Source organism: Agromyces flavus (assembly GCF_900104685.1).
Classification (GTDB): domain Bacteria; phylum Actinomycetota; class Actinomycetes; order Actinomycetales; family Microbacteriaceae; genus Agromyces; species Agromyces flavus.
This window is the reverse complement of the sequence record NZ_LT629755.1, coordinates 1,990,922-2,047,579: the sequence shown is the minus strand read 5'-3', so window position 1 is coordinate 2,047,579 and position 56,658 is coordinate 1,990,922. Positions and strand designations below refer to the sequence as shown.

54 protein-coding genes and 2 tRNA genes (2 of these 56 only partly in view) are annotated in these 56,658 nt (G+C 71.1%); 36 read left to right on the top strand and 20 right to left on the bottom strand.

What is annotated here, in order from left to right:
• The 11 genes from BLT99_RS09625 to BLT99_RS09575 form a co-directional block, all read left to right on the top strand.
• Positions 1-106: the final stretch of an ABC-F family ATP-binding cassette domain-containing protein gene (locus BLT99_RS09625; RefSeq protein WP_092671551.1), read on the top strand. Its footprint begins 1,676 nt before the window's first position; only the last 106 of its 1,782 coding nucleotides appear in the window; the start codon falls outside the window, past its left edge; it ends in the stop codon at positions 104-106.
• Positions 107-266: 160 nt separating this feature from the next.
• Positions 267-1,385: an Rv2578c family radical SAM protein gene (locus BLT99_RS09620; RefSeq protein ID WP_092671548.1), complete on the top strand. Its 1,119-nt coding sequence runs from the start codon at positions 267-269 to the stop codon at positions 1,383-1,385.
• 105 nt (positions 1,386-1,490) lie between these two features.
• The gene (locus BLT99_RS09615; protein ID WP_092671545.1) at positions 1,491-2,780 is read left to right on the top strand and encodes a sensor histidine kinase; all 1,290 of its coding nucleotides are present in this window, start codon (positions 1,491-1,493) and stop codon (positions 2,778-2,780) included.
• A complete protein-coding gene (locus BLT99_RS09610; protein WP_133988482.1) occupies positions 2,777-3,916 on the top strand; it encodes a hypothetical protein in 1,140 nt (379 codons plus the stop codon). The genes BLT99_RS09615 and BLT99_RS09610 overlap by 4 nt, the downstream gene beginning before the upstream one ends.
• On the top strand, positions 3,906-4,577 hold the full coding sequence (locus BLT99_RS09605; RefSeq protein ID WP_092671539.1) for a response regulator transcription factor: 672 nt from the start codon (positions 3,906-3,908) through the stop codon (positions 4,575-4,577). The genes BLT99_RS09610 and BLT99_RS09605 overlap by 11 nt, the downstream gene beginning before the upstream one ends.
• Complete coding sequence (locus tag BLT99_RS09600; protein ID WP_092671536.1) at positions 4,578-5,192, top strand: thymidine kinase; 615 nt, start codon at positions 4,578-4,580, stop codon at positions 5,190-5,192. It begins immediately after the preceding gene.
• A 159-nt stretch (positions 5,193-5,351) separates the two neighbouring features.
• Positions 5,352-6,827: a sugar transferase gene (locus tag BLT99_RS09595; protein ID WP_092671533.1), complete on the top strand. Its 1,476-nt coding sequence runs from the start codon at positions 5,352-5,354 to the stop codon at positions 6,825-6,827.
• 58 nt (positions 6,828-6,885) lie between these two features.
• Positions 6,886-7,761 carry a glucose-1-phosphate thymidylyltransferase RfbA gene (gene rfbA, locus BLT99_RS09590; protein ID WP_092671530.1) on the top strand — a complete coding sequence of 292 codons (876 nt, stop codon included), beginning with the start codon at positions 6,886-6,888 and terminating at the stop codon, positions 7,759-7,761.
• Positions 7,758-8,768, top strand: a complete 1,011-nt coding sequence (gene rfbB / locus BLT99_RS09585; RefSeq protein ID WP_092671527.1) for a dTDP-glucose 4,6-dehydratase — start codon at positions 7,758-7,760, stop codon at positions 8,766-8,768. The genes rfbA and rfbB overlap by 4 nt, the downstream gene beginning before the upstream one ends.
• Entirely contained in the window at positions 8,765-10,189 is a 1,425-nt protein-coding gene (locus BLT99_RS09580; RefSeq protein ID WP_092671525.1) for a sugar nucleotide-binding protein, read from the top strand. Before rfbB ends, BLT99_RS09580 begins: the two co-directional genes overlap by 4 nt.
• A gap of 32 nt (positions 10,190-10,221) precedes the next feature.
• Positions 10,222-12,033 (top strand): DUF4012 domain-containing protein, encoded by a 1,812-nt coding sequence (locus BLT99_RS09575; RefSeq protein WP_092671522.1) that lies wholly within the window; start codon positions 10,222-10,224, stop codon positions 12,031-12,033.
• Between the two features lie 94 nt (positions 12,034-12,127).
• Here BLT99_RS09575 and BLT99_RS17590 read toward each other — a convergent pair whose 3' ends face one another.
• On the bottom strand, positions 12,128-12,604 hold the full coding sequence (locus BLT99_RS17590) for a GtrA family protein (protein WP_157674970.1): 477 nt from the start codon (positions 12,602-12,604) through the stop codon (positions 12,128-12,130).
• A gap of 87 nt (positions 12,605-12,691) precedes the next feature.
• Here BLT99_RS17590 and BLT99_RS09565 point away from each other — a divergent pair, with 87 nt between their 5' ends.
• From BLT99_RS09565 to BLT99_RS09555, 3 genes are all read left to right on the top strand, one after another.
• The gene (locus BLT99_RS09565; protein ID WP_092676005.1) at positions 12,692-13,429 is read left to right on the top strand and encodes a glycosyltransferase family 2 protein; all 738 of its coding nucleotides are present in this window, start codon (positions 12,692-12,694) and stop codon (positions 13,427-13,429) included.
• Positions 13,426-14,985, top strand: coding sequence for a glycosyltransferase 87 family protein (locus tag BLT99_RS09560; RefSeq protein ID WP_092671516.1), 1,560 nt, complete (start codon positions 13,426-13,428; stop codon positions 14,983-14,985). The genes BLT99_RS09565 and BLT99_RS09560 overlap by 4 nt, the downstream gene beginning before the upstream one ends.
• A 72-nt stretch (positions 14,986-15,057) precedes the next feature.
• A complete protein-coding gene (locus tag BLT99_RS09555) occupies positions 15,058-16,188 on the top strand; it encodes a heparan-alpha-glucosaminide N-acetyltransferase domain-containing protein (protein ID WP_166670885.1) in 1,131 nt (376 codons plus the stop codon).
• A gap of 2 nt (positions 16,189-16,190) precedes the next feature.
• On the opposite strand, the gene BLT99_RS09550 is transcribed toward BLT99_RS09555, so the two are convergent.
• The gene (locus tag BLT99_RS09550; protein ID WP_092671510.1) at positions 16,191-16,730 is read right to left on the bottom strand and encodes a VanZ family protein; all 540 of its coding nucleotides are present in this window, start codon (positions 16,728-16,730) and stop codon (positions 16,191-16,193) included.
• A 590-nt stretch (positions 16,731-17,320) separates the two neighbouring features.
• Here BLT99_RS09550 and BLT99_RS18250 point away from each other — a divergent pair.
• The gene (locus tag BLT99_RS18250; RefSeq protein WP_331712604.1) at positions 17,321-17,740 is read left to right on the top strand and encodes a hypothetical protein; all 420 of its coding nucleotides are present in this window, start codon (positions 17,321-17,323) and stop codon (positions 17,738-17,740) included.
• Positions 17,741-17,761: 21 nt separating this feature from the next.
• On the opposite strand, the gene BLT99_RS09540 is transcribed toward BLT99_RS18250, so the two are convergent.
• The 3 genes from BLT99_RS09540 to BLT99_RS09530 all read right to left on the bottom strand — a co-directional run bounded on the left by BLT99_RS09540 (position 17,762) and on the right by BLT99_RS09530 (position 21,475).
• Positions 17,762-17,838, bottom strand: a tRNA-Pro gene (locus BLT99_RS09540).
• Positions 17,839-17,873: 35 nt separating this feature from the next.
• Complete coding sequence (locus tag BLT99_RS09535) at positions 17,874-18,890, bottom strand: metallophosphoesterase (RefSeq protein WP_092671507.1); 1,017 nt, start codon at positions 18,888-18,890, stop codon at positions 17,874-17,876.
• Positions 18,890-21,475 (bottom strand): transglycosylase domain-containing protein, encoded by a 2,586-nt coding sequence (locus BLT99_RS09530; protein ID WP_229724727.1) that lies wholly within the window; start codon positions 21,473-21,475, stop codon positions 18,890-18,892. Before BLT99_RS09530 ends, BLT99_RS09535 begins: the two co-directional genes overlap by 1 nt.
• Positions 21,476-21,600: 125 nt before the next feature.
• Between BLT99_RS09530 and BLT99_RS09525 the strand changes: the two genes are divergently transcribed.
• Entirely contained in the window at positions 21,601-21,828 is a 228-nt protein-coding gene (locus BLT99_RS09525) for a hypothetical protein (RefSeq protein WP_092676002.1), read from the top strand.
• Complete coding sequence (locus tag BLT99_RS09520; protein WP_092671502.1) at positions 21,828-22,310, top strand: RidA family protein; 483 nt, start codon at positions 21,828-21,830, stop codon at positions 22,308-22,310. Before BLT99_RS09525 ends, BLT99_RS09520 begins: the two co-directional genes overlap by 1 nt.
• 124 nt (positions 22,311-22,434) lie before the next feature.
• Here the strand turns inward: BLT99_RS09520 and acs are convergent, their stop codons facing one another.
• Positions 22,435-24,390: an acetate--CoA ligase gene (gene acs, locus BLT99_RS09515; protein ID WP_092671499.1), complete on the bottom strand. Its 1,956-nt coding sequence runs from the start codon at positions 24,388-24,390 to the stop codon at positions 22,435-22,437.
• A 556-nt stretch (positions 24,391-24,946) separates the two neighbouring features.
• Between acs and BLT99_RS09510 the strand changes: the two genes are divergently transcribed.
• Genes BLT99_RS09510 through BLT99_RS09490 form a run of 5 tightly spaced genes read left to right on the top strand, consistent with a single transcriptional unit; the run spans position 24,947 to position 28,153 of the window.
• Positions 24,947-26,125: a TadA family conjugal transfer-associated ATPase gene (locus BLT99_RS09510; protein WP_229724728.1), complete on the top strand. Its 1,179-nt coding sequence runs from the start codon at positions 24,947-24,949 to the stop codon at positions 26,123-26,125.
• Positions 26,119-27,147, top strand: coding sequence for a type II secretion system F family protein (locus BLT99_RS09505; RefSeq protein WP_092671496.1), 1,029 nt, complete (start codon positions 26,119-26,121; stop codon positions 27,145-27,147). Before BLT99_RS09510 ends, BLT99_RS09505 begins: the two co-directional genes overlap by 7 nt.
• Before the next feature lie 55 nt (positions 27,148-27,202).
• Positions 27,203-27,466: a DUF4244 domain-containing protein gene (locus BLT99_RS09500; RefSeq protein ID WP_092671493.1), complete on the top strand. Its 264-nt coding sequence runs from the start codon at positions 27,203-27,205 to the stop codon at positions 27,464-27,466.
• 16 nt (positions 27,467-27,482) lie between these two features.
• The gene (locus tag BLT99_RS09495; protein ID WP_133988579.1) at positions 27,483-27,791 is read left to right on the top strand and encodes a TadE family type IV pilus minor pilin; all 309 of its coding nucleotides are present in this window, start codon (positions 27,483-27,485) and stop codon (positions 27,789-27,791) included.
• Positions 27,788-28,153, top strand: a complete 366-nt coding sequence (locus BLT99_RS09490) for an Rv3654c family TadE-like protein (protein ID WP_229724729.1) — start codon at positions 27,788-27,790, stop codon at positions 28,151-28,153. The genes BLT99_RS09495 and BLT99_RS09490 overlap by 4 nt, the downstream gene beginning before the upstream one ends.
• A 164-nt stretch (positions 28,154-28,317) precedes the next feature.
• Here BLT99_RS09490 and BLT99_RS09485 read toward each other — a convergent pair whose 3' ends face one another.
• Positions 28,318-30,288: an AMP-binding protein gene (locus BLT99_RS09485; RefSeq protein WP_197675482.1), complete on the bottom strand. Its 1,971-nt coding sequence runs from the start codon at positions 30,286-30,288 to the stop codon at positions 28,318-28,320.
• Positions 30,289-30,491: 203 nt separating this feature from the next.
• Here BLT99_RS09485 and BLT99_RS09480 point away from each other — a divergent pair, with 203 nt between their 5' ends.
• From BLT99_RS09480 to BLT99_RS09465, 4 genes are read left to right on the top strand one after another with little or no spacing between them, the layout of a single operon-like run.
• Positions 30,492-31,133 (top strand): GntR family transcriptional regulator, encoded by a 642-nt coding sequence (locus BLT99_RS09480; RefSeq protein WP_092671487.1) that lies wholly within the window; start codon positions 30,492-30,494, stop codon positions 31,131-31,133.
• A gap of 36 nt (positions 31,134-31,169) precedes the next feature.
• Entirely contained in the window at positions 31,170-32,708 is a 1,539-nt protein-coding gene (locus BLT99_RS09475) for an MmgE/PrpD family protein (protein WP_092671484.1), read from the top strand.
• Positions 32,709-32,717: 9 nt separating this feature from the next.
• Positions 32,718-33,617, top strand: coding sequence for a methylisocitrate lyase (gene prpB / locus BLT99_RS09470; RefSeq protein ID WP_092671481.1), 900 nt, complete (start codon positions 32,718-32,720; stop codon positions 33,615-33,617).
• A gap of 22 nt (positions 33,618-33,639) precedes the next feature.
• Positions 33,640-34,776: a bifunctional 2-methylcitrate synthase/citrate synthase gene (locus tag BLT99_RS09465; RefSeq protein ID WP_092671478.1), complete on the top strand. Its 1,137-nt coding sequence runs from the start codon at positions 33,640-33,642 to the stop codon at positions 34,774-34,776.
• 42 nt (positions 34,777-34,818) lie between these two features.
• Here BLT99_RS09465 and BLT99_RS09460 read toward each other — a convergent pair whose 3' ends face one another.
• Entirely contained in the window at positions 34,819-35,052 is a 234-nt protein-coding gene (locus tag BLT99_RS09460) for a hypothetical protein (RefSeq protein WP_092671475.1), read from the bottom strand.
• Positions 35,053-35,251: 199 nt separating this feature from the next.
• Between BLT99_RS09460 and topA the strand changes: the two genes are divergently transcribed.
• The 5 genes from topA to BLT99_RS09435 all read left to right on the top strand — a co-directional run bounded on the left by topA (position 35,252) and on the right by BLT99_RS09435 (position 41,572).
• Entirely contained in the window at positions 35,252-38,026 is a 2,775-nt protein-coding gene (topA, locus tag BLT99_RS09455) for a type I DNA topoisomerase (RefSeq protein ID WP_092671472.1), read from the top strand.
• Positions 38,023-38,643, top strand: coding sequence for a dTMP kinase (gene tmk, locus BLT99_RS09450; RefSeq protein WP_092671469.1), 621 nt, complete (start codon positions 38,023-38,025; stop codon positions 38,641-38,643). The genes topA and tmk overlap by 4 nt, the downstream gene beginning before the upstream one ends.
• Positions 38,644-38,693: 50 nt before the next feature.
• Positions 38,694-39,878 carry a DNA polymerase III subunit delta' gene (locus tag BLT99_RS09445; protein WP_092671466.1) on the top strand — a complete coding sequence of 395 codons (1,185 nt, stop codon included), beginning with the start codon at positions 38,694-38,696 and terminating at the stop codon, positions 39,876-39,878.
• Positions 39,875-41,404 carry an alpha/beta hydrolase gene (locus BLT99_RS09440; RefSeq protein ID WP_308209006.1) on the top strand — a complete coding sequence of 510 codons (1,530 nt, stop codon included), beginning with the start codon at positions 39,875-39,877 and terminating at the stop codon, positions 41,402-41,404. Before BLT99_RS09445 ends, BLT99_RS09440 begins: the two co-directional genes overlap by 4 nt.
• Positions 41,405-41,496: 92 nt before the next feature.
• Positions 41,497-41,572: transfer RNA gene (locus BLT99_RS09435), tRNA-Thr, on the top strand.
• A 45-nt stretch (positions 41,573-41,617) separates the two neighbouring features.
• On the opposite strand, the gene BLT99_RS09430 is transcribed toward BLT99_RS09435, so the two are convergent.
• From BLT99_RS09430 to BLT99_RS09420, 3 genes are all read right to left on the bottom strand, one after another.
• Positions 41,618-42,007, bottom strand: a complete 390-nt coding sequence (locus BLT99_RS09430) for an OsmC family protein (protein ID WP_092671463.1) — start codon at positions 42,005-42,007, stop codon at positions 41,618-41,620.
• Positions 42,008-42,032: 25 nt separating this feature from the next.
• A complete protein-coding gene (locus BLT99_RS09425; RefSeq protein ID WP_157674968.1) occupies positions 42,033-42,869 on the bottom strand; it encodes an SGNH/GDSL hydrolase family protein in 837 nt (278 codons plus the stop codon).
• Between the two features lie 76 nt (positions 42,870-42,945).
• On the bottom strand, positions 42,946-43,761 hold the full coding sequence (locus BLT99_RS09420; RefSeq protein ID WP_092671457.1) for an SGNH/GDSL hydrolase family protein: 816 nt from the start codon (positions 43,759-43,761) through the stop codon (positions 42,946-42,948).
• A 117-nt stretch (positions 43,762-43,878) separates the two neighbouring features.
• On the opposite strand from BLT99_RS09420, the gene BLT99_RS09415 reads away from it, so the two are divergent.
• Positions 43,879-44,868: a Gfo/Idh/MocA family protein gene (locus BLT99_RS09415; protein WP_092671454.1), complete on the top strand. Its 990-nt coding sequence runs from the start codon at positions 43,879-43,881 to the stop codon at positions 44,866-44,868.
• On the opposite strand, the gene BLT99_RS18025 is transcribed toward BLT99_RS09415, so the two are convergent.
• Positions 44,850-45,131: a hypothetical protein gene (locus BLT99_RS18025; protein WP_229724785.1), complete on the bottom strand. Its 282-nt coding sequence runs from the start codon at positions 45,129-45,131 to the stop codon at positions 44,850-44,852. The two genes, BLT99_RS09415 and BLT99_RS18025, sit on opposite strands and share 19 nt — an antisense overlap.
• Here BLT99_RS18025 and BLT99_RS09410 point away from each other — a divergent pair.
• From BLT99_RS09410 to BLT99_RS09395, 4 genes are all read left to right on the top strand, one after another.
• Positions 45,120-46,034 (top strand): M20/M25/M40 family metallo-hydrolase, encoded by a 915-nt coding sequence (locus BLT99_RS09410; protein WP_229724773.1) that lies wholly within the window; start codon positions 45,120-45,122, stop codon positions 46,032-46,034. The two genes, BLT99_RS18025 and BLT99_RS09410, sit on opposite strands and share 12 nt — an antisense overlap.
• 52 nt (positions 46,035-46,086) lie before the next feature.
• Positions 46,087-47,520: a D-alanyl-D-alanine carboxypeptidase/D-alanyl-D-alanine-endopeptidase gene (locus BLT99_RS09405; RefSeq protein WP_229724730.1), complete on the top strand. Its 1,434-nt coding sequence runs from the start codon at positions 46,087-46,089 to the stop codon at positions 47,518-47,520.
• A gap of 105 nt (positions 47,521-47,625) precedes the next feature.
• Entirely contained in the window at positions 47,626-48,294 is a 669-nt protein-coding gene (locus tag BLT99_RS09400) for an isochorismatase family protein (RefSeq protein WP_092675979.1), read from the top strand.
• Entirely contained in the window at positions 48,291-49,070 is a 780-nt protein-coding gene (locus BLT99_RS09395; RefSeq protein ID WP_229724731.1) for an alpha/beta fold hydrolase, read from the top strand. Before BLT99_RS09400 ends, BLT99_RS09395 begins: the two co-directional genes overlap by 4 nt.
• A 139-nt stretch (positions 49,071-49,209) precedes the next feature.
• Here BLT99_RS09395 and BLT99_RS17760 read toward each other — a convergent pair whose 3' ends face one another.
• From BLT99_RS17760 to BLT99_RS09360, 8 genes are all read right to left on the bottom strand, one after another.
• Positions 49,210-49,374 carry a hypothetical protein gene (locus BLT99_RS17760; protein ID WP_166670938.1) on the bottom strand — a complete coding sequence of 55 codons (165 nt, stop codon included), beginning with the start codon at positions 49,372-49,374 and terminating at the stop codon, positions 49,210-49,212.
• Between the two features lie 302 nt (positions 49,375-49,676).
• Positions 49,677-50,531, bottom strand: coding sequence for a glycosyltransferase family 2 protein (locus tag BLT99_RS09390; protein WP_157674967.1), 855 nt, complete (start codon positions 50,529-50,531; stop codon positions 49,677-49,679).
• Between the two features lie 31 nt (positions 50,532-50,562).
• Positions 50,563-51,768 (bottom strand): FAD-dependent oxidoreductase, encoded by a 1,206-nt coding sequence (locus tag BLT99_RS09385; protein ID WP_133988578.1) that lies wholly within the window; start codon positions 51,766-51,768, stop codon positions 50,563-50,565.
• A complete protein-coding gene (locus BLT99_RS09380) occupies positions 51,765-52,184 on the bottom strand; it encodes a sugar 3,4-ketoisomerase (protein WP_092671445.1) in 420 nt (139 codons plus the stop codon). The genes BLT99_RS09385 and BLT99_RS09380 overlap by 4 nt, the downstream gene beginning before the upstream one ends.
• 69 nt (positions 52,185-52,253) lie before the next feature.
• On the bottom strand, positions 52,254-53,420 hold the full coding sequence (hpaD, locus tag BLT99_RS09375; RefSeq protein ID WP_092671442.1) for a 3,4-dihydroxyphenylacetate 2,3-dioxygenase: 1,167 nt from the start codon (positions 53,418-53,420) through the stop codon (positions 52,254-52,256).
• 44 nt (positions 53,421-53,464) lie between these two features.
• Entirely contained in the window at positions 53,465-55,000 is a 1,536-nt protein-coding gene (gene hpaE, locus BLT99_RS09370; RefSeq protein ID WP_092671439.1) for a 5-carboxymethyl-2-hydroxymuconate semialdehyde dehydrogenase, read from the bottom strand.
• Positions 54,997-55,752, bottom strand: coding sequence for a GntR family transcriptional regulator (locus BLT99_RS09365; RefSeq protein WP_092671436.1), 756 nt, complete (start codon positions 55,750-55,752; stop codon positions 54,997-54,999). The genes hpaE and BLT99_RS09365 overlap by 4 nt, the downstream gene beginning before the upstream one ends.
• Positions 55,749-56,658, bottom strand: partial view of a fumarylacetoacetate hydrolase family protein gene (locus BLT99_RS09360; protein WP_092671433.1) — the 3' portion only. The gene runs 617 nt beyond the window's last position; 910 of the gene's 1,527 nt are visible here — the last part of the coding sequence; its start codon lies beyond the right edge, outside the window; the stop codon is at positions 55,749-55,751. The genes BLT99_RS09365 and BLT99_RS09360 overlap by 4 nt, the downstream gene beginning before the upstream one ends.

The window sequence follows — 56,658 nt, the reverse complement described above, 5'->3', positions numbered from 1 at the left end:
GGGCGCGGTGGTGATCGCGAGCCACGACCGGTGGCTGCGGCGGCGCTGGGATGGCGAGACGCTCGCGCTCGGCGGCGCGTCGACGCGGTCCCGCGTTGCCGCGTAGTCGCGTAGCCGCATCATCCGATCGCAAGACCGGGTGGAAAGGTATCCGCGGGATACCTTTCCACCCGATTCCGGGGCAGCGACGGTCGCTCGCGCCGGACCCCTGCCGGCGCGCCGCGATTCCGCTTGCCTCGAATTCGAACATGTGTTCGAATGTCAGGGTGCGATGGAACGGACAGGAACTCGGCGTCGACCAGCCCGATGCGCTGCCTGGCCTGGCCCGGCTGAACAACCTTGTCCGCTCGGTGCAGACGCCCGAGTTCGCCGGCGTGACCTTCCACGAGGTGCTCGCGAAGTCGGCCCTCAACAAGGTTCCGGGCCAGTCGTACGTGCCCTTCGGCTGGACCATCAACCCCTACCGGGGCTGCACGCATGCATGCGTCTACTGCTTCGCCCGTCCGACGCACAACTACCTCGATCTCGACGCCGGACACGACTTCGATCGGCAGATCATCGTGAAGGTCAACGTCGCCGACGTGCTGCGACGTGAGCTGGCGCGACCGTCGTGGCGGCACGAACCCGTGGCGCTCGGCACCAACACCGATCCGTACCAGCGTGCCGAGGGGCGCTATTCGCTCATGCCGGGCATCATCGAGGCGCTCGCCGGCAGCGGAACCCCGTTCAGCGTGCTCACCAAGGGCACGTTGCTCCGCCGCGACCTCCCGATACTGGCAGCGGCGCGCGAGCATGTCGCGGTCGACCTCGCCATGTCGATCGCGGTCTACGACGACGAGTTGCAGCAGTCGATCGAGCCCGGAACCCCGACGACCGCGGCGCGCCTGGCCACGGTGACCGCCGCACGCGACGCCGGGTTCGACTGCTCGGTGTTCCTCATGCCGATCCTCCCGTACCTCACCGACACCCGAGCCCACCTCGACGAAGCCCTTCGTCGAGCGAAGGCGGCGGGCGCCACGAGCGTCATCTACTCGGCTCTGCACCTCCGCGGCGCCGTCAAGCCGTGGTTCTTCGGGTGGCTCGGGCGCGAGCACCCCGAACTCGTGCCCCGCTACCGCGCGATGTACCCCGGTGCCAGCGCGTATGCGCCGGCCGAGTACCGCGAATGGCTCGCCGAACGGATCCGGCCGCTCATCCGGGCGCACCGTCTCGAGCGCGGTCGCGAGGACTCGGTGACCGGCGGCGTACGATCCTCCGCACTCGGACGTCGCCCGAGACGAGCCGCCGCAGCGACCATCGCTGACGCGTCGGCGTCACCCATCGGGCGCAGTTCCGAGCTCGGCGACCTGCCCCTCGACGCTGCGGCCCCCGCCATGCTGTTCTGACCCGGATGGTCGCGGGACCCCGGGGCCGGAACGAAATGCACCACCGCGTGCGCGAACTGCGATAATCCGGCAAGGGCCGCGCCATCGGCCGGGATCGGAGCACGGATGACCCTCGGCTTGCCCGAGCATCTCGCGAGGGAATCCCTGAGTCGTGCCCTCGCGCGTGCCGGGCAGAGCGCCGCGGCCGTCTGCCTCGGCGCGGCGCTCCTGGTCACCATCGCGTCGGCGGTCGCCGCCTCCCTGCCGGCCGGCGAGGGCCCCGACCGACAGCGCGCGGCGCTCGCCGCGACGGTCCTGCTCTCGGTGCAGGCACTGCTCCTCTACCTCGTGGCCCGCTACGAGACGGTGACGCTCACCGTGATGGCGCTCGTCGGCGGCACGGCCGCGGTGTTCGGGCTCACGGTCATGCTGCTCGCATCGGGCGAGGTTGAGGCGGCGGCCGACAACGCGCTCGTCGCGCTGTCGCGCGCCGCGCTCATCCTCGTGGGCGGCGCCGGAATCGGATCGGGCATCGCGATCACCTGGGCCGTGCTCGGCTGGGGGCTCGGCGAGGCGGCGGCGTTCCTGGGCGCCACGGTGGCCGGTGCACCCTGGGTGCCCAGCCTGCCGGCCCTCGCGGTGCTCGGCATCGTGGTCGTCGCCCGCACCTTCGACGCCGCCGCTCGGCGCGCGGTCGATCGCCGCGAGACGGCGCTGCACCGGGCGAGCCAGCAGACCCGCGAGCTGACCATCCGGCACGACTATGAGCTCCGCGCCATCGCCCGGCTGCACGACACCGCGCTCAGCCACCTGGTCGCGATCGCGACGGCCGGTTCGGGCGCGGTCGACGAACGCCTGCGGAGCGCGATCCGGAACGACCTGTCGCTCATCGTGGGCCGCGATTGGGCGGGCGACCACACCGAGGCCGCGGGCGACGGATCGCACACGGATCGCACGGGTCGGCCCGCCGCGAGTCGCGCGGCCGCGGACAGGCGCGCGACGGGACCCGGCTCGACGTCCCGGGCGTCGGCTCCGCCGCTCGCCGAGGCGCTCGGCATCGCGCGAGACGCGGGGGTCGCGGTGCATGTCGCGGGGCCGCCGGCGGCCCTCGAGTCCCTCACGCCTGCGCGGCGCGACGCGCTGGAATCCGCCGTCGCGCAGTGCCTGATCAACGTGGTCCGCCACGCCGGCGTCGCTGAGGCCGAGGTCGCGGTCGATCCCGGTGACGGCGAGGTCACGGTCGTGGTCATCGATGGCGGCGCGGGATTCGATCCCGATGCCGTCCCCGACGACCGGATCGGCCTGCGCACATCGATCCGCGGGCGCATCGAGCAGGAAGGCGGCACCGCGCGCATCTGGTCGCGGCCCGGCGTCGGGACCACCGTGATGCTGACCGTTCCGGAGGGCGACGGATGAGCACCCGGATGCGGCTCACGCAGCAGGAGGTCGACCCGATCGGCGGGGTCGCCGCCGCGCCGCTGGTCGTCGTGGGCTCGGCGCTGGCCGTCGCCGTGGCCGTGGGCGTGACTGTGGCGCAATGGGGAGTTGTCTCGGCGCCGGCGGTCGCGCTGCTCGCGATCGCGCTCGTCGCGGGAGCGGGCGTCGTCGCCTCGGTCTCGGCGCTGCCCGGTCGGAACCCGTTCACGGCCGATCGGCTCTGGGTCACGGTGAGCCTCGCGGTCAGCGGAGCGATCGCCGAGTTCGTCGCGACGATCGGCGCCGATCGTGCGGGCTACGAGGACTACGGCCCGTTCGTGGTCGGAATCCTGATCCTCTCGGTCGCACCGTACTGCACGTGGCTCTCGCTGCTCGTCGCCGGCGGCATCGCCACCGCCGTGCTCGTGATCCTCGAGATCGGATCCGCCGATCCCTCGCTCCCGCGCGTGACCGCGGCGTCCGTCGTCATCGTCGATGCCGTCACGGTGCTCGCGTTCGCCGCCGCCGCGGCGGGCTACTCCGCCGCGATCGTCCGCGAGACGCTCGCGTGGCAGCGACAGGCCAACGTCGCAGCGCTCGAGCGCGACGCGAGCCTTCGTGCGGGCATCGCCCGCTCGGTGCAGCAGGGGAGGGTCTCCGTCCTCAGCCGCGAGGTGCTCCCGTTCCTCGCGCAGGTCATGAACGCCGACCGCTTGACGGTCGCGGATGCCGACCGTGCCCGGGAGCTCGCCGAGGCCCTTCGCCGCGCGCTCAAGGCGGGCCTCGAGTCGACCTGGCTCGACGATCTCGCCGCCTCGGTCTCCGCCGTGCGCGGTGTGGTCGTCACGGTCGACGATCCCGGTGGCGGCGCGGCACGACTGCGCAGCGACCAGCGCCCCGCCCTCACCGCACTGGTCTCGTGGCTGTCGGCCGGCGGCCGCTCGCGCGCCATCCGAGTGGCCGTCTCGTCTGCTGAGGAAACCGACCGGGTGGTGCTCGAGTCGGAGTCGGGCAGTGCGCCGCCCACGCGTCGCGAGCTCGATCGGTTCCTCGCGGTCGCGCGCTCGGTCGGGCTGCGCGGCGATGTCGCCTCGACGCGAGAGAATATGCGCGTGGAGTTCCGCTATGACGCCTGAACCCGACGCGTCGCCCCCCGCTCGCGTCGGGATCCTCGACGACCATGCCCTGATCGTCGACGGACTCGCCGGCTGGATCGACGAGCACGCGACCGACCTGCGCGTCGTCATCCGCACCACTCGCTGGCTCGACCTCGTGCGGCACCCCGAATTTCCGGTCGACGTGGTGCTGATGGACCTCCAGCTCGGCGAGAGCATCTCGATCGAGTCGAGGATCCGCGCGTGCCGTGCGGCCGGCGCCGCGGTCGTCGTCGTGACCGCGCTCGACGACGACTCCTCCCGCGAGCGCTCGCTCGGCGCGGGCGCTGCCGCGTTCGTCTCGAAGACGCTTCCCGTGAGCGACCTGGTCGCGGTCGCGCGACGGGTCGCCGCCGGTGAACGGATGGCGCGAATCGGCGCCGCGGCATCCGCGGGCCACGAGGCGTCCGACGATGTCGCCGCCCCGCCCGACGCCGGGCTGAGCGATGCCGAGCGTCGCGCGCTGGTGCTGTACGCGCAGGGACTCTCGACCGCCGAGGTGGCCAGGCGCATGTCGGTGGGCTACGAGACAGCGAAGACCTACCTGCGACGGGCGCGCGACAAGTACGCCAAGGTCGGCCGCCCGGCCGGGCGTCGCGCCGAACTGATCCGCCGAGTGGCGGAGGACGGAATGCTCGAGTAGATGGCGAAGCTCTACTTCCGGTACGGCGCGATGAACTCGGGCAAGTCGACCGCGCTGCTCCAGGCCGCGTTCAACTACGAGGAGCGCGGCCACCGCGTGCTGCTGGCCAAGCCGACCGTCGACACCAAGGGCGACCGGAGCATCGTCTCGCGCCTCGGAGTGGTCCGCGAGGTCGACTTCACGATCGCGCCCGACGATCCGGTGCTCGACGTGTTCCAGCGCCACCGCACCCCGGTGATCGAGGAGCACGGTCGTGACGTCAGCTGCCTCCTGGTCGACGAGGCGCAGTTCCTCTCGGCCGAACAGGTCGACGACCTGCTGCGCATCGCGCTGCTCGACGACATTCCCGTGCTCGCCTACGGCATCCGGACCGACTTCCAGACCGTCGCCTTCACCGGAAGCCGCCGACTGCTCGAGATCGCGCACAGCCTCGAAGAGCTGAAGACGATCTGCCGGTGCGGCCGCAAGGCGATCTTCAACGGCCGGCGCATCGACGGACGATACGTGTTCGACGGCGACCAGGTCGCGATCGACGGGGCCGATGTCGCGTACGAGTCGCTGTGCGGGGTCTGCTACCTGCAGGAGAGCCGCGGAGTGCTCGACGGCCGTCACTGACCGGGCCTACCCGACCTCGGTCGCCCCAGTTCGGGGGGAGATACTCCGGTCCCCTCTTGAGAGGACTCGGAATGGCGGTAACCTGACCATGCCCATCGGCCCGACGATGGGAAGCGCTCGGCACCCGAACCCGAGACGGGGCCGCGTCGGAGGTGAAGCATGACGCTCACTCGGCAGTCCCACACCACCCCTGCCGAGGCGGTCGCCGAGTGGCAGCGCGCGTACGCGCGGCGCCTGCTGGTCACCGACCTGGCCGTCATCCTCTTCGCCGTCTACGGATCCCAGTTCATCCGGTTCGGCACGTCCGGGACGTCGCTGCGCATCCCGGGGGTCGGCGAACGTGCCGACGTCCTCATCAGCTACGCCGTCGTGTCCGCACTGCTCGCGGCCGGATGGTTCATCTCGCTCGCCCTCTTCGCGACGCGTGATCGCACGGTCGTCGGCGCAGGCACGAGCGAGTACCGGCGCATCGCCGACGCCAGCCTCCGCGTGTTCGCCATCCTCGCGATCGGCGCGTTCCTGTTGCGTTCCGAGGTCGGCCGCGCGTACGTCCTCGTCGCCTTCCCACTCGGACTGGTCCTGCTCATCACGGGCCGCTGGGCATGGCGCAAGTGGCTGCTCCGACAGCGAGTGCAGGGGCGGTTCGTGCACCGCGCCATCCTGATGGGCGAGCGGCAGAAGTCGGCGCACGTGGCCGAGCAGATCGCGCGCGACGGCGTCTCGGGGATCGAGATCGTCGGCGCCATCACCGAGCACGGCGAGTCCGCACACGAGCTCGCACCCGGCATCCCCGTGCTCGGCGACTACGACAGCCTCGATCGCGTCCTCGACGAGGCGCGCGCCGACACGGTGGTGTTCACGGGTGCCGATACGATCGACCCCCGCGGCATGCGCGAGCTCGGCTGGCGGCTCGAGACGACGTCCACGAATCTCGTGGTGGCGCCGGCGCTGACGGATGTCGCGGGCCCGCGCATCCACGCACGTCCCGTCGCGGGACTTCCGCTCATCCAGGTCGACTACCCCGAGTTCTCGGGCCGCAAGTACGCGGCGAAGCGCGCGTTCGACCTGGTCGTCGCATCCGTCGCGCTCGTCGTACTGAGCCCGCTCTTCCTGCTCATCGCGATCAGCGTGCGTCGCGACAGCCCGGGGCCGGCGATCTTCTCGCAGGAGCGCGTGGGGCTCAACGGCCGTCCGTTCCACATGCTCAAGTTCCGCTCGATGGTGATCGACGCCGAGACCCAGCTGCCCACGCTGCTCGACCGGACCGACGGGAACGGGGTGCTCTTCAAGATGCGCACCGACCCGCGGGTCACGCGCATCGGCGCCGTCCTGAGACGCTACAGCCTCGACGAGCTGCCGCAGCTGCTCAACGTGCTGCGAGGCGAGATGTCGCTCGTCGGGCCGCGACCGCCCCTCGCGAGCGAGGTGGAGCGGTACGACGACTGGGCGCTGCGACGACTGCTCGTGCGTCCGGGCATCACCGGACTCTGGCAGACGCAGGGGCGGTCCGACCTCTCATGGGACGACAGCGTGCGCCTCGACCTCTACTACGTCGAGAACTGGTCGCTGACGGGCGACGTCATCATCCTGTACCGCACCGCGCGCGCCGTGGTCCGGGCACAGGGCGCGTATTGATGCGACGGCCGGGTGCCGCAGCCGCCGTCGGCGTGCCGGTTCGGGCAGAATCGAACCGATGAAGGGCATCATCCTCGCCGGCGGCTCGGGTACGCGGCTGCATCCGATCACGCTCGGCATCTCCAAGCAGCTCGTCCCCATCTACGACAAGCCGATGGTGTACTACCCGCTGAGCACGCTCATGCTGGCGGGCATCCGCGAGATCCTCCTGATCACGACGCCCCACGACGCGCCGCAGTTCTCGCGGCTCCTCGGCGACGGGTCCCGGTTCGGCATCGAGCTGCAGTACGCCGAGCAGCCCGCCCCCGAGGGGTTGGCGCAGGCATTCGTCATCGGCGCCGACTTCATCGGCGATGATGAGGTCTGCCTCGTGCTCGGCGACAACATCTTCTACGGGCCGGGGCTGGGCACGCAGCTGTCACGCTTCCGCGGCCTCGACGGCGCGGCAGTCTTCGCGTACCGGGTTTCCGATCCGACGGCCTACGGCGTGATCGAGTTCGACGGCGGCGGCCGCGCCACGTCGATCGAGGAGAAGCCCGCCCGCCCGCGGAGCGACTTCGCGGTGCCCGGCATCTACTTCTACGACAACGACGTCGTCGCCATCGCTCGTTCGCTCACGCCCTCGGCGCGAGGCGAGCTCGAGATCACCGACGTGAACCGCGCCTACCTCGCCGAGGGACGCCTGCACGTCGAGGTCCTTCCGCGGGGGACCGCGTGGCTCGACACCGGCACCGTCGACTCGCTGTCCGAGGCGACCGAGTTCGTGCGCACGATCGAGCGCCGCCAGAGCCTCAAGATCGGGGCGCCCGAAGAGGTCGCCTGGCGGCAGGGATGGCTCGGCGACGACGACTTGCGGACGCGCGCCGAGGAGCTGCGCAAGTCGGGGTACGGCGAGTACCTGCTCGGCCTCGTCGAACGGGGGAGGGACGCATGAGCGCCCTGCTCGTGACCGGCGGCGCCGGGTTCATCGGCTCCAACTTCGTGCGCCACGTGCTCGAGCGCACGACGCACGACGTCGTGGTGCTCGACAAGCTCACCTACGCCGGCAACCTCGCCTCGCTCGAGGGGCTGCCCGACGACCGGTTCCGGTTCGTCCGCGGCGACATCGCCGATGCGCCGCTCGTCGACGCGCTCGTGGCCGACCTCGACCCGGCCACCGACGCCATCGTCCACTTCGCCGCGGAGTCCCACAACGACAACTCGCTCGCCGGTCCGAGGCCCTTCGTGGACACCAACGTCGTGGGCACCTTCGTGCTCATCGAGGCGGCGCGCCGTCGCGACATCCGCTTCCACCACATCTCGACCGACGAGGTCTACGGCGACCTCGAGCTCGACGACCCCGCCCGATTCACCGAGGAGACCGCGTACCGCCCGTCGAGCCCCTACTCGTCGACGAAGGCGGCGTCCGACCTGCTGGTGCGCGCATGGGTGCGCAGCTACGGGCTGCGGGCGACCATCAGCGGGTGCTCGAACAACTACGGTCCCTACCAGCACGTCGAGAAGTTCATCCCGCGCCAGATCACCAACGTGCTGCGCGGCGCGCGTCCCAAGCTGTACGGCAGCGGCAGGAACGTGCGCGACTGGATCCACGTCGAGGACCACTCGAGCGCGGTCCTCGCGATCCTCGGGCGCGGCCGCATCGGCGAGACGTACCTCATCGGTGCCGACGGCGAACGCGACAACGCCCACGTCGTCGAGGAGCTCCTCGACCTCCTCGGACAGCCGCGCGACGCCTACGATCTCGTTCCCGATCGACCCGGGCACGACCTGCGGTACGCGATCGACGCGAGCAAGCTCCGCCGCGAGACGGGGTGGTCGCCGCGCTTCACGGACTTCCGCGACGGCCTCGCCCGCACGGTCGCGTGGTACCGCGCCAACGAGTCCTGGTGGGCACCGCAGAAGGACGACACCGAGGCGCGCTACGCGGAGCTCGGTCGGTGAGCGGGGGCGGCACGCCGATCGGGGTGCACGAGACGCCGATCGCCGGCCTGCTCACGGTCGACCTGCCCCTCCACGGGGATTCCCGCGGATGGTTCAAGGAGCACTGGCATCGCGACAAGATGGTCGCGCTCGGGCTGCCCGACTTCGGCCCGGTGCAGCAGAACCTGTCGTACAACGCGGCCGTCGGCACGACGCGAGGGTTCCACGCCGAACCGTGGGACAAGTACCTCGGCGTCGCGAGCGGGCGGGCGTTCGGTGCGTGGGTCGACCTGCGCGAGGGGAGCGGCTTCGGACGCACGGTGACGCTCGAGCTCGGGCCCGGAGTCGCGGTGTTCGTGCCACGCGGGGTCGCGAACGCGTTCCAGACCCTCGAGCCCGACACCGTGTACACCTATCTCGTCAACGACCACTGGTCGCCGGATGCCGCGTACCCGTCGATCGACCTGGGCGATCCCAGGCTCGCGGTCGAGTGGCCGATCCCGCTCGATCGGGCCGTCGTCTCCGAGAAGGACCGCGCGAATCCGCCGCTCGACCAGTTGCCTCCGGTGCCGGCGCTGAAGACCGTCGTGCTCGGCGCCGACGGGCAGCTCGGGCGCGCCCTCCGCGATGCCTACGCCGGGGAGGCCGACGGCTCGGTGCGGTTCCTCACGCGAACCGACCTCGACCTGCGCGACGCCGCGGCGATCCGCGAGCACGACTGGTCGGGCGTGGGCACCATCGTCAACGCCGCCGCGTACACCGCCGTCGATCGTGCCGAAGCCGAGGGACGAGCCGACGCCTGGGCGGTGAACGCGGCCGCGGTCGGGGCGATCGCCGACGTCGCGCGCCGACGCCGGATCACACTCGTGCACGTCTCGACCGACTACGTGTTCGACGGCACGAGACATCCGCACCGCGAGGATGAACCGCCCGCGCCGCTCGGCGCGTACGGGGCCTCGAAGGCCGCCGGAGAGCTCGCCGCCCAAGGGGTCGCGCGCCACTACCTCGTGCGGACGAGCTGGGTCGTGGGCGAGGGCGCGAACTTCGTCCGCACGATGCGCCGCTGCGCCGAGGAGGGGATCGACCCCGTCGTGGTGACCGACCAGACCGGGCGCCCCACCTTCGCGGACGAGCTCGCCCGTGGCATCCGTCACCTGCTCGATCGCGGTGCCCCCTACGGCACCTACCACCTCTCCAACGGCGGGCCCGTGCTGTCGTGGTTCGACCTCGCCCGCGCGGTCTTCCAGGAGCTCGGCCACGACGCCGATCGCGTCGCGCCGACCACTGCCGCGGCGTATGCCGCCGGGATCGCGATGGAAGGCCGCCCGGTCGCGCCGAGACCGTCGCACAGCGAGTTCGACCTGTCGAAGCTCCGCGCAACGGGATTCGAGCCCGAACCCGCCGAGATCGCGCTTCGGCATCATCTCCGGCGTGATCGGTGATCTCCCGGGATTCTCCGCATACGATGTGTCGCGTGAGTCCACGATCGAGCGACCGACCGAAGAAGCCGCTGGCGCGTAGCGCGCGGCTGTGGGTGCCCGTGACGCTCGGCGTGCTGCTGCTCGCGATCATCGGGGTCGGGATCGCCGGTTGGCAGATCGCCGAGCGCGGGTTCGCCGCCAAGGACGAGCTCGAGCAGGCCATCCCGCTCGCGAAGAAGGCGCAGGAGCAGGTGCTGGCCGGCGATCAGGCCGGTGCGACCGCCACGGTCGACGAGCTCGCCGTGCACGCGGCCGAGGCCAGGCGGCTCACCGATGACCAGCTCTGGCGGGCCTTCGAATGGGTCCCGGTGGCGGGTCCGAACCTGGCGGCCGTCCGCGTGGCGTCGACCTCGGTCGACGAGCTCGTCGACGGCGTGGTCCGGCCTGCCACGACGCTCAGCCTCGACGCGCTGAAGCCCGCAGGCGGGGCGATCGACCTCGTGGCCCTCGCCGACCTCTCCGAGGTGGTCGATGGCGTCGCCGACACGATCGACGAAGTCTCGACCGAGCTCGCGTCGGTCGACCGTGACCAGCTCATCGGGCCCGTCGCCGACGGCATCGGCCAGCTCGACGAGGCGGTCGGGCAGGTCGAGCCGATGATCGGCCCCGCGAGCACGGCGCTCGAGGTGCTGCCCAAGGCGCTCGGCGCCGATGGACCGCGCAACTACCTGCTGCTGTTCCAGAACAACGCCGAGGCGCGCGGCACCGGCGGCAACCCGGCCGCGCTGCTGCTCGTCAACGTCACCGACGGCAAGATCACCATCGCCCAGCAGGCGTCCAGCAGCGACTTCCAGAACGGCCGCGCGACGCCGATCGTCGAGCTCGATCCCGAGACCGAGGCACTGTACGGCGACAAGATCGGCCGCTACATGATGGATGTCACGCTGACGCCCGACTTCGCCGAGACCTCCGAGCTGATCCGGGCGTTCTGGGCCGAGTCGTTCGGCTCCCAGGTCGACGGCGTGGTCTCGTTCGACCCGGTCGCACTCGGCTACCTCCTCGGCGCGACCGGTCCGGTCACGTTGCCGACCGGCGAGAAGCTCACGGCCGACAACACGGCGAGCACCGTCCTCAACGACGTCTACTTCCGGTACGAGGAGCCCGAGGCGCAGGATGCGTTCTTCGCGGCCGCCGCGGCGTCGGTGTTCAAGGTCATCACGTCGGGCTCGGGCGAGACCGACGCGCTCGTCGAGGCGCTCGCCCGTTCGGTCGATGAGGGCCGCCTCATGTACGCGCCGTCCGACGCCGCCGAGGCGGAGGTCATCGCGGGTTCGCGCATCACCGGCGCCCTTCCCGCCGACAACGACGAGCAGAGCGTCGTCGGCGTCTACGTGAACGACGTCACGCAGGGCAAGATGGACTACTACCTCCAGCTCGACGCCACCGCCGCCACCGACTCCTGCACCGTCGACTCCGGCACGGCGCCCACGTTCACGACCACCGCGACCCTCACGTCGACGGTCCGCCCCGAGGACGTCGACGGGCTCGCCGAGTACATCGCGACCGGGAAGTACTTCCCCAAGGGCGACATCTCGTCCGACGTGGTCCTGTACGGGCCGGTCGGGTCGACCTTCCAGTCCGCGACGCTCGACGGCGCCCCCGCCGCGGTCACGCCCTTGACGCATCTCGGCCGGCCTGCGGTCAAGATCAACGTGCGCAACCTGCCGGGTTCCGCCCATTCCGTGACCGCCGTGTTCAGCGGCACGGCCGACGGGGCCTACGGTCCCCTCGAGGTCTGGCACACGCCACTCGTGCGGCCGGCGAACGTGACGATCGACGCGCCGGGCTGCGTCGCGGCGGGCTGAGCCCAGTCGGCACGACGCGGCTGCGCGGCTCGGCAGGCGGCTCGGCTCGGCGCGCGCCGTCTCGGCGCGCGGGCCTGCTGCAGGGCCCGCCTCCCTACGGTGTTCGCGTCGGTTCGGGCTGCGCGGCCTTCGGCTTGCGCACTCCGCGGAACACGACGTAGTGGTACAGCAGGAACCGCAGCATCACGACGACGACGATGCTCGCGAGGTTGACCAGGTTCACGGCGAACGGGCCGGCCTCGCGGCCGAGCAGCGCAGAGGCCCCGAGCACGCCCACCCAGACGATCAGCGCGCCGAGCGCCGTGCACGCCGCATTGACGATGACGAAGAGCGTGATCTCCATCGCGCGGCTGTGGCCGCCGCGGTCGCGGAACGTCCACTCGCGGTTCCCGAGGTAGGCGTTCACGAGGGCGACCAGCGACGCGATGATCTTCGAGGCCACGAGGTCGACGCCGAGCACGAGGTAGAGCAGGTTGAAGACCACGATCTCGATGAGCGTGCTGACGGCGCCCACGGTGAGGAACCGTGCGCCGAGCCCCGCGATCCGGCGCCATCGAGCGTGCTGTGACATCTGCACTACGCTACTACGCGAGCCTGCGCCCTTCCGTGCAGCGAGTCGTCGGGAGGCGGTGTGCAACTGGATCATCTCGTCGTGGTCATGCCTGCGTACAACGAGGCCGAGGGCCTGCCAGGATTCCTGGCAGAGGTGAGCGAGCATCTCTCGCCGCTCGCGCGACGGCTGAGCCTCGTCGTGGTGAACGACCGGTCGACGGATGGCACCGGCGAGATCCTGCGCGAACTCGTCGACGACCTGCCTGGTCTCGTGCCGATCGACGCCGAGGTGAACCGCGGCCACGGCCCCACCGCGCTCGCGGCCTACCGCGCCGGGCTCGACCTCGCACCCGACCTGATCCTCCACGTCGACGGCGACGGGCAGTTCCACGGCGCCGACCTCGCCCGCGTGGTGCGGGCTGCCGTGTCCACCGGTGCCGACGTGGTGCACGGCGTGCGGCGCGGCCGCCACGATCCGTGGTTCCGGCGCGTGCTCACCGCGGCGGTCGGCACGGTCGTGGCACTCGCCGCCGGCCGGCGCATTCCCGACGTCAACACTCCGCTCCGGTCGTATCGCCCCGAACGGCTCGCGCAGTTGCTCGGTCGCATCCCGGCCGACGCGCTCGTGCCGCATGTGCACTTCTCACTCGCCGAGGCCCGACTCGGGTTCCGTGTGCGCTACGTCGAGGTCGCGAGCATCCCTCGCCGCGGATCGAACCAGACCGGCACCATGTGGGGAGTCGAGCGGCCTCCGAAGCTCCCGCCCAAGCGCCTCCGGCGGTTCGCGACCGCAGCCGCGGGCGAGCTGTGGCAGGTGTCGCTCCGCCCGGGAGCCGGGCGGTGACCACGTCGGTCGGCGCGCCGTCGGGTGAGGCCCACGCGCGCTCCGACGCCCGGCGCGTGCTCGTCGACGTCGCCTGGTGGGTCCTGGCCGTCGCAGTCGTCGCGGCGAACCTCGCGGTGATCATCCCCGGCATCGCCACGGTGCGGCTCTGGGAGGACGAGGCGTTCAACCTCAGCGTGCCGCTCAATCTGGTCCGCGGACTCGGATACACCAGCGACGGCACCCTGTCGGGCAGCGAGCTCGCCCCGTTCGACATCCGCATCTCGACGGGCCCGGTCATGCTGCTGCCCATCGCGGGCCTCATCGGCATCGGGGTCGATCCCGTGTTCGCCGGACGTGCGATCGCGACGGTCGGTTACGTCGGACTGCTCGTCGCACTCGCGCTCGTCGGGCGGAGGCTGGGCGGCCGCTGGGCGGCGCTGGTCGCCGTCGCGGTCCCGCTCGCGTTCGAGACGGCAGCGATGCCCTCGCCCATCCAGACGCCCGTCGACGTGCTCGGCGAGGTGACCGCAGCCGCATTCCTCGTGGCGGCGCTGCTGTTCCTGCACCGCCGGCCCTGGCTCGCCGGCCTCATGCTCGGACTCGCCATCCAGGTGAAGTTCATCGCCCTCCTCGCGGTGCCGGCGCTCACGATCGCCGTCCTGCTCGACGGGGCGGGGCCGATCCTCCGACGCGCCCGCGGCAACATCGTGAACGTGGTCTGGGCGGCGCTCGCCGCCGCGGTGCCGACCCTCCTCTTCGAGGCGGCGAAGCTCGTCTCGCTGGGCACCGCGGGGTACGTGCAGAACCTGCGCGATTTCACCTGGTTCCTCCGTTCCGGCGGTCAGCGCGGCTATGCGGTCTCGCCACTCGACAAGCTCGGCACCCTGCTGGGCTCGTGGAACCTCCCCGCGGTCGTCGTGGGCGTGGTCGCGGTGCTCGTGGTCGCGGGCGGAGCCGTGGTGCTCGTCGTCGCGTTGCGCCGGATCGCCCGCGATCCCGAGAAGCTCGCGACATCCGGTGGCAGCCGCACCGACGCGGCCGAGTTCCGCGCCGTGCTCCTCGCCGCCGCGCTGGGGCTCGCGACCTACCTCGCGTGGTGGCTGGTCTCCCGCCACACGCCGGCGTGGGTGCGGCATCCGGCCCCCGCCGTCTTCGCGTTCGTTCCCGTGCTCGTCGCGGCACTGGTGCCCGCCGCGCGCATCGCCTGGTCGTCGGCGGCCGCCCGATGGCGGCGCGCGTGCATCGGCGGGGTCGCGGCGATCGGCGTCATCGCGCTGGCGTGGTCGATCGCCGGCCGCGTGGGCGCCGTCGGCGACCACGTGTTCCCTCCGGGCGAGACGCTCTCCGCCCAACGTGAGGCCGCGCGCGACATCGCGGAGCTGGGCTACGACCGCCTCGCGGTGCTCTGGGGCCCGGCCGTGAGCATCGGCGTCCTCGCCGGGGCGCACGTCGGCCTCACGGACGCGGTCGAGGTGACCGCCGACGACCCGCGGATCTGGCGCGGTGAGGCACCGCCGCGCTGCGAGGTGGAACTCGAGTCGGGGCAGTACCTGGTCTGCATCGCCGCCCGCTGACCGCGAAGCAGCGACCGGATGCCGCGGACGGAAGCCCGCGCAGCACGCCGGCATCCGTGCGAGAGTGGCACCATGACGGCCGCCGCATCTCGGACCACGGCGTCGACGCGCCCGGCCGTCCGCATCGACGGCGTCGACGCCGCGCGCGGCATCGCGCTGATCGGGATGTTCGTGGCGCACGTCGCACCCATGGCGTCGAGCGTCGGCGCCAACGAGCTGATCGCGTTGGCCGACGAGCGTCCGCGGCTGCTCTTCGCCCTGACCGCGGGTATCGGGCTCGGTCTCATCTCGGGCGCCGTGCGACCGGTGGCCGACCGGGTCGAGCGCGGCGTGCTCCGCCGGCAGATCGCGATCCGGGCCGTGCTCCTCATCGCGCTCGGCGTGTTCGTCGTCGTGGCCCTGCGGCCGCTCGTGTTCGTGATCCTCGACGTGTACGGCGTCGCCTTCCTGGTGATGCTGCCGATGCTCTTCCTGCCGGCGCGCGTGGCGATCGTCCTCGGCGCGGTGCTCCTGACCATGACGCCGGCCATCGCCGCGATCGCCGAGCGCGACCCGCAGACCGTCGAGCTCGCCGACAGTCCGGTCGGGCTGCTCGTCACGTGGTTCGTGGTGGGCGCCTACCCGGTGATCATCTGGGTCCCCGTGATGCTCATCGGGCTCGGGATGGCTCGCGCCGGCGTCGGTTCGCCGGGCGTGGTGCACCGAGCCGCGCTCGCCGGCGCGGCGGTCGCGTGCATCACCCTGCCGCTCGCCCGGCTGCTGCCCGATCCCGGCGAGGCGGCGATCGATTCGCCCACCGTCGCATGGGCGGCACCCGTGCGCGCGTCGCTCGAGACGCTGGGCAACACCGCGGTGGGCGTCGTGGTGGTCGCCGCGGTCGTCGCGCTGACCGCGCTCGCACGGCCGGCGGTCCGCCGCGTCGCGCGCACCGCCCTCGCTCCCATCATCGCAATGGGCGCCATGCCGCTGACAATCTACACGGCGCACCTCGTCGTGATCTCGATGTCCAAGCGCACCGAGGACGGCCGGGTGACGGACGACTCGTGGCCGCTGACCGTCGGGCTCATCGTCGGGTCGATGGTCTTCGCCTGGGTCTGGCAGCGCTTCGTCGGGCGGGGACCGCTCGAGATGCTGCTGCGCTGGGCGAGCGGGCGGTCGCGGGTCGCGCCATCCGACGGCGAACGCCGGGCCGACGCAGGCTGAACTCAGCGCACGGGATCCCGCAAGACCGGGCCGCTCGGCCGGAACCAGGACCGCACGGCCACGAGGGCGACGGCCGCGCCCGTGCCCGCACCGATCGTGTTCGCGACCAGGTCGCGCGGGTCGAACGTGCGTGCCGGGAGGTACCTGGCCTGCACGATCTCGGCCGCGAGGCTCACGGCCAACGCGATCGCCATCGCGACGACGACGCTGCGCCAGCGCGGCCGCCGAACCCAGGCGATCCACAGCGCCCCGAGCGGGAGGAACATCAACGCGTTCCCGGCCGACTCGACGAGCGGGTAGCGCACCGCCGCCGACAAGCCCCAGGACCCGAGCAGGCCGAGCAGCCAACCGGGATCGATCAGGCCGCCCTCGCCGTCGACGTGCACCGGCCAGAACAGCACCATCCCGAGGCCGATCGAGTAGAGCACGCTCACCACGGCGACCCAGGCGCGGGGGAGACCGACTCGTTGCGCCGGCGCGGGCGCACGCCCGGCGAGGCGGACGGATGCCGCGAGCCGGCGCTCCGAGCGGTCCGAGGTCATCGATTCAGCGTAGCCGCGTTCACCGCCGTACCGGCGGAGACGACGACGGCCCCTCCCGAAGGAGGGGCCGTCACATGGTCGGGGTGACAGTGTGTGGTTTCAGGACATCGTTGACGGGTGTGTCGGGACATCGACGACAGCGTGGATGTGTCGGGACATCGTTGACGGGCTCGACGATGGGGCATGTCGAGAGGGAACCGGAATCGTGTCATCGCCCACGCCATCGTCGACGGCGGCTTGACCGCCGCGGACGCCGCCGCACGGTTCGGGATCAGCCGGCAATGGGCGAGCACGCTAGCGAACCGGTACCGGGAAGGCGGCGACGACGCGCTCGAGCCACGCTCCCGCAAGCCACGGCGATCACCGACGCGCACCACCGAAGGCATGCGGCAGCGGATCCTGACGCTTCGAACCGAACTGGCCGGCGCCGGGCTCGATGGCGGCGCCGAGTCGATCCGCGATCGGCTGACTCGCGCCGGTGAGAAGGCCCCGAGCGTGTCCACGATCTGGCGGATCCTGCGCGCTGAGGGCGTCGTGATCCCGCAACCGCAGAAACGGCCGCGGTCCGACGGCAACCGCCCGCCGACACGATCCAAGCCCTGAACCAGCAGCTCGAGCACTTCCAGGAGCTGTACAACGAGCACCGCCCGCATCGCGCGATCAACCGAAGCACCCCCGGCGAGGCGTACCGGTCGCTCCCGAAAGCCGAACCCCGACTCCGCCACGGCGACGAGCACTGGCGGGTCCGCTACGACACCGTCGACAACGTCGGCACGATCACCATCCGCTACGCCGGCCGACTCCGACACCTCGGCATCGGCCGCGCCCACGCCGGCACCCCCGTCATCCTGCTCATGAACGGACCGCAAACCCTCGTCACCGCCAGGCACACCGGCGAACTCCTCGCCGAACACATCATCGATCCCGGCCGCGACTACCAACCCCGGAAACGACAGAAGCCCCTCCCGAAGGAGGGGCTTCATGTCAACGATGTCCCGGAACATCTGTAAACGATGTCCCGACACATCACATGGTCGGGGTGACAGGATTTGAACCTGCGACCTCTTCGTCCCGAACGAAGCGCGCTACCAAGCTGCGCCACACCCCGGTGGCCCGAGGGCCTCCACAAGGATAGCCGATATTTCAGGCGGCCCCGACCACGCGTCCCGTCGTCGTGCGCGTCGCACGAGCGGCCGTCAGGGTCAACAAGGTCGCCTCGGGCGGGCACGCGAACCGGATGGGGGCGTAGATCGACGTGCCCAATCCCGCCGAGACGTGGAGGTATGCCGAGCGCAGCCCATGGCGCCAGAGCGAGAGGCCCTTCACCTGGGTTCGGGGGATGTCGCAGTTGGTGACGAGCGCCCCGTACCCGGGCACGCACACCTGGCCGCCGTGCGTGTGGCCGGCGAGCATGAGCTGCGCACCGTGCGTCACGAACGAGTTCAGCACGCGCTGATACGGCGCGTGCGTGACGCCGACCGTGACGGTCGGGCGCGGGTGCGGCACCGTGGCCGGGTCGGGCCAGACATCGTCGCCGAGGGGGTCGTCGGACCGCAGGTCGTCGATCGCGGCGGTGATCAGGTCGAGGCGGTCGTAGCCCTTGTGCGGGTCGTCGACGCCGAAGAACTCGAAGTGCGTGCCGCGCACGTCGAGGCTCGTGGCGCGGTTGTCGATATCGGCCCACCCGAGCTCGCCGAAGAACCCGTGCAGGGCGTCGATATCGAGTTGCGCGGCGCGGGCGAGGTTGACCGACGGACCCCCGAAGTACGAGAAGGGGTTCTTCAGCACGGGGCCGAAGTAATCGTTCGATCCGTTGACGAAGACCCCCGGGATACCCGCGAAGGGCGCGAACGCGCGTCGGATGCCCTCGAGCCCACGCACGTGGCCGAGGTTGTCGCCGGTGTTCACGACGAGATCGGGGTGAAGGGCGGCCAGGCCGGCCACCCAGTCCTGCTTCGACCGCTGCCACGGGGCCATGTGCAGGTCGGACACATGGAGCACGCGGACCGGCTGCGAGCCCGGAGGCAGGACCGGCACCTCGACCCGCCGCAGGGTCCACCGGGTCCGCTCGATGAGCGAACCCCACACGCCGGCGGCCGCGGCCGCGACGCCGATCGCCGAAGCGACCCGCGTCGCGGCCCTGGCGAAGCCTCCGGGCACTAGTCGTTACCGGGCGGCGTTCCGCCGTCGCCGCCACCGCCGGGAGCTGCGAGCTTCCCGACCGTGATCGTGACCCGGTCACCCGACTTCGCGGCGGAGCCGGCCGCCGGCGACTGACCGATGACGATGCCGTCCTGCGTGGGATCGAGCACGTCCTGTTCCGTGCGGTCGACCTTGAAGCCTGCGCTCTTCAGGGCGTTCTCGGCTTCGTCCTGGCTCATGCCGCCGACATCCGGAACCGTGACGCCGTTGCCGCGGCTGACCTGCAGAGAGATGACCGCACCGCGGCTCGCCGTGCCCGACGGGTTCTGGGCGCCGATCGTGCCCTTGGGCTGGCTGGAATCGACCTCGCCGTCCATGGACCAGCCGAAGCCGGCCGATTCGAGCGCCTGCTGCGCCGCCTCGGGCGAGAGGCCGATGACGTCGGGAACCGAGACCTGCGGAGCGTTCAGGAACGAGTCCTTCACCTGCGGGAACTCGCCGCCGCCGTACGTGGCGTTGGCGTACGACATGACGCGCGGCCAGATCCGGTGACGGAGCGTGGCCGCCTCGCCGGCGTCGAAGTAGGTGTCGCGCAGGTTCACGTGGCCCGTGACGTTGAACACGCCCACGACCGTGGCGACCTTGGTCGACGCGCCGCTCATCCATGTGGCCTCGGCGTTGTCGGTGGTTCCGGTCTTGCCGATCATCGGGACCCACGGGTCGGTGCGTCCGCTCGAGGTGCTGCCTGTGCCGTCGCTCATGACGCGCTGCATGGCGTACGCGGTGGCGTTCGCGACCTCGGGCGTGAGCGCCTGCGTGCACTCGCTCTTGGGCGGGGCGACCTCCTCGCCCTTCGCGTTCACGATGCGGTCGATCGCGATCGGCGTGCAGGCGGTGCCGTTCCCGGCGATCCCGGCGAACGCCGTGGCCATCGAGAGCGGCGCGACCTCGTTGGTGCCGAGGACGGCCGACGGGAACTGCGAGAGCGGGTCGTAGTCGGCGCGGTGCACGCCGAGCGCCTCGGCCGTCTTCGCGATACCGCACAGGTCGAGTTGCTTGGCCATCGCGACGAAGCCGGTGTTGTACGAGTTCACGGTGTTCTGCACGGCGCTCCAGTAGCCGCCGCCTTCACCGCCATCGTTCTTGGGGTTCCAGCCGTCGCCGCTCATGGTGCCTTCGCAGCTGTTGTTGAACTGGCCCCAGTTGTCGCGTCGGCGCGCGTCGACGGACTCGTTCAGCGAGTGGCCTTCCTTCAGCCATTCGGCGAGCGTGAAGACCTTGTACGTCGACCCGGGCTGGAAGCCGCTCGAGCCGCCGTAGTCGATGTCGGCGTTGTAGTTCACCGCGGTGTAGTTGGCTCCACTGGCGAGCACGTCGGGATCGTTCGAGTAGTCCTTGTTCTGGGCCATCGCGAGGATCCGGCCGGTCCCGACCTCGACGCTCACGACGGTGCTGCCGATGTCGACGCCCTCGGCGACCTTCGGCACGTTCTCGTTGATCGCGTTGATCGCCTCGTTCTGCAGGCCGAGGTCGAGCGTCGTGTAGATGTCGAGGCCGCCCTTCTGCAGGAGCTCGCGGCCCTCGTTGACATCGGGCGTGTCCGGGTCGTCGAACTTGTTCTTGATCTCCCACGACACGTAGTCGCAGAAGAACGCGTGCCCCTTCGCCGACGAGCACCCCGTGCTCGGCTGCGTGATGGCGGGAGTGACGGGTTCGGCGACCGCCGCGTCGTGCTCCTCCTGCGTGATCTTCTTCTCCTTGAGCATCTCGCCCAGGATGTAGTCACGACGTTCCTTGTTGGCCGCGTAGGGGACCGCGTTGCCGGCGGCATCCACCGAGGCGGCGCCGTTCTCCTCGCTCTCGGGGTAGTCGAGGCGGAACTTCTCCGGGTGGTTCACGATCGCGATGAGGCTCGCCGCCTGCGCGAGCGTCAGGTCGCGGGCGTTCGTCGCGAAGTAGTACTGGGCGGCGGCCTGGACGCCGTACACGCGTCCGCCGAAGTGCGCGATGTTCAGGTAGCCCTGGAGGATCTCGTCCTTCGAGTACTTCTTCTCGAGGGTGATGGCGTAGCGGATCTCCTTGAGCTTGCGCTCGGCGCTCACCTCGGTCGCGTCCTCGTACGCGGCCTGCTTCTCCTCCTCGGTCTGCGCCTCGGACACGCCGTTGTTGATGAGCACGTTCTTGACGTACTGCTGCGTGATCGAGGATCCACCCTGGGTGTCGCCGCCGATGACCGTCTTCAGGGCACCGCGGACGGTGCCCTGGATGTCGACGCCGCCGTGGTCGTAGAACCGGGGGTCCTCACCCGCGACCGCGGCGTCCTTGAGGTACTGCGAGATGTAGTCCCACGCCACCTCCTCGCGGTTCTCGTCGAAGAACGAGGCCATCGCGGACGGCACGCCGTCGACCATCGCGTAGACGGTGGACTTCTCGGCGAGCTCGTCGATCTCGAGGTACCCGGGCAGGTTCTCGAACATGGTGATGCCGTTGTTCGCGGCCATGCCCGTCACCGCGAGTGCGGGGGTCACCGCGGCGGTCACCAGGATGCCGGCGAGCGCACTCATTCCGACGAAGCCGAGCACGCCAGAGGCGGTGTCACTCAAGGGTTTTTGGGCAGACATATAGTGGAGCTTAACCGAGAAGGCTGGCAAAACACGCTGTGCACGAGCGTGCCGCGGTGCTCCGCGCCCGCCGACTCGCTCCGATCAGCCGGTCCGAAGGAGCGTCCATGCCCGCCTGGGAGTACATCACCACCCCGCTGCTCATCCACAACACGGCCGCGATCCTCAACAACTGGGGCTCCGAGGGCTGGGAGCTCGTTCAGGTCGTGCAGGGTCCCGAGGGCGGGCTCGTCGCGTACCTCAAGCGTCCCGTGGGCGGCGAGAGCTCGGCTGCGGCATCCGCCGGCGCCGCTGCGGCCGCGCAGGCCGCGAAGCAGTTCGAGGGCGAGGCCTGATGGCTTCCGGGTCGGCATCGGCTGAGGCGCGCCTCGCCGAGCTCGGCATCGAGCTGCCGGATGTCGCGGCGCCGGTCGCTGCGTACGTCCCCGCCGTCACCACGGGCTCGCTGATCTACACCTCGGGCCAGCTGCCCTTCGTCTCCGGCGCCATGCCCGCGACCGGCAAGGTGGGCGACGGCCACGGCCTCGTGCCCGCCGACGACGCGAAGGACTATGCGCGCCTCTGCGCGCTCAATGCGCTTGCGGCCGTGCGGGCCGAGCTCGGCTCGCTCGATCGCGTGGTCCGAGTGGTGAAGCTCGTCGGCTTCGTGGCCTCCGATCCGGCCTTCACCGGCCAGCCGGGGGTCGTGAACGGCGCGTCCGAGCTGATCGGCGAGGTCTTCGGCGACGCCGGCAAGCATGCGCGCTCGGCCGTCGGCGTCGCGGTCCTGCCGCTCGACGCGCCGGTCGAGGTCGAGCTCATCGTCGAGTTCGCGTAACGCCTCGCTCGCGCGGCGCGCATCGCGCTCGCGCCGGACGCTCGGCGCTTTCGGTCTGCAGGAGATCCCACCGACGGATGCCGCGGCGGGGACGCGCCCGCCGCGACATCCGGTATCGACGGCGTCAGCGCACCTGCGCGCTGATGACCTGCATGATCGACGTGTCGGCGAGTGTCGTGGTGTCGCCGATCTCACGGCCCTCGGCGAGGTCGCGCAGCAGCCGCCGCATGATCTTGCCCGAGCGGGTCTTCGGCAGCTCGTTGACGATGAAGACCTGCCGCGGGCGCGCGATCGCGCCGATCTGGGTGGCGACGTGCTTGCGCAGCTCCTCGCTCGCCTCGCTCGGGTCGGTGACGTGCGAGACCTGGCTCGCCTTGAGGATGACGAACGCGACGACCGCCTGGCCCGTGGTCTCGTCGGCCGCGCCGACGACGGCGGCCTCGGCCGTCCAGGGGTGGGCGACGAGCGACGACTCGATCTCGGCGGTCGACAGGCGGTGGCCCGAGACGTTCATGACGTCGTCGACGCGGCCCAGCAGCCAGAAGTCGCCGTCCTCGTCGCGGCGGGCACCGTCGCCGGCGAAGTACTTGTCGCCGAACTTCTCCCAGTACGTCTCCTTGAAGCGCTCGGGGTCGCCCCAGATGCCGCGCAGCATCGACGGCCACGGCTCGGTGGCGACGAGCAGCCCGCCGCCCTCGCCATGGATCTCGGCGCCGTCGTCATCGAGGATGCTGATCGAGACCCCGGGGACCGGAACCTGCGCGGCGCCGGGCTTCAGGTCGGTGACGCCGGGAAGCGCGGAGATCATGATCGCACCGGTCTCGGTCTGCCACCACGTGTCGACGACCGGGATGGAGCCGCCGCCGATGACGTGGCGGTACCAGATCCATGCCTCGGGGTTGATCGGTTCGCCGACCGAGCCGAGCAGCCGCAGCGACCGCAGGTTGAACTCGTGCGGGATCTGCCGGCCGAGCTTCATGAACGAGCGGATGGCGGTGGGTGCCGTGTAGAGGATCGAGACCTTGTACTTCTCGACGATCTCCCACCAGCGGCCGGGGTGCGGCGTGTCGGGCGTGCCCTCGTAGATGACCTGCGTCGCACCGTTGGCGAGCGGGCCGTAGACGACGTACGAGTGCCCGGTGATCCATCCGACGTCGGCGGTGCACCAGTAGACATCGCGTTCGGGGTGCAGGTCGAAGACGTTCTTGTGCGTGAAGGCGGCCTGCGTGAGGTAGCCGCCCGACGTGTGGAGGATGCCCTTCGGCTTGCCGGTGGTGCCCGAGGTGTAGAGGATGAACAGCGGGTGCTCGGCCTCGAACGCCTTCGCCTTGTGCTCGTTCGACGCGGTCCCGACGGTCTCATGCCACCAGAGGTCGCGGTCCGCGTCCCATTCGACGTCGTTCTCGCCGCGCTTGACGACGAGCACGTTGCGCACGGTGCCGCCCTCGGCCTTGCCGAGTGCTTCGTCGACGACGGGCTTCAGCGGGAAGACGCGGCCCTTGCGATACCCGCCATCGGCGGTGATGACGACGGATGCCTCGGCGTCGTCGATGCGCGACGCGAGGCTGTCGGCGCTGAACCCGCCAAAGACCACCGAGTGGATGGCGCCGATGCGCGCGCAGGCGAGCATGGCCACGACGGCCTCGGGAATCATCGGGAGGTAGATGGCGACTCGGTCGTGCTCGCCGACGCCGAGGTCGGTGAGCGTGTTCGCCGCGCGCTTGACCGCGTCGGTCAGCTCGGCGTAGGTGATCGCGCGCGAGTCGCCGGGCTCGCCCTCCCAGAGGAGCGCGACCCGATCGCCCAGGCCGGCCTCGACGTGCCGGTCGAGGCAGTTGACGGCGACGTTGAGCTCGCCGTCGTCGAACCACTTCGCGAAGGGCGGATTCGACCAGTCGAGCGTGCGGGTGAAGGGCTTCTCCCACTGGAGCAGCGTGCGGGCCTGGTCGGCCCAGAAGCCGAGCCGGTCTGCCCGGGCGGCGTCGTAGAGGCCCTCGTCGGCGACGGCCTGGGCGGCGAACTCGGGACTCGGGCGGAAGCGCCGGATCTCCTCGAGCGCGTGATCGATCTGCGCGTTCATAGTGGTGCGATCGCTCCTTCGCGAAAGATTGGACTATCGGGTTCGCCTGCCCTGTAGAGCAGACTAGCGCCCGACGGAGGCGTGTCGTTCGCCACGGGGTCGCACGGAGACGTAGTCTTGAGCCCGTTCGCGCGTCGATGGAGCCGCGAGTGAGTGATCCTTCGGAAGTCACGTCGGCGATCGACCTTCGGAATGCGTCGTGTTGTGCGGATTTCTCCAACGATTTCGCCGTTGTTCCCCTCCCGTACTGGAGGAAGTCGCAGACATTCCTGTGTGTCGGCACAAATGAGGACAAAAAGTACTTGCGTATGGAGATCGAGCCCATACACTGAGAACGCCCGAACGTTTGTTTCGAGGCCTGCAACGCTCGAGATTCCCCCCAATCCTTGCGTTGCCGAGGCGGCACCTGTTCCCCCCAATGGGTGCCGCCCCCTTCTGTTAACGGCGACGGATGTCGCACACGAGCCCTCCTCCACAACGACGTGGCGGGGGGCTCGTTCCGTTCCCGGCACGGTGACGCCTGTCGCGGCTGCGTCTCGCGCCTAGCCTCGGCCGCATGCCTCGCCCCTTCGTCGCCGTCCCGTCCTGGGAGCCGCCGCCCGATCCGGAGCGCCCCGCCGCCGAGGCGTGCGGAGACGCGTTGATGACGACGGCGTCTCCGTGGGCGCCCGAGGTGCGGCCGTACCTCGTCGAACGTGCGGTTTCAGAGCGGGCGGATGTCGCGCCGCCGGTCGAGTGCGCCCGTCCACGCGTTGCGGCGTCGCGACCGTCGGTCGCCGACGCACTCGGTGCGACTGCCGGCGGCATCACCCCCGACGAACTCGCACTGCTCGGCCCGCTCGCTGGATACGCGGCCTCCGGTCCGGTCACCGACCTGTTCCTCAACGGCGAACGTGGACTGTGGGTCGACCGGGGCGCGGGTCCCGAGCACGAGCCCTCGTGGAGCGCTGACGAATCCGAGGTGCGCGCGCTCGCGATCCAGCTGATCGCGCGCGGCGGCCGGCACGTCGACGAGGCGACCCCGGCCGTCGACGTGCGGCTCGGTCGAGGCATCCGGGTGCACGCGGTGCTGCCGCCGCTGTCGTCGAGCGGCACGCTGGTCTCGGTGCGGATCCCGCGCATCGCGGACTTCCCGCTCGCCGCGCTCGCGAAGGCGGGCATGCTCGACGGCGACCAGGAGGCGGCACTGCGGCGTGCGGTGTCGGAGCGTCGCAACATCCTCGTGACGGGCGCGGGCGGCACCGGCAAGACCACGCTGCTCGGGGCACTCCTCGGCGAGGCCGGCCCGAAGGAGCGCATCGTGCTGCTCGAGGATGTTGCGGAGTTGCGAATCTCGCATCCGCACATCGTCTCGCTCGAGGCCCGACAGGCCAATCTCGAGGGCAGCGGTCGGATCGGCCTCGACGTGCTGCTGCGCGAGGCGTTGCGCATGCGGCCCGATCGGCTCGTCGTCGGCGAATGCCGAGGGCCCGAGTTGCGCGAACTGCTCGCCGCCCTCAACACGGGTCACGACGGCGGAGCGGGGACGTTGCACGCCAACTCCCTCGACGACGTGCCGGCGCGGCTCGAGGCGCTCGGATCGACGGCGGGCATGTCGCCCGACGCGGTCGCACGGCAGGCCGTGAGCGCCTTCGATCTCGTCGTCCACCTCGAACGGCACGACGGCCGCCGCCGGGTCCGGCAGATCGGCCGGTTCGAGCTCGACGGCGCCCGACTCGGGATCGCGCCATGCTGAGGCGCGCCGACGCGCCGGCCCTCGCCGGGCTCGCCGCGGCAGTCATCTCACGTCGGCGTCTCGCCCGGGCCGACCCGGGCGGCCCCGTCGACCGTGTGGCGGCCGCGACCGAGCGGCTTGCGGCGCTGCTCACCGCCGGTCTCGCGCCGGCCGCGGCGTGGCGGAACGTCGACCTTCGGCCCGACGATGGAGGCACCGCCCGAGATCATGCGGATCTCGACGACGAACGCGTAGTCGCCGCGGCAGCCGCAGCCGCCGGCGAGGGGGACTCCGTCGCCGACGCGATGGCGCGCGCGAGGGCGTCGCACGCCGCCGCGTCTCCGGCATGGTCGATCCTCGCGGCCGCGTGGGCGGTGGCGGATGCCGCGGGCGCACCGCTCGCAGCGTGCCTGGGCGCGCTCGCCGGTGCGCTCCGGTCCGAAGCGCAATTGAGGCGCGAGGCCGCCGCGGCGCTCGCCGGGCCTGCCGCGAGCGCGAAGCTCGTCGCCGCGCTCCCCGTGATCGCCGTGGTCTTCGGCGCCGTGCTCGGGTTCGACACGATCGGGGTCCTGTTCGGCAACCCTGTAGGTCTCGGCTGCCTGGTCGTCGGCTCGGGGCTGCTGTGGGTCGGTACTCGCTGGAGCCGCGCGATGGTCGCCCGCGCGGCGGCGTCGCGGCCGTCGAGCGGCATCGAGCTCGAGCTGCTCGCCATGGCCCTGACCAGCGGGACCTCCCTCCCTCGAGCGGAGGCGATCGTCGCCCAGGCGCTCCGGACCCACCTGCCCGAACTCGCCGCATCGGCGTCCGCCGCCCCGGTGCTCCGACTCGCCGAGCGGGCGGGCGCTCCGGTGGCCGACCTGCTCCGGGCCGAGGCGAACCGTCGGCGCGGAGCGGCGCAGGCGGCCGGCGCCGTGAGGGCGGCCGCGCTCGGCGTTCGGCTCATGATCCCGCTCGGCTGCTGCGTGCTGCCCGCCTTCGTGCTGCTGGGCGTCGCGCCGCTGCTCATCTCCGTCGTCACGGGCACCTTGGGCGGTGCCGTGTGACGACTTCGGTCTCGTGCCACCGTCGCCGCAGTCGCGGCCCAGAGAGAGGAACCACATGTCATCCATCCCCACCACTGGCGACGAACGCGCGGGCGGAGGCATCGGGCAGTCCGGTGTCCGCGCGGCCGCACTCGCGCGGCGACGAATCCGACAGATCGTGGAACGACTGGCGGGGGAGCGCGGCGCCGCAACCGCCGAGTACGCCGTGGCGACCATGGCCGCGGTCGGCTTCGCGGGCCTGCTCGTCGTCATCCTCCGGGGCGACGAGGTGCGCGGCATCCTCACCGACCTCGTTCGGAATGCGCTCACGGTGGGGTGAGCGCGAGCGCGGCAGCGTGACGGCGGAGTTCGCCGTCGCGCTGCCCGCGATCGCGCTGGTGCTCGCCGCGTCCCTCGCCGCCGTCCACGTCGCGGCCGTGCAGGTCCGACTGGCCGACGCGGCCGCTGATGCCGCTCGTGCGCTGGGCCGGGGCGAGAGCGACGCCGTCGCCGCCGGCATCGCATCCCGCAATGCCGGCGGGGCGCGTCTGGCGACGAGCGTGGATGACCCGTTCGTCTGCGCGACGCTCGTCGGGCACGCGGGCGGGGTGCTCTCCGCGCTCGAGCTGCGGGCGGAGTCCTGCGCGATGCGGGGCGGCTTGTGAGCCTCGTGCCCGGGCGGTGGCGGCGGCTTCGCGGCGAGCGCGGGGCGGCGACCGTGGTCACGCTGGGCATCGTCGGTGCTGTCGTGGCGCTCGCGGCCGGGCTCGCCGCCGTGCTGGTCGGATCGGTGGCCTCGCAGTCGGCGGCGAACGCCGCAGATGCGGCGGCGCTCGCCGCGGCCGATGCGGTCTCCGGAGCCGTGCCGGGTGAGCCCTGCGCGATCGCCACGCGACTCGCCGCCGTGAACGGAGCCAGATTGACGTCATGCGACGTGAGCGGGGCGACCGTCCTGGTGCAGGTCGCGATCGAACGCGCCGCGTTCACGGCGACCGCATCCGCGCGAGCGGGTCCACCGCCGAGCTGAAGCGAACGGCCCGGCTGTCAGGGCCGCGGCGCCAGGTGAGGGAAACGCCGCGACCCCGAGGACAGCAGGGGTGGTGTGTCCGTCACCCATCATCGTGAGCAACCCTCACTCGTGTCATCCTCGCCCGTCACATTGCGACCCGTTCCGGGGGCCAGCGTGGTGGCCTACCGACCGAGGGCGGCTTCGAGCGCGGTCAGCACGGTCGGGTCCTCGATCGTCGCCGGCACCTTGTACGGCTCGCCGTCGGCGATCTGGCGGATGGTCTTGCGGAGGATCTTGCCCGACCGGGTCTTGGGAAGGCGATCGAGCACCGTCACGTCGCGGAAGGCCGCGACCGGGCCCACCGTCTCGCGGACGAGGGCGACGAGCTCCTTCACGAGGACCTCGTGGTCGATCGCCGTGCCGTGCTTGAGTGTCACGAAGCCGGCAGCCCGCTGGCCCTTGAGTTCGTCGCGGACGCCGATCACCGCGACCTCGGCGATCGCCGGATGGTGGTTGATCGCCTCCTCGAGTCCGCCGGTCGAGAGCCGATGACCCGCGACGTTGATGACATCGTCGGTCCGCCCCATGACGTAGACGTATCCGTCCTCGTCGACGTAGCCGGAGTCTCCCGTCGCGTAGTGCCCTGGGAAGGCGGTGAGGTAGGACGAGACGTAGCGTTCGTCGCCGCCCCACAGGGTGGGCAGGCTGCCTGGCGGAAGCGGCAGTTCCAGCACGATGTTGCCCTCGGCTCCCGCGGCCACCTGGCGTCCCTTGCCGTCGACGATCGCCACGCGGTAGCCGGGCACCGGCACGGTGGGGGAGCCGGGCTTCACAGGCAGCGGCTCGATCCCGCGCGGGTTCGCCGCGATCGCCCACCCCGTCTCCGTCTGCCACCAGTGGTCGACGACCGGACAGTGGAGCGCGTCGTTGATCCAGTGGTAGGTCTCGGTGTCGAGTCGCTCACCCGCGAGGAACAGCGCCTCGAGCGTCGACGTGTCGTACCGCCGGAGGTGTTCGAGGCCGGGGTCCTCGCGACGGATGGCGCGCACCGCCGTCGGCGCCGAGAACAGCACCTTGACCCCGTACTCCTCGACCATGCGCCAGAAGGCACCGGCGTCGGGCGTCCCGACCGGCTTGCCCTCGTAGAGGACGGTCGTCGCACCCGCGAGCAGTGGACCGTAGACGATGTAGCTGTGGCCGACGACCCAGCCCACGTCGGACGCCGTCCACATCACGTCGCCCGGGTGGATGTCGTAGATGCTCCGCATCGACCACGCCAGTGCGACGGCGTAGCCGCCGTGGTCGCGCACGACGCCCTTGGGGGTGCCGGTCGTGCCCGACGTGTAGAGGATGTACAGCGGATCGGTGGCCGCGACCTCGACGGCTCCGACGGGCTCGGCCCGCTCGAGCTCTGTCGCCCAGTCGACCCATCGCACGCCGACGCGACCGTCGAACTCCGCCGCGTTCCCGGGCACCGCTTCGCGATCGCGCACGATCACCGTCTCGACGCTGAGCTCGTCCTCGGAGATCACCGCGATCGACGAGGTCACCGCGTCGGTCACCGATCGATCGCCGACGATCATCGCGAGCGCCTTCTCGACGATCGGCAGGTACTCGACCGCGCGGCCCGGCTCGAGCCCGCCCGACGAGGTGACGATGACCTTGGGCTCGGCGTCCTGGATCCGAACCGCGAGCTCGTTGGCCGCGAACCCGCCGAAGATGACGGAGTGCACGGCGCCGATGCGCGCACAGGCGAGCATCGCGATGACGGCCTCGGGCGTCATCGGCAGGTAGATCGCGACGCGGTCGCCGCGCTGCACCCCGCGGCCGCGCAGCACGCCCGCGAATAGGGAGACCTCGTGGAGGAGCTCGGCATAGGTGAAGGTCCGCTTCGAGCCGGTCATCGCGGAGTCGTAGGCGAGGGCGACCTGGTCGCCGCGTCCGGCGGCGACCCAGCGGTCCAGCGCGTTCGCGCTGACGTTGAGCGTGCCATCCGGGTACCAGCGGTAGATCGGCGCTTCGCGGTCGTCGAGGGCGCGCGTAGGCGGGGTGATCCAGTCGACCAGGCCGGATGCCTCGAGCCAGAACTCCTCGGGCTGCTCCATGCTGCGGCGGTACTCGTCCGCATAGGTGCGCATCTCGGTCGTGCCCATCGCCGTTCCTCCCACCGAGGAGGGCGACGGTGCCACTTCCTCGGGATGTGCTGTCGAATCCGCTCCGACTCTGGCGCGGTGCATCCAATGTATACACTGCGGCCCGATGGCGCCACATCCCGGGCAGATTCTCGATGTGGATTGCAGTTGCCTCGCCATCCGTGTATACATTGAGGTCGGACGATGAGGCAGAGGAGGATCCGATGCGAGCCGGTGATCGCGCCTATCGCACGCTCCGCGCAGAGATCCTCGAGGGCGCGCTCGAACCCGGCACGGTGCTGCAGGAAGTGGAGCAGTCCACCCGCCTCGGTGTGAGCCGCACCCCGATCCGCGAAGCGCTGCGTCAGCTCGCCGCCGACGGACTCGTCGAGGCCAACGGCCGCGGCACGATCGTCACCGCCGTCTCGCGCGACGACATCGTGTCGCTCTACGAGCTCCGTGAGGCACTCGAGGGCAAGGCGGCCGGCCTCGCCGCGCAGCGGCACGACGACGAGCCGTTCCTCGCGATCCGCGAGCGGCTCAGGGAGGCGCCGCAGCTGCTCGCCCAGGGCGAGGCGGGGCTCGCCGCCTACTTCGCGATCGTCGACGAGCTCGACGACGCGATCGAGGCGGCGGTCGCGAACCCCTTCCTCGCGTCGTCCCTGCGCAGCGTGCAGCTGCACTCGGCCCGCATCCGCCGGCTCTCGCGGCACAATCCCGACCGGCTCAGAGCCGCCGCGCACGAGCACCTGCTGATCGTCGACGCGATCCTCGCGCGCGACGCCGAGCTGGCTGCCCACGCCACGCACGTGCACCTGCACATGAGCCTGACCAATGCGCTCGCCACGTCGGCGGGCGCCGACTAGCACCCAGACAGACAACCCCGGAACGGAAGGTCAACCGTGCAGCTCCACCATGTGCGCGTCCATCGAAGCGACGAGAACCTGGCCCGCGACGGCCAGCTCGCCTGGAAGATCGCCGAGGTCGCCGCCGACCCGGTCGAGGTCGCCGACGACGTGACCGAGATGGTCGTGAACCGCGTCATCGACAACGCGGCGGTCGCGGCCGCATCCCTCACCCGGCGCCCCGTCGTCGCGGCGCGCAGCCAGGCGTTGAGCCATCCGGTCTCGGTCGGCGGCGACGGCGCGACGGTGTTCGGCGCGGATGTCGCGCGGCGCTCGAGCCCGGAATGGGCGGCGTGGGCGAACGGCGTGGCCGTACGCGAGCTGGACTACCACGACACGTTCCTCGCGGCCGAGTACTCGCACCCCGGCGACAACATCCCGCCGATCGTCGCCGTCGCTCAGCACCTCGCGGCCGCGCGGGGGCTCACCGGCCGGGAACTCGTCCGCGGCATCGCGACCGGATACGAGATCCAGGTCGACCTCGTGAAGGCGATCTCGCTGCACCAGCACAAGATCGACCACGTCGCGCACCTCGGCCCGTCGGCCGCGGCGGGCATCGGCACGCTCCTCGGCCTCGACGCCGAGACGATCTTCCAGGCCGTCGGCCAGGCGCTGCACACGACCACCGCGACGCGCCAGTCGCGCAAGGGCGAGATCTCGACCTGGAAGGCCCATGCACCGGCCTTCGCGGGGAAGATGGCGGTCGAGGCCGTCGACCGCGCCATGCGCGGCGAGACCAGCCCCACGCCGATCTACGAAGGCGAGGACGGCGTGATCGCCTGGCTGCTCGACGGGCCCGACGCGGCGTACGACGTGCCGCTGCCCGAGCGTGGCGAGGCGAAGCGCGCCATCCTCGACACGTACACCAAGGAGCACTCGGCCGAGTACCAGGCGCAGGCCTGGATCGACCTCGCCCGCAAGCTCCACCACGAGCACCCCGAGCTGGTCGCCGATCCGTCGAGGATCGCGAGCGTCGTCATCCACACGTCGCACCACACCCACAACGTGATCGGCTCGGGCGCGAACGACCCGCAGAAGTACGATCCGGCGGCCTCGCGCGAGACGCTCGACCACTCGATCCCGTACATCTTCGCCGTGGCCTTCCTCGACGGCACGTGGCACCACGTCGACTCGTACACGCCCGAGCGCGCGGGCCGGTCCGAGACCGTCGCCCTCTGGCGCAACGTCACGACGGTCGAGGACGAGGAATGGACGCGTCGCTACCATTCACTCGACATCGCCGAGAAGGCGTTCGGCGGCCGTGTGGTCCTCACGCTGACGGACGGCACGACGATCGTCGACGAGATCGCGGTCGCCGACGCTCACCCGCTCGGCGCGCGCCCGTTCGGCCGCGAGCAGTATGTCGAGAAGTTCCGCGCCCTGGCCGCCGATGTCCTCGAGGCAGCCGAGATCGAGCGGTTCCTGGACGTCGCGCAGCGTCTGCCCCACCTGACGCCCGACGAGCTCGGGCAGTTGACCATCATCGCCGCGCCAGGTGTGCTCACCTCGGTCCCGACGCCCCACGGCATCTTCTAGGAGGAGAACATGCTCTACGCACAGACCCCCGCGCACGAGAAGCGCCGGCTGTTCCGCGAGCGCCTCGCGAGCGGCGAGCTGCTCCGCTTCCCCGGCGCGTTCAACCCGCTCTCGGCGCGGCTCATCGAGCGCAAGGGCTTCGAGGGCGTCTACATCTCGGGCGCTGTGCTCTCGGCCGACCTCGGGCTGCCCGACATCGGGCTCACGACGCTGAGCGAGGTCGCCGGCCGCGGAAGTCAGATCGCCCGGATGACCGAGCTGCCCGCGATCATCGACGCCGACACGGGCTTCGGCGAGCCCATGAACGTCGCCCGCACCGTGCAGGAGATGGAGGACGCGGGGCTCGCAGGCCTCCACATCGAGGATCAGGTCAACCCGAAGCGGTGCGGCCACCTCGACGGCAAGCAGGTCGTCGACGAGCACACCGCCCTGCAGCGGATCGCTGCGGCGGTCGATGCGCGCCGCGACGAGAACTTCCTGATCATGGCGCGTACCGACATCCGTGCCGTCGACGGGCTCGACGCTGCGGTCGACCGGGCCAAGCGCCTCGTCGACGCCGGTGCCGACGCGATCTTCCCCGAGGCGATGGCCTCGCTCGAGGAGTTCGCCGCGATCCGCGCCGCGGTCGACGTGCCCCTGCTGGCGAACATGACCGAGTTCGGCAAGAGCGACCTGTTCACCGTGCAGCAGCTCGCCGACGTGGGCATGAACATCGTGATCTGGCCGGTCTCGCTGCTGCGCATCGCGATGGGCGCCGCGAGCCGCGGCCTCGACGAGCTGACGGAGGCCGGTGCGCTCACGCGCCTGCTGCCCGAGATGCAGCACCGCGCCGACCTCTACGAGCTCATCGACTACGAGGGCTACAACCACTTCGACACCTCGATCTTCAACTTCACCGTCGCACGGTGAACCCGCGAGAGGAACCGACGCCATGACCGACACCCTCGCGACCGCGCCCGCGCCGCGCCCCGACATCCGCAAGGGCCTGGCCGGCGTCGTGGTCGACACCACGGCGATCTCCAAGGTCAATCCCGAGACGAACTCGCTGCTCTACCGCGGCTACCCCGTGCAGGAACTTGCCCGGGCCAAGCGGTTCGAGGAGGTCGCGTACCTGCTCTGGCACGGCGAGCTGCCGGATGGCGCGGAGCTGGCCGAGTTCCGCGCCGCCGAGCGCGCGGGGCGTGCACTGCAGCCGAACGTGAAGGCCGCGATCGACCTGCTGCCCACGACGTGCCACCCGATGGACGTCGTGCGCACGGCCGTGAGCGTCATGGGCGCGTCCGACCCGGCCGCCCAGGACTCGAGCCCCGAAGCGAACCTCGTGAAGGCGACCGGACTCTTCGCGGCCCTGCCCGCCGTCGTCGCCTACGACCAGCGCCGGCGCCGAGGACAGCACCTCGTGCCGCCGCGCGACGATCTCGACTACTCGGCCAACTTTCTGCACATGACCTTCGGCGAGGTGCCCGAGCCGGTCGTGGTCGACGCGTTCGACGTGTCGATGATCCTCTACGCCGAGCACTCGTTCAACGCATCGACCTTCACGGCGCGCGTCATCACCTCGACGCTCTCCGACCTGCACTCGGCCGTCGTCGGCGCGATCGGCGCGCTCAAGGGACCGCTGCACGGGGGCGCCAACGAGGCCGTCATGCACGTCTTCGACGAGATCGGCTCGGCCGACGAGGTCGTGCCCTGGCTCGACGCGGCGCTCGCCGAGAAGCGCAAGGTCATGGGCTTCGGCCATCGCGTGTACAAGAACGGCGACTCACGCGTCCCGACGATGAAGGCCGCGCTCGACACGCTCATCGCGCACTACGACCGGCCGGATGTCGCGTCACTCTACGACGCGCTCGCCACCGAGTTCACTGCGCGCAAGGGCATCCACCCCAACCTCGACTATCCGTCGGGCCCGGCGTACCACCTCATGGGGTTCGACACGGAGCTCTTCACGCCCCTCTTCGTGGCGTCGCGGGTGACCGGGTGGACGGCGCACGTGATCGAGCAGGCCGCGTCCAACGCCCTGATCAGGCCGCTGTCGGCGTACGACGGGGTGGACGAGCGGCACGTCTGAGCGCGCCTGGCCGCGCGGCATACGTGCGCGGCATCCGGTCGGTCAGTCGAAGACGGTCTCGATGAAGCGGTAATCGACCGCGCTGGGCCGGTCGTCGCCCGGCGTGGCGAACTCGAGCCCCGCGGCACGGGAGTAGACGTAGCGCTTGCCGCCGTCGCCCGAGATCTCGAGACGCGGTTGCGGGTCGCCGCTGTCGAGGAAGCCGGTCGAGACCGTCTTGCCCTCGAGCGGCCCGTCGATCAGCTTCGCGGTATAGGTGCCCGATGACGTGTCCATGCGGTCATTCTGCACCTGTCCTCCACACGGGCAAGGGCCTTGCGTCCCTCGGCCCGATCGGCCGTCCGCAGGTGCGCTCACGGCCGGAATGTGTATGGTGTGCCTGTCGGCGCGACGCCGCCGACCGATCAGCACACCGCTCGGGGGCGAGGCGACGTCGTGCGTTCCCCGTCCAGTGTCATCAGCAATAAGGAGTCCGGTGCCAGGCACGAAGAAGCTCGTGATCGTGGAGTCGCCGACGAAGATGAAGTCGATCGCCGCGTACCTCGGCGACGGCTACGAGGTCCTCTCCTCGGTCGGCCACATCCGCGACCTCATCGAGCCCAAGAACCTCCCGGCCGAGCTCAAGAAGGGCTCGCTGGGCAAGTTCTCCGTCGACGTCGAGAACGGGTTCGAGCCGTACTACGTGGTCTCCGACTCGAAGAAGAAGACGGTCGCCGAACTCAAGCGCGCGCTGAAGGACGCCGACGAGCTCCTGCTCGCCACCGATGAGGACCGCGAGGGCGAGGCCATCGCCTGGCACCTGCTGCAGGAGCTCAAGCCCAAGGTGCCCGTGCGGCGCATGGTGTTCCACGAGATCACGAAGGACGCCATCCTCAAGGCGAAGGACCAGACCCGCGAGCTCGACACGGCGCTCGTCGACGCGCAGGAGACCCGTCGCATCCTCGACCGGCTCTACGGCTACGAGGTGTCGCCGGTGCTCTGGCGCAAGGTCGGACCGGGCCTGTCGGCCGGTCGCGTGCAGTCGGCCGCGACGCGGCTCGTCGTCGATCGCGAGCGCGAACGACTCGCGTTCGTGCCGGCGTCCTACTGGGACCTCGTCGGCCGGTTCACGAGTGACGACTCCGGTTTCGAGGCGAAGCTGGTCCGCGTCGGCGGCGAGCGCGTGGCCACCGGCCGCGACTTCGACGACTCGGGTCGACTGACGGGCAAGGCCGTCGTCCTCGATGAGCCGACGGCGCACGCATTGGCCGCGGCGTTGCGCGACGACGCGGTCGCGCGCCGTGTGAGCCGAGTCGAGTCCAAGCCGTACTCGCGGCGCCCGGCGGCACCGTTCACGACCTCCACGCTGCAGCAGGAATCCGCTCGCAAGCTGCGGTTGTCGGCCCGCGACACCATGCGCGTGGCGCAGTCGCTGTACGAGAACGGGTACATCACCTATATGCGCACCGATTCGGTGTCGCTCTCGCAGCAGGCGATTCAGGCCGCGCGCACGCAGGCCGTGAAGCTCTACGGTGCCGACAGTGTGCCCGACAAGCCGCGCGCGTACGCCGGCAAGTCCAAGAACGCCCAGGAGGCGCACGAGGCGATCCGCCCGTCGGGCGAGGTCTTCCGCACGCCGGCCGAACTGCAGAACGTCCTCCGTGGCAGCGAGTTCAAGCTGTACGACCTCATCTGGAAGCGCACCGTCGCCTCGCAGATGGCCGACGCCAAGGGCCAGACGGCGACCGTCACCATCGAGGTCGGTCCGACCGCAGCCGACGCCACGACGCCCGAATCGGCGACGGCGCCCGTGGCGGGCACCACGGCCGAGTTCACCGCGAGCGGCACCGTCATCACGTTCCGCGGCTTCCTCGCCGCATATGAGGAGAGCCGCGACGAGGAGCGCAACGCCGACGACTCGCCGGGCGAGGCGAAGCTGCCGCCGCTCAAGGAGGGACAGGCCGTCGGACTCGCCGAGCTCGAGGAGAAGGGCCACGAGACGAGCCCGCCCCCGCGCTACACCGAGGCGAGCCTCGTCAAGCGGCTCGAAGAGCTCGGCATCGGACGACCCTCGACGTTCGCCTCGATCATCTCCACCATCCTCGACCGCGGGTACGTCACGCAGCGCGGCCAGGCGCTCGTGCCGAGCTGGGTCGCGTTCTCGGTGGTGCGCCTGCTCGAGGAGCACTTCGGCGACCTCGTCGAGTACGACTTCACCGCCGAGATGGAGGACGACCTCGATCGCATCGCGTCGGGCGAAGCCGACCGCGTGGACTGGCTCAACGAGTTCTACTTCGGCAGCGACCGGCACAAGGGACTCCGCCAAGTGGTCGACAACCTCGGCGAGATCGACGCGCGCGAGATCAACTCGGTCGAGATCACGCCGGGCGTCACGCTCCGCATCGGCAAGTACGGGCCCTACCTCGAGACGATGGATGCCGACGCCGCGCCCGACGCGCCGCCGCGCCGCGTGAACCTGCCCGACGACCTCGCGCCCGACGAGCTCACCGCCGAGAAGGCGCGCGAGCTCATCGAGGCGCCCGTGCAGGGCGACCGGGTGCTGGGTGCGAACCCCGAGAACGGCAAGCAGGTGGTCGTGAAGGACGGACGGTTCGGGCCGTACGTCACCGAGATCGAGCCCGAGCCCGAGGCGGACGAGGCCCGCGTCGACCCCGCCACCGGCGAGGTCGCCGAGCCCGCCAAGCCCAAGCGCGGGGCGAAGAAGACGGCGGCGCCCAAGCCGCGCACGGCGTCGCTGTTCAAGAGCATGCAGCCCGCCGAGATCGACCTCGCGACCGCGCTGAAGCTCCTCGACCTGCCGCGCATCGTCGGGGCCGACCCCGAGTCGGGCGACGAGATCACCGCCCAGAACGGCCGCTACGGCCCGTACCTGAAGAAGGGTGCCGAGACGCGCACGCTGCCGAGCGAGGATGCGATCTTCGAGATCGACCTGGCCGGCGCGCTCGAGTTGCTCGCCCAGCCGAAGTACGGCGCGCGTCGCGCATCGAGCGCGCTCAAGGAGTTCGCCGAGGACCCGGTCAGCGGCAAGCCGATCAAAGTCAAGGACGGCCGGTTCGGACCGTACGTGACCGACGGGACGACGAACGCGACGATCCCGCGCGGCGAATCCGTCGAGGACATCACGTTCGAACGTGCGGCGGAACTGCTCCAGGTCAAGCGCGACAAGGGTCCCGCCGCGCCGCGCGCCAAGCGGACGACCACGGCGAAGCGTTCGACCTCGACGCGCTCGAAGAAGTCGAGCTCGGCGTGAGTCGCGGACTGTTCGTCACCCTCGAGGGCGGCGACGGTTCCGGCAAGTCCACGCAGGCGAGCCTGCTCGAGCAGTGGCTCGCCGAGCATGGTCGTGCGGTCCTCCGGACGCGGGAACCCGGCGGCACGCCCGTCGGCGTCGAGGTCCGCGAGATCGTGCTGCACCATCGCGGCGACGTCGCGCCGCGGGCCGAGGCGCTGCTCTACGCGGCCGACCGGGCGCACCACGTCGCCACGGTCGTGCGGCCCGCCATCGCCCGCGGCGACGTGGTGGTCCAAGACCGGTATGTCGACTCGTCGGTCGCATACCAAGGTGCTGGCCGGGTGCTCGACGCGCGCGAGGTGCGCGCGCTGTCCGACTGGGCGACCGAGGGCCTCATGCCCGACCTCACGGTCCTGCTCGACCTGCCATGGGACGTCGCGCAAGGCCGCCTCCAGGATGCGCGCACGCGGTACGACCGGCTCGAGGCCGAGGCGGGGGAGTTCCACGCCAGGGTCCGCGACGCGTACCTGGGCCTCGCTGCCGCCGAGCCCGAGCGCTTCCTCGTCGTCGACGCGACGCTGCCCGTCGACGAGATCGCCGCGCGTATCTCCGAGCGGGTCGAGCCCCTGCTGTGAGTGCGCCGGGGAGCGGCATCCGCGTCGGCGGCGGCAGGTAGCGTGGAATCGTGACCGTGTGGAGCGACCTGACCGGCCAGGATGCCGCGATCGCCGTGCTGCGCGCGGCGGCGACCGCGTCGACGGCCGCGCACGGCGCCCCCGTGTCGTCCGACATGACGCACTCCTGGCTGATCACCGGTCCGCCCGGTTCCGGTCGCTCCAACCTCGCCTACGCGTTCGCCGAGGCGCTGCTCTCGGGCGCGCCCGACGGCGATGAGGCGGTGCACGCGCAGGTCGTCGCGCGAAGCCACCCCGATCTCCACGTGCTCGCGACCGAGGGCGTGATCATCAAGGTCGCCGACGTGCGCAAGATCGTCGAGCGCTCGCACTACGCGCCGTCGGTCGGACGCCACCGCGTCATCGTCGTCGAGGATGCCGACCGGATGACCGAGCAGACCTCGAACGTGCTGCTGAAAGAGCTCGAGGAGCCGCCGGAGCGCACCGTCTGGATCCTGTGTGCGCCGAGCGAGGCCGACCTCATCCCCACCATCCGATCGCGCGTACGGTCGGTGCGACTCCAGGTGCCGAGCGTGGCCGATGTCGCCGCGCTCCTGGCGCGCCGTGACGGCGTCGATCCGATCATCGCCGAGCGCGCCGCGCGAGAGGCGCAGAGCCACATCGGCATGGCGCACCGATTGGCCACGAGCGTCGAGGCGCGCGACCGTCGTGCCGAGACCCTCCGCCTCGCGCTCTCGGTCCGGTCCACGCCGGGCGCCGTCGCCGCGGCGGCTCGGATGCTCGAGATCGCCGGTGACGACGCGAAGGCGATCACCGAGCTGCGCGACGCCGAGGAACGCGAGCACACCCTCCGCTCGCTCGGCGTGGCACCCGGCCAGGCCGTGCCGGCCGCCCTCCGCTCCCAGCTGCGGGCGCTCGAGGAGGACCAGAAGCGTCGCGCGACCCGGAGCCTGCGCGACGGCATCGACCGCATCCTGGTCGACCTCGCCTCGCTGTTCCGCGACATCCTCATCACCCAGCTCGGTGCCGACGTCGAGCTGGTCAACGTCGAGATCGCCGACGACATCGCGCGGGCCGCGGCATCCGCCCCGCCCGCACGAACGCTCGCCACGCTCGACGCCATCCAGGAGGCCCGTACCCGCATCGACGGCAACGTGCAGCCCGCGCTCGCGCTCGAGGCGATGCTGGTCGCGGCGATCCGGCGTCCCGAGCCGGCACGAGGGGTGCGATCGTGAGGCGCGCGCGCCGATGGCTGGCGGCGGTCGCCGCGGCGACCGTCCTGGTCATGAGCGGATGCTCCCTCCCGTCGTTCCTGACAGGGCCGGGCAGTGCGCGCTCCGAGCCGACGGGCGAGAAGGTGAGCGCCGAGCTCGAGCCGTACTACGAACAGGTGCTCGAGTGGGAACCCTGCGGCCAGATGCAGTGCGCCACGGCCACTGCGCCTCTCGACTGGTCGGCGCCCGAGACCGACTCCATCGAGCTCGCGCTGGTGCGGCAGCCTGCGCGGGGCGAGAAGCAGGGATCGCTGCTCGTGAATCCGGGTGGCCCGGGCGCGTCCGGGTACGAGTTCATCTCCGAATCACTCGGCTACGCGGTCGGCCCTCGTCTCCAAGAGCACTTCGACGTGGTCGGGTTCGATCCACGCGGCGTGGGGCGCTCCACCCCCGTGACCTGCTTCGACGACGACGCCGAGAAGGACGCGTTCCTCTACGGCGTGATCCCGGCCGAGCGCGGCAGCGACGAGTGGATCGCCGCCGCCAGAGATGCCAACGAGGACTTCGGCGCCGCGTGTGCCCACCGCACGGGCGAGCTGCTCGCCAATGTCGACACCGAAAGCGCGGCGCGCGACCTCGACCTGTTGCGCGCGATCGTCGGCGACGAGAAGCTGAATTACCTCGGGTATTCCTACGGCACGCTCCTCGGCGCGACCTACGCCGACCTCTACCCCGACAAGGTGGGCCGCCTCGTGCTCGATGGCGCGGTCGACCCGACGACCACCCTCGACGAAGTGAACATCGCCCAATCGATCGGGTTCGAGCACGCGCTGAAGGGCTACCTCGCCGACTGCCTCGCGTCCGACGAATGCCCGTTCGCGGGCACGGTCGACGAAGCGGCCGACGAGGTCGGGCGCCTGCTCGCCTCGGTCGACGCGAGTCCGCTGCAGGGCAGCGACGGGCGGCAGCTCGGCGCCGACGCCCTCGTGCTCGCGATCATCTATCCGCTCTACAGTCCCGAGACCTGGCCGTACCTCAGCGACATGTTCGAGTCCGTCATGTTCGGCCAGGCCGATACGGCCCTCGCGTTCGCCGACGGCTACAACGGCCGCGAGACCGACGGCACGTACCGCGACAACTCGGTCGAAGCGTTCCGCGCGATCAACTGCCTCGATAACACCTACGACGATGATGTCTCGTCGATGCGGCAGCGGGCGGCCGAGCTCGCCGAGGCCGCGCCGATCATCGGGCCGTACTTCAGCTTCGGCGACATCGGGTGTGCGAACTGGCCGTATGCGGCCGACGGGCCGCCAGCGCCCACCACCGCCGAGGGCGCGGCGCCCATCCTCGTCGTCGGCACGACCGGCGATCCGGCCACCCCCTACGACGACGCGGTCGCGCTCGCCGATCAGCTCGACAGCGGCGTGCTCGTGACCTACGACGGCGAGGGGCACACCGCCTATCGCAAGTCCAATGCGTGCGTCGACCAGGCCGTCGAGGCGTATTTCCTCGACGGAACCGTGCCCTCGTCCGACCCCGGGTGCTGACCTCGCGGCGACCCGTGCGATGGTCATGAGCGCTCGGAAAACCCGCTAACATGGTCTCTCGTGCCCGTCCGGTTCCGCCGAGACGAGGTCACGCCGCCTTAGCTCAGTCGGCAGAGCGATTCACTCGTAATGAATAGGTCGTGGGTTCGATTCCCACAGGCGGCTCCAGCGCGAACGGCCCGGACGATGTCCGGGCCGTTCGTCGTTCCGGAGTCATCCGAGGCGCGAGACCGGCGCACCCGCACGGATCGCGCGAGGGATCTCGGCGACCGCGTCGACCGCAGCGCGGAGCCGTTCGAGGTCATCGGCCGAGGCGGTGGAATCGAGCGTCACGGAATACTCGATGCCGGTCGAGCGCCACGCGTCGGTGAAGCCGCCGTCGGCTTCGACGGCGATGCCGGCGAGCTCGATCCCCAGCCGATCCGCCTCCCGGTACGTGTCGTTGAGGATGCAGAGCGCCACGGACAGGTGCAGCACCTGGGCGCCGTTGGTCGCCGGGGCCGCGACGACGCCCTCGTCGGTCCAGACGTGGTCGAGCGTCACGCCGTCGGCGGCGCGAAGCGTGCCCGCGGTTGCGCGCACGCCGAACGAGGAGAGGTCCATCTCCCGATTCTGCTCCCGACCCGCGTCAGGGCACGGGAACCGCGCGGATCGCGTTGGCGTATGCCGCGTACCCGGTCGCCGTCGGATGGAACGCGGTGTTCCAGTTGACGTACATCCAATCCACGATCCACGAGCTGCCACTGCCGATGCCGTGACCGGCGAAGTCATCCTCGACGTCCACGAAGGTCGCCCCGGTGCCGACCGCCACCGACTCGATGACGTTGTTGAGCACCACGGTCTCCGCGTTGACCTCGTCGGCCCACTGGTACCTCGTGTTCACGCCCGACGAATTCAGGTGGAAGAGCAGCGGGTAGCCGGCCACGATGACCTTCGCGTCGGGCTCGGTGCGCGTGCGGATGGCGGTGATGACTCCGGCGACCTTGTCGCGGAACGCCTGCGAGGCGGCGATCGCGGCGCCGGCGTCGATCGAGGACTGGCAGGAGTCCGACGGGAACGCGAAGCAGTTCCGCATGACGTTGCTGAATCCGACGTCGTTCCCACCCACGGTGACCGTGACGACCTTGGCGGTCGTCGAGATGGTCGCGATCTGCGCGAGCGTCTCGACGGTCGACGCACCCGTGCAGGCGGGGAACGACACCAGGCGCTTGTTCGCATCGGCGTCGAGCTGCCTCGGGTAGCTGTTCGCACTCCGATAGCACGACGTGTCGAGGTAGCTGCCGCCACCGACGCCGGCGGCGAAGGAGTCACCGACGGCCGCGTACTCGAGTTCCGTCGAGCCCCCGGGCTTCGGCGGCTTGACGGGCTTGCCCGCCGCGACGGCGGCCGAGGCGGGCTCGGCGGGACCGAACGCCGCGGTGCCGAGCAGGAGGGCGAGCGCCGCCAGGATCGCCGTGGCGACCACCAATGCGATTCGGGAGCGCCGTGGGCCGTCGTCGTCAGCGGTTGCGGCGCGTGCGGGGTCCATGGTCATCCGCCGTTCAGTCCGCCAGCGCCGCGAGGATCGCTGCGAGGTACACCTGCTGGCCGGCAGGGGTCGGATGCAGGAAGCTCACCGGGTCCGACGGGTCGTCGCCGAGCCAGGGATCGAGGCTGCCGACCCCATGCCCGAGGAACGCCAGCTGGACGCTCGCGAGCTCCACGTCGGCGCCCAGAGCGGCCGCCGCTTGCACGGCTTCGGCGATCTGCTCGTTCAGTGCGAGGGTTGCGAGGTTGACGGTGTCCGTCACGGTCCCCAGCCCGTCGGCGAACGGGATCGGGTAGTCCGTGACCACGATGTGGGCGTTCGGTGCGCGCTCGCCGATCGCCAGAATGAGGGCGGTGAGGTCCTCAGCGATCACTCCGGATTGCAAGATCTCGAAGACCGCCTGGATCGCGGCAGTGCACTGCAGCGATGCGGGATCCGGCACGCAGACCGCGTACGCGGCTCCGGCACCGAGGTCATTGGCCCCGACCGTGACGGTGACGAGCGTCGTGCCGCGGTTCACCTGCGACAGTTGCGACGACAGCACGTCGTCGATCGTCGCCCCGGTGCACGCGGCGAATCGCAGCAGGTTGGTGCGCGGCTCGGCGTCGAGCAGCACGGGATATGCAGCCGTGCTGCGGAGGCACTGGTCGAGCGGCACGCCGGCACCCTGCCCGGCGGCGTAGGAATCGCCGAGCGCGACGTACTTCGCGACGGGCGGCGGAGGTTCGGCACCAGCGGGTGCGGCACCGCCGAGGGCGGCGGCGAGGGCGACGATGGCCGCGACGGTCGAGCCGACGATGCGGCTCCTTCGGATCGAACGTGCCGACATGGCCGAACCGTAGCGGGTAGCCGAGGAATCCGCACCTTCCCAGAACGGGTGTCATCGCGATCCGACGCCGACGATCGCCCGGCCGGCCGGTCCCGACCCGCCGATAGGCTGACCCGCATGACCGATCGACTTCGCTGGGGCATCCTCGCGCCGGGCGGCATCGCCCACGTCTTCACGAACGACCTGCTGCTCAATGGCTTCGACGTGAGGGCCGCCGGGTCGCGCTCGCTCGACACCGCGCAGGCGTTCGCCGACGAGTTCGGGATCCCGACCGCGTACGGCGGCTACGATCGGCTCCTTGCCGATCCCGACATCGACGCGGTCTACATCGCCACGCCGCATCCGTTCCACGCCGCGGTCGCGCTGCTCGCGATCGAGGCGGGCAAGCACGTGCTCGTCGAGAAGCCGTTCGCCCTGAACCAGGCTCAGGCCCGCGCGGTCGCCGACGCGGCGCGCGAGCGGGGCGTGCTCGCCCTCGAGGCGATGTGGACGCGCTACCTGCCGCACATGGTGCGCATCCGCGAGATCGTCGCAGCGGGTACGCTCGGCGACGTTCGATCCCTGGTCGCCGATCACACGCAGAAGCTCTCCGACGATCCCGCGCACCGGCTCAACGCCCTCGCGCTCGGCGGCGGTGCGCTGCTCGACCTCGGGATCTACCCGATCTCCTTCGCCTGGGATCTCTTCGGCGCGCCGACGACCATCCAGTCGACCGCGGTGTTCCGCTCGACTGGTGCCGACGCCGGCATCGCCGTCCAGCTCGGGTACGACTCGGGTCGCATCGCCAGCACGTACTCGGCGAGCGACACGGCGGGGTCGAACCGCGCGGTGATCCTCGGCACGCAGGCCCGCATCGAGATCGACGCGATCTGGTACGCGCCGACCACGTTCCGCGTGGTCGCGCCCGATGGCTCGGTGCTCGAGGAGTTCCGTTCCGAGGTCACCGGCCGGGGCATGCACTTCCAGGCCGAGGCGTTCGAACGCCTTGTGGCCGAGGGCCGGCTCGACGGCGGCGACATCCTCTCGGCCGAGGAATCGGTGGAGATCATGGGCACGCTCGACCGCATCCGCGCCGAGATCGGGCTGCGCTATCCGGGGGAGGACTGATCCGGGCGGATGGGCCGGCCGAGCCGCGGCCCGACGACGCGGACGTCGTCTCGCTCACGCGCCGGCTGGTCGGCATCGACGCCGCCAACCCGTCGCTCGTCGCGGGCGGGGCGGGTGAGCGGGAACTCGCCGAGTTCGTCGCGGGATGGCTCGGGACTCGCGGGTTCGAGGTCCGCCTCGTCGGTGCGGACCCCGCTCGGCCCAGCGTCCTCGCCCGGCGGCGGGGCACCGGCGGTGGGCGAACGCTCCTCCTGGCCGGTCACCTCGACACGGTCGGCGGCGAGGGGTCGGGGGCGGATGGCGCGTCCGTGCCGCTCTCGGACGAGCGTGTCGTGGGTCGTGGCGCGTACGACATGGCAGGCGGACTGGCCGCCGCGATGATCGCGGCCGCCGCGGCGCCGCACGACCTCGCCGGCGACGTCGTGCTCGCGTTCGCCGCAGATGAGGAGTTCGGCTCGGTGGGCATGGAGGAGCTCCTCTCCGCACTCGACGCCGAGCAAGCGGCGCTGCCCGACGCCGCGGTGGTGCTGGAGCCCACCGACCTGGAGGTGACGCTCGCGCATCGCGGCTTCGCCTGGTACCGCGTCGAGTACGAGGGCGTCGCCGCGCACGGCTCCCAACCCGAACTCGGCGTGGACGCCATCGACCGAGCACTCGACGGCCTCGTCGCGCTCCGCGAACTCGGGCGCGAGCTGCGTGCGCGCCCGCGACATCCGCTGCTCGGCAACGGAAGCGTTCGGCTGGCGACCATCGACGGCGGGACGGATGCCGCAACCGTCGCCGACCGCTGCACGCTCGTCGTCGAGCGTCGCACGCTCCCGGGCGAACCCGACCCGGGCCCAGAGCTCGAGCGTGCGCTCGCGGCATCCCGGCCCGCACGCATCGAGGAACTCGTCGCGCGTCCCGGCATGGAGGCCGATCCCGGGTCGCCCATCGCCGAAGCCGTCCTGGCGGCGGTGCAGCGCGAAAGCGGGACACCCGCGGTGCGTCGCGGCGACCCGTGGTGGACTGATGCCGGACTGATCGCCGACGCGGACATCCCCGTGGTGCTCGTCGGCCCCGCGGGCGGGGGCGCCCACGCCGATGAGGAATGGGTCACGGTCGCGTCGCTTCGGACCCTCGTCGCGATCGTCGAGGACGTCATCGCCGACTTCTGCGGAGGCTGACGGCGGACCGCTTCCCACGGTGCACCCGGGTGCGATCCGTACAATGCCGCGGATGGATCTTCAGACCTCGCCCCGCGGCATCCGCGGCGTGATCGCCCGCCACCGCGCCGTGGCCGCCGCTGCGGCGCTCGTGGCCGTGGCCCTCGTCGGCGGGGGAGCGGTCGCGCTCGGTGCCGCGCTGAACGATCCGCCGTCGGCCGCGCCGGAGCCGTTGCCGACCGAGACCACGACGCCCTCGCCGACTCCGACGCCGACCCCGCAGGCGGCCGCGCCCAGCGTGCCGCCGCCGCGCGTTCGCACGTGTTCCGTTGCCGACCTCGCCGCCGATCCGCGACTGGCGAACCTGCAGGCGCAGGTGATGAACGCCGGCACCGGCGAGATCCTCTTCGACCGGGGCGGCCTCACGGCGTCGCGCACCGCGAGCGTCATGAAGGTGCTCACGTCCGCCGCGGCGCTCGCCGTGTTCGCCCCCGACCACCGCTTCGCCACCACCGTGGTGCGCGGGGCCGAGCCGGGCTCGGTCGTGCTTGTCGGGGGCGGAGACCTCACCCTCTCGCGCACTCCGAGCGGCAGCGAGACCGTGTACCCCGGCGCCGCGCACCTCGACGAGCTCGCCCGGCAGGTCCGCGCCGCGTGGGAGGCCGATCCGTCGAACCCGCCGCTGACCAAGCTCGTGCTCGACAGCTCGCTCTTCGGCGGCGAGCCGTGGCATGCGAGCTGGGATCCCGCTGAGCGGGAACTCGGCTACATGCCGGACATCACCGCGCTCATGGTCGACGGAGACCGTCAGGACCCGTACGCGAACACGTCGGCACGCGGCACCGACCCCGTCGGTCGCGCTGGCGAGGCATTCGCCGCCGAGGTCGGCGGAATCGGCGCCATCGAGCGCGGCGTGGCCCCGTCGGGCGCGGCCGAGCTCGGCAGGGTCTGGTCGCCCACCGTCGCGCAGCTCGTGGAGAAGTCGCTCATCGTCTCGGACAACACCGCGGCCGAGATGCTCGCGCGCCTGGTCGCGATCGAGGTCGGCACCGGCGGCACCTTCGAGGCCATCGACCCCGCGATGCGCCAGGTGCTCGCGACCTACGGCATCGCGCGCGGCGGCATCCGCGTCGTCGACGGCTCGGGCCTGTCCCCGGACAACGCCGTGCCGCCGGCCTACCTGACGCGGCTGTTCGCGAAGATCGAGTCGCGCGAGGGCAACCTGGGCGTCATCCGCGACGGGCTGCCGGTCTCGGGGCAGAAGGGCTCGCTGTCGTACGCGGATCGATTCGCGGGCGACAATGCGATCGCCGACGGCGCGGTCTTCGCCAAGACGGGGTGGATCACGACCGGCTACACGCTGTCCGGCATCATCCACGCCCAGGACGGCACGACGCTCACGTTCGCCATCTACGCGCTCGGCAACGTCACCGACGCCGCGAAACAGGCCATCGACACGCTCGCCACGGGTTTCTACCGTTGCGGCGACGAGCTCGCGAACACCTGATCGCGACGAGCGGACGAGGACGGAGCGCCGACCGCGCCGATCCGCGCCAGAATGGAATCGACGACGGATGGTCCCGTCGAGACCCGAAGAGCGAAGGAGCCGATCATGAGTCGCGCCCTGTTCATCATCGACGTGCAGAACGACTTCACCGAGGGCGGAGCCCTCGGCGTCGAGGGCGGCGCCGCGACGGCGGCGCGGATCTCCGAGTACCTCGCCGAGCACGGCGCGGGATACGACCTCGTGGTCGCCTCGCGCGACTGGCACAACCCCGACGAGCACAACGACGGTCATTTCGCCACCGAATCGGAGCCCGATTACATCACGACCTGGCCCGTGCACTGCGTGGCCGGAACACCGGGCGCCGAGTACCACCCGGCGTTGGACACGTCGCACGTCGACGCGCACATCCGCAAGGGCCAGGGCATCGCCGCCTACTCGATCTTCGAGGGCACGGATGACGCGGGCGACACGATCGCCGACCTGCTCACGCGGCACGGCATCACCGACATCGACCTCGTGGGCATCGCGACGGACTATTGCGTGCGTGCGAGCGCCCTGGACGCGCTCGAGCACGGCCAGCACGTGCGCGTGCTGCGCGACCTCGTCGCGGGGGTCGACGAGACGACGTCCGACGCCGCCATCGCCGAGCTCGGGCACGCGGGAGTCGCGATCGTGGACTCGGGCGCCCTGCCGGCCGCGACGATCGTCGCGTCGCCCGAGTCCGGCGAACCCGGCGATGCGGACGCGGACACCTCGGCGGGGATGTCCGCGTGAGGGCGTCGTCGCCCGCGCCGTTTCCCATGCTGCACGCCGAGGCGGCCGACGGCGTGCTCATCGCGTACCGCACCGTCGGCGACCTCGACGCCGGCCACGCGTCGCTTCCGCCCGTGCTCCTGGTCCACGGCTTCGCGTCCACCTCGGCCGTGACCTGGGAGGGCACAGGCTGGGTCCGCGCCCTCGAAGAAGCGGGTCGATCGGTCATCCTGGTCGACCTGCGCGGTCATGGTGAGAGCGACAAGCCGGCGGAGGGGGAGGCGTACTCGCCCGACCGGCTCGGGGCCGACCTGGTCGCCGTGCTCGACTCTGCGGGCGCGCCGGTCGTCGACGTGATCGGCTATTCGATGGGCAATCGCGTCGTGTCGGCGCTGTGCGAGCTCGCGCCCGACCGCGTGCGACGCGCCGTGGTCGGCGGTGCGGGACCGACCGAGCTCTTCGCGACCTGGAGCCTCGACGAAGCGAGGGCGTACCTGCTGCATGACGCGCCGCCCTCGAATCCGCTCATCGCCGCGGTGCTCGCGCCGGCGATCCGCAACGGCGCGGATCGTGAGGCGCTGCTCGCGTGCATCGAGGGCGTGCAGGGCGCCCCGCTCGCGATCCCCGGGGGCATCCCGGTGCTCTTCGTCGCCGGAGAGCACGATCCGGTGCCTCGCGGGGTGCAGGAACTGGCCCTGGACTGGGGCAGCGACCTGGTCACGATCCCCGGCCGAGACCATGTCTCGACGCTCACGGCTCGGGCGTTCAAGGACGCGGCGATCGCCTTCCTGTCCTGATCCCCGCGACCACCGCAGTATCCGGACGCGGGCGAGGGCATCCGGCCGCTCGATGAGCGGTATCGCGTCATCCGCCCGGTGACATGACGGCGGGCCGTCGCCCCCTTTGCGACGGCCCGCAGCACGGGTCAGCGGTCGGTCAGGGCGTGCGGTTGCCCGTGAGCATCCGGACGAGCCAGATGATGACCGCCAGTACGAGCAGGATGATGCCGACCCAGAGCAGGAAGTTCAGGGACTGCACGAAGCCGCCGGTGAAGAGCAGGATGACGGCGATGATGGCGACGATGATGAGCAGCGTGTTCACGGATGTGCCTTTCTGTCGGCGAGGCACCGCACGACGCGGTGCGTCAAGGGGGATGGCGAGCTCCGGAGGGGAGCTCGTCCTGCTCGCGCGTCGTCGACGACCGGGATGACCGGTTGGACGACGGCGCTGCGGTGACCCGGGGGGCCCCGACCCCCCGGGGTCGACCCCCCAGCCGTGATCGCCCGCTGTGCGGTCGTTCCCTTGTCCGCGATCACAAGACCAACAAGACCACACGGTACTTAGATTGTCTAGGCATTCCGCCGGTGCGCCGCGTGCGCTACGCTCCCGCGGAATTCCCGGCGTCAGAGGCCGAGGCGCTTCAGCACGCGCTTGAGCCCGCCCGGCAGGCGGCGCCCGAGCACGCGGCGCCGCAGGTGCCCGGCGAGCCTCGCCTTCTCGATCCGACTCAGACCGCGGCTCCGACGGATCTCGGCGATACCCGCACGCTGCAGGGCCAGCCGTTGGGCGGCGTCGTGGGGCCACTTCTTCGAGAGGCTCCCGGACTGGTAGTACTTCGTGCAGAGCACCTCGGGCACTCGCACGAACGCACCGGTCAGTGCGAGCCCCAGCAGCCAGGTCCAGTCGGCGCTGTACTCGCCCCGCTCGTTCGGGTGGATGCCGCCGACGGCGGCGAAGCCGGAGGCGCGGAAGACGCCCCGGTTCGGGACCCACCAGTCCCCGGGCCGTCGCACCATCACGCGGCCGCGTTCCAAACGCGAGCGGACGCCGTCGAGCTGGTCGAACACGTGGAGTTCCACGCTGCCGTCGAGCTCGTGCACCTCCATGTCGCTGAAGGCCAGCACCGCGTCCGGGTCGGCGCGCAGTGCGGCGACGAGCGCCTCGACATACGTGGGCGCGACGACATCGTCGTGGAACGCGAAGAACATGAGCTCGCCACGGGCCTCGGCCATCAGCTCGTTGGAATTGCGGAGCCATCCGAGGTTGGTGTCGCGCTCGAGCACCCGGACGTTCGGATGTGCGGCGGCGAAGCGCTCGACCACGGCGAGCGTGTCATCCGTCGAGCGGTCGTCGCCGATCAGGACCTCGAGGTTCGGCCAGGTCTGCGCCGCGAGGCTGTCGAGCGTGCGCCCGATGAACGCGGCGCCGTTGTACGTCGGCACCAGGGCGCTCACCAGGGGGGTCGAGGCATCCGCCATCGCGTTCCCTTCCATCCTTCCGAACGTCGCCTCAGCCCGCGATCTCGTTCGCCAGCTCGCGCGCGAGCCACGGCGCGGTCGAGTACTTGCCGGTGTCGACGGAGTAGTAGTTGCCGTGCCGCTGCACGCCGTACCGGTCGCGCCGGTGCAGCCCAGAGCGCGGATCGTCGAGCGCGCCGGCCCCACGCGCGAAGACGAAGCCGCCGTGCACGAGGACCGACTCGGCGTCGTCGAGCACCGAACCGATGCCCGGCATGAGCGGCTCGAGCCCCGCCCGCACGCGCGCGGTGAAGTCGGCCGCCTCGGCGACGTCCAGTGGATCGGGTGCGGCGAGCACGACGTCGGACGTCTCGGCGACGAGGCCGACGGGATACCAGGAGAGGTAGAATTCCCGCCCGTTGTAGTTCTTGATGTCGCCGAACGGGCCGACGGCCACGAGTGCGCTCGGCAGCTCGTGGGCGCGGCGCGTGCGGACGAACAGGCAGCGCCGGTACCGGTGGGTCCACGGCGGCTGCGGCGCGAGCCCCGCGGTCGCGTCGATCGCCAGCCGCCCGTCCCACAGGGCGTTCACGACGAGGTCGGCCTCCTCGTGCTCGCCGTCGGCCGTCCGCACACGCCAGGAGCCTGTCCTGCCGTCGGTCGGCTCGACCGCGACGACGTCCGTGCCCGTGCGCACGGTCACGCCGGCCTGCGAAGAGAGTGCGCCCGCGAGGCGGTCGGCGACCCAACGGGTCTCGACCGAGCGCTCGGGAACGCGGAAGCCTGCGACGACGTCGGGCCCGGCGAGGTGCGCCAGCTCATCGCGAGCGATCTCGGTCGCCCGGGCGTCGCCGACATCGACGAGGTATCGGCCGGCGTCGGGGTGCACGCGGATCAGCTCGCTGATCGCCTCGAACTTCGGCCGCAGGATGTCGGGACCCACGACGGAGTCGCGGTGGACGAGGTAGATGTCGTCCTCGGTCGTCGCGTGCCCCGCGAGGTCTTCGTCGATGAGCTCGCGCAGCCGGTCGCCGAAGAGGAGACCGCCGGTGAGCAGGTGCTGCGCCGTCGCGAGCGTCGGATCGGCGCCGTAGAAGTAGCCGAGGTGGATCTTGCCTTCGTTCCACCGACTGGCGGCCGACATGGGTGCCGATTCCCGGTCGAGGACCGTCACGTCCAGTCCACGCCGGGCCAGGTGGATCGCCACGGCGCTGCCCATGATGCCGGCCCCGAGGACCGCGACGCGCCGCCGCCTCACGACGGCGTCTCGGAGACGTCGACGGGCTCGTGAACGTACTCGTCGGCCTCGTACGGGCCGTCGGCGAACACGACGAGAGCGGCGCACTCGTCGAGGTAGCGCTGCTCGGCCCACACGCCCGGCTCGATGAGGAGCGCCGGCTGGGCGTCGTCGAGCGTGATGCGTTCCTGCTGGCCATCGTGTCGGACCTCGACCTCGATCGTCCCGCTCGCTCGCAGCAGCACCTGGCGCACACGGCGGTGCGCGTGGCCGCCGCGAACGGCGCCGGCGGGTGCGTTCACGACGAACGCGCGGTCCACGCGGAAGGCGAGGTCGTCGAACGCGAGCGGCACCAGCGAACCCCGTTCGTCGGCGAACCGGTCGAGCTCGAGGACGCGCACCCTCCCGGACAGGAGCTGGGTTCGTTCCGGCGGCATGCTCAGACTGTAGCGGGACGTGCGCGGTCGGGAGAGCCCGTGGGTGCCTCCCGACCGGGGGTCAGCGCGTCAGAGCTGGTTGCCGAGCTTGTACTCGCCCTGCTTCCACTCGGGCATCGAGCCCTCGCCCTCGTCGTGGCGCGTGTACGAGAACCCGTCGGCGCCGATGGTCACGGCCATCTCGCTGGCATCGGTGCGGGCGACGACCTCTTTGGGATTGCCGTCGAGGTCGAGTACGAGCGAGGCCTCGGTGTACCACGACGGCACGACGGGGTTGCCCCACCAGTCGCGGCGCTGGTTGTCGTGCACGTCCCAGGTGACCACGGGGTTGTCGGGGTCGCCGGTGTAATAGTCCTGCGTGTAGATCTCGACGCGGTGCCCGTCGGGGTCGCGCAGGTAGAGGTAGAACGCGTTCGAGACGCCGTGGCGGCCCGGTCCGCGCTCGATGCGATCCGACATCCGGAGTGCGCCGAGCTTGTCGCAGATCGCGAGGATGTTGTGCTTCTCGTGCGTCGAGAACGCGACGTGGTGCATGCGCGGGCCGTCGCCGCCGGTCATGGCGGTGTCGTGCACGGTGGGCTTGCGGCGCATCCACGCCGCGTAGACGGTGCCCTCGTCGTCCTGGATGTCCTCGGTCACGCGGAAGCCGAGGTCCTGCATGAACGCGACCGCGCGCGGCACGTCTGGGGTGACCTGGTTGAAGTGGTCGAGGCGCACGAGCGCGCCGGGCGTGTAGAGGTCGTAGCGCCACGCGAGCCGCTCGACGTGCTCGACGTCGTGGAAGAACTCGTACGGGAAGCCCAGCGGGTCCTCGACGCGCACCGAGTCGCCGATGCCCTTGGTGAAGCCCTCGGCGCGACGCTCGACGCGGCAGCCGAGCTCGGTGTAGAACGCGACGGCCTTGTCGAGGTCCTCCGGCGTGCGCACGCGGTACGAGAACGCGGCGACCGCGGCGACCGGGCCCTTGCGCAGCACGAGGTTGTGGTGGATGAACTCCTCGAGCGAGCGCAGGTAGACGGTGTCCTCGGTCTCCTCGGTGACCGTGAGGTCGAGCACGTCGACGTAGAAGTTGCGGCTCGCCTCGAGGTCGGTCACCACGAGCTCCATGTAGGCGCAGCGCAGGATGTCGGGCGCCGGCGCCGACGGGGTCGGGATCGGGTTGTCGGTGTGGATCGGTGCCTCCTGGCTCACGTAGAAGCCCGATGAGGTGAGGGTCTTGTCGTCGCGGTTGGTCATGTCAGCGTCCTTGCCTTCGATGCGATGGTGAAGCGGATGGCGCGTCAGCGCGGGTCGGGGTCGTCGAGGTCGGTCTCGTCGTGGTGCTCCTGCTTGCCGAACGTCGGGTTGTGCACCGCGCCGAGCGTGATGTGCACCGCCTGCTGGTCGGTGTAGAAGTCGATCGAGCGGTAGCCGCCCTCGTGGCCGAGGCCCGAGGCCTTGACGCCGCCGAACGGGGTGCGCAGGTCGCGCACGTTGTTCGAGTTCAGCCACACCATGCCGGCCTCGACGGCCTGCGAGAAGTTGTGGGCGCGCTTGAGGTCGTTGGTCCAGATGTAGGCCGCGAGGCCGTACCGGACGCCGTTGGCGAGCTCGAGCGCCTCCTCGTCGGAGTCGAACGGCGTGATCGCCACGACCGGGCCGAAGATCTCCTCCTGGAAGATGCGGGCGTCCTTCGGGACGTCGGCGAACACGGTCGGGGCGACGTAGTTGCCCGTGGGGAAGCCCTCGGGGCGGCCGCCACCCGCGACGAGCCTGCCCTCGGTCTTGCCGATCTCGACGTAGCTCATGACCTTCTCGTAGTGCTCGGGGTGCACGAGCGCGCCGACCTCGGTCTTCGGGTCGTGCGGATCGCCGACCACCACCCGCTTCGCCTGGGCCGCGTACTTCTCGACGAACTCGTCGTAGATCGCGCGCTCGACGAGGATCCGGCTGCCCGCGGTGCAGCGCTCGCCGTTCAGCGAGAACACGCCGAAGATCGTGGCGTCGACCGCGGCGTCGAGGTCGGCGTCGGCGAAGACGACCGCGGGGCTCTTGCCGCCGAGCTCCATCGAGAGGCCCTTGAGGAACGGGGCGGCGTTGCCGAAGATGATCTGCCCGGTCCGGCTCTCGCCCGTGAACGAGATGAGCGGCACATCCGGATGCTTCACGAGCGCGTCGCCCGCCTCTTCGCCGAGGCCGTTGACGAGGTTGAAGACGCCGTTCGGCAGGCCCGCCTCCTCGAAGATGCCCGCCCAGAGCGATGCCGAGAGCGGCGTGAACTCTGCGGGCTTCAGCACGACGGTGTTGCCGGTGGCGAGCGCGGGGCCGAGCTTCCACGACTCGAGCATGAAGGGCGTGTTCCACGGCGTGATGAGTCCGGCCACGCCGATCGGCTTGCGGTTGACGTAGTTGATCTGGCGGCCGGGCACCTTGTACGTGTCGTCGGCCTGCGCGACGATCAGGTCGGCGAAGAACCGGAAGTTCTCGGCGGCGCGGCGCGCCTGGCCGAGCGCCTGCGTGATCGGCAGTCCCGAATCGAAGGACTCGAGCTCAGCGAGCTGCGCGTCGCGCGACTCGACGATGTCGGCGATGCGGTGCAGCACGCGCGAGCGCTCGCGGGGCAGCATCCGGGGCCACGGTCCTTCGCGGAACGCGCGCGAGGCGGCGGCGACCGCGCGGTCGATGTCGGCCTTCTGTCCTGCGGCCGCCTGCACGTAGGTCTCGTTCGACACCGGGTCGAGCACGTCGAACGTCTCGCCGCCGATCGAGTCGACGGACTCGCCGTCGATGTAGTGGCGGATGCGGTCGGGCAGGCCCTCGGGGATGTGGTGGGTCATGCGATCTGTGCCTCCTGGCTCGAAGCGGATGCCGCGGCGTCGGCGCCGGGCTCGGGAACGGGTCGGGTCGTGGGGTGCGCCGGCGCGGCATCCGCCGGCGGCTTGTGCTCGGACTGGTACGAGAGGACCGCGTCGAGCGTCGTGGTGCGGTGCTCGCGCGCGGCGAACTCGATCTCGAGCGGCGCGGCGCCCTGCTCGATGAGGTCGATGATGCGGGCGTGCTCCTCGACGGACTCGCGTGCCCGGCCGGGCACGAAGCTGAACGACGAGTCGCGCAGCACTCGCATGCGGTTCCAGCCGCGGTGCACGAGGTCGAGCACGTGCGGGTTCGGGCACTCCTCGAAGAGCACGGCGTGGAACTGCAGGTTGAGCTCGGTGAAGCGGTGCGGATCGAAGTCGTCGAGCGTGCGTCGCATCTGCTCGTTCACCTCGCGGGCCCGCGCGAGGTGGTCGGGGGTGAGGTGCGGTGCCGACAGGCTCGTCGCGAACCCCTCGACGAGCGCGAGCGTCTGCATCGTGTGCAGGTACTCGGTTTCCTGCTGGAGGGCCACCTGCGCGCCGACGTTGCGTACGAAGGTCACGAGGCCCTCGGCCTCGAGTCGGCGGATGGCCTCGCGCACGGGCACGACCGAGACATCGAGCTCCGACGCGATCTGCGCCAGCACGAGCCGATAGCCGGGCACGTAGCGGCCGTCGTCGATGCGCTCGCGCAGGAAGCGGTAGGCGCGCTCGGACTTGCTCTCGGCGCTCATCGGCCCTGCTCCTCGCGATCGAAGCGAGCCCGCCAGTCGGCGTTCATCGGGAACAGCCCGTCGACGGACTCGCCGCGCGCGACCTGCTGGGCGATCCAGGCGTCCTCGCGCTCCTGCGCCTCGGTCTCGGCGAGGACCTCCTCGACGAGCGCCGGCGGGATCACGATGACCCCGTCGCCGTCGCCCACGATGACGTCGCCAGGCTGCACCGCGGCGCCGCCGCACGCGATCGTCACGTCGGTCTCCCACGGCACGTGACGTCGACCGAGCACCGCCGGGTGGGGGCCCTGGGAGAACACGGGCAGCCCGATCTCGGCGACGGCGTCGGCGTCGCGGACGCCGCCGTCGGTCACGACGCCGGCCGCCCCGCGGAACTTCGCGCGGAGGGCGAGCACGTCGCCGACGGTGCCCGTGCGGCGCTCGCCGCGCGCCTCGACCACGAGCACCTCGCCGCGCTCGACCGCGTCGAACGCGCGCTTCTGCGCGTTGAAGCCGCCGCCGTGCGAGGCGAACAGGTCGGGACGGAAGGGGACGAAGCGCAGGGTCCTCGCCCGCCCGACGAGGCGCTGGCCGGGTCGGAGGGCGTGCACGCCCTCGATGACCACGTCGTGGTACCCGCGCTTGCGGAGCGCGACGGAGAGGGTCGCGACGCCGACGCGCCCGAGTCGCTCGCGGAGGTCGTCGGTGAGCTCGAAGACGGGGGTGGATGTCGCGGCGTCCCTCGACCCCGTCGGCGCCGTCGACCCCGAGGGCGCCGTCGCACGGCCGGCGGCGACCGCCGCGGCGAGCTCCTCCTCGGAGCCCCACGCCTCGACGCGCTGAAGGTCGTCGACGGCGGGCTTGGTGCCATGGTCGCCGAACGGCTCGGCGCCCTGGGAGATTCGCGTGACGAGCCGGCCGGAGCTC

Excerpts from the sequence above, each read along its gene's own strand:
- BLT99_RS09615 (WP_092671545.1), top strand. The coding sequence starts at position 1,491 with ATGACCCTCGGCTTGCCCGAGCATCTCGCGAGGGAATCCCTGAGTCGT.
- BLT99_RS09610 (WP_133988482.1), top strand. The coding sequence starts at position 2,777 with ATGAGCACCCGGATGCGGCTCACGCAGCAGGAGGTCGACCCGATCGGC.
- BLT99_RS09605 (WP_092671539.1), top strand. The coding sequence starts at position 3,906 with ATGACGCCTGAACCCGACGCGTCGCCCCCCGCTCGCGTCGGGATCCTC.
- BLT99_RS09600 (WP_092671536.1), top strand. The coding sequence starts at position 4,578 with ATGGCGAAGCTCTACTTCCGGTACGGCGCGATGAACTCGGGCAAGTCG.
- BLT99_RS09595 (WP_092671533.1), top strand. The coding sequence starts at position 5,352 with ATGACGCTCACTCGGCAGTCCCACACCACCCCTGCCGAGGCGGTCGCC.
- rfbA (WP_092671530.1), top strand. The coding sequence starts at position 6,886 with ATGAAGGGCATCATCCTCGCCGGCGGCTCGGGTACGCGGCTGCATCCG.
- rfbB (WP_092671527.1), top strand. The coding sequence starts at position 7,758 with ATGAGCGCCCTGCTCGTGACCGGCGGCGCCGGGTTCATCGGCTCCAAC.
- BLT99_RS17590 (WP_157674970.1), bottom strand. The coding sequence starts at position 12,604 with ATGTCACAGCACGCTCGATGGCGCCGGATCGCGGGGCTCGGCGCACGG.
- BLT99_RS09565 (WP_092676005.1), top strand. The coding sequence starts at position 12,692 with ATGCCTGCGTACAACGAGGCCGAGGGCCTGCCAGGATTCCTGGCAGAG.
- BLT99_RS09555 (WP_166670885.1), top strand. The coding sequence starts at position 15,058 with ATGACGGCCGCCGCATCTCGGACCACGGCGTCGACGCGCCCGGCCGTC.
- BLT99_RS09550 (WP_092671510.1), bottom strand. The coding sequence starts at position 16,730 with ATGACCTCGGACCGCTCGGAGCGCCGGCTCGCGGCATCCGTCCGCCTC.
- BLT99_RS09525 (WP_092676002.1), top strand. The coding sequence starts at position 21,601 with ATGCCCGCCTGGGAGTACATCACCACCCCGCTGCTCATCCACAACACG.
- BLT99_RS09520 (WP_092671502.1), top strand. The coding sequence starts at position 21,828 with ATGGCTTCCGGGTCGGCATCGGCTGAGGCGCGCCTCGCCGAGCTCGGC.
- acs (WP_092671499.1), bottom strand. The coding sequence starts at position 24,390 with ATGAACGCGCAGATCGATCACGCGCTCGAGGAGATCCGGCGCTTCCGC.
- BLT99_RS09510 (WP_229724728.1), top strand. The coding sequence starts at position 24,947 with ATGCCTCGCCCCTTCGTCGCCGTCCCGTCCTGGGAGCCGCCGCCCGAT.
- BLT99_RS09505 (WP_092671496.1), top strand. The coding sequence starts at position 26,119 with ATGCTGAGGCGCGCCGACGCGCCGGCCCTCGCCGGGCTCGCCGCGGCA.
- BLT99_RS09500 (WP_092671493.1), top strand. The coding sequence starts at position 27,203 with ATGTCATCCATCCCCACCACTGGCGACGAACGCGCGGGCGGAGGCATC.
- BLT99_RS09485 (WP_197675482.1), bottom strand. The coding sequence starts at position 30,288 with ATGGGCACGACCGAGATGCGCACCTATGCGGACGAGTACCGCCGCAGC.
- BLT99_RS09480 (WP_092671487.1), top strand. The coding sequence starts at position 30,492 with ATGCGAGCCGGTGATCGCGCCTATCGCACGCTCCGCGCAGAGATCCTC.
- prpB (WP_092671481.1), top strand. The coding sequence starts at position 32,718 with ATGCTCTACGCACAGACCCCCGCGCACGAGAAGCGCCGGCTGTTCCGC.
- BLT99_RS09465 (WP_092671478.1), top strand. The coding sequence starts at position 33,640 with ATGACCGACACCCTCGCGACCGCGCCCGCGCCGCGCCCCGACATCCGC.
- BLT99_RS09460 (WP_092671475.1), bottom strand. The coding sequence starts at position 35,052 with ATGGACACGTCATCGGGCACCTATACCGCGAAGCTGATCGACGGGCCG.
- BLT99_RS09430 (WP_092671463.1), bottom strand. The coding sequence starts at position 42,007 with ATGGACCTCTCCTCGTTCGGCGTGCGCGCAACCGCGGGCACGCTTCGC.
- BLT99_RS09420 (WP_092671457.1), bottom strand. The coding sequence starts at position 43,761 with ATGTCGGCACGTTCGATCCGAAGGAGCCGCATCGTCGGCTCGACCGTC.
- BLT99_RS09415 (WP_092671454.1), top strand. The coding sequence starts at position 43,879 with ATGACCGATCGACTTCGCTGGGGCATCCTCGCGCCGGGCGGCATCGCC.
- BLT99_RS09405 (WP_229724730.1), top strand. The coding sequence starts at position 46,087 with ATGGATCTTCAGACCTCGCCCCGCGGCATCCGCGGCGTGATCGCCCGC.
- BLT99_RS09400 (WP_092675979.1), top strand. The coding sequence starts at position 47,626 with ATGAGTCGCGCCCTGTTCATCATCGACGTGCAGAACGACTTCACCGAG.
- BLT99_RS09390 (WP_157674967.1), bottom strand. The coding sequence starts at position 50,531 with ATGGCGGATGCCTCGACCCCCCTGGTGAGCGCCCTGGTGCCGACGTAC.
- BLT99_RS09380 (WP_092671445.1), bottom strand. The coding sequence starts at position 52,184 with ATGCCGCCGGAACGAACCCAGCTCCTGTCCGGGAGGGTGCGCGTCCTC.
- hpaD (WP_092671442.1), bottom strand. The coding sequence starts at position 53,420 with ATGACCAACCGCGACGACAAGACCCTCACCTCATCGGGCTTCTACGTG.
- hpaE (WP_092671439.1), bottom strand. The coding sequence starts at position 55,000 with ATGACCCACCACATCCCCGAGGGCCTGCCCGACCGCATCCGCCACTAC.
- BLT99_RS09365 (WP_092671436.1), bottom strand. The coding sequence starts at position 55,752 with ATGAGCGCCGAGAGCAAGTCCGAGCGCGCCTACCGCTTCCTGCGCGAG.